The organism is Kaistia algarum (assembly GCF_026343945.1).
Taxonomy (GTDB): Bacteria; Pseudomonadota; Alphaproteobacteria; order Rhizobiales; family Kaistiaceae; genus Kaistia; species Kaistia algarum.
The window spans coordinates 895,166-951,295 of record NZ_JAPKNJ010000001.1 but is presented as its reverse complement, the minus strand read 5'-3'; the positions used below and the strand labels follow the sequence as shown (position 1 = coordinate 951,295).

52 protein-coding genes (2 of these 52 only partly in view) are annotated in these 56,130 nt (G+C 65.9%); 22 read left to right on the top strand and 30 right to left on the bottom strand.

Annotated elements, in window-relative coordinates; translation table 11 throughout:
- The 3 genes in view from OSH05_RS04640 to OSH05_RS04630 are tightly spaced (at most 38 nt apart) and all read right to left on the bottom strand, a layout consistent with a single transcriptional unit that may run on beyond the window.
- Positions 1 to 869, bottom strand: the 5' portion of a protein-coding gene (locus OSH05_RS04640; RefSeq protein WP_104217352.1) for an ABC transporter permease. 124 nt of this gene lie to the left of the window's left edge; 869 of the gene's 993 nt are visible here — the first part of the coding sequence; the start codon lies at positions 867 to 869; its stop codon lies off the left edge, out of view.
- Positions 866 to 2,422: a sugar ABC transporter ATP-binding protein gene (locus OSH05_RS04635; protein WP_104217353.1), complete on the bottom strand. Its 1,557-nt coding sequence runs from the start codon at positions 2,420 to 2,422 to the stop codon at positions 866 to 868. Before OSH05_RS04635 ends, OSH05_RS04640 begins: the two co-directional genes overlap by 4 nt.
- Positions 2,423 to 2,460: 38 nt before the next feature.
- Positions 2,461 to 3,153, bottom strand: a complete 693-nt coding sequence (locus tag OSH05_RS04630) for a GntR family transcriptional regulator (protein ID WP_104217354.1) — start codon at positions 3,151 to 3,153, stop codon at positions 2,461 to 2,463.
- Positions 3,154 to 3,249: 96 nt separating this feature from the next.
- Between OSH05_RS04630 and OSH05_RS04625 the strand changes: the two genes are divergently transcribed.
- Genes OSH05_RS04625 through OSH05_RS04610 form a run of 4 tightly spaced genes read left to right on the top strand, consistent with a single transcriptional unit; the run spans position 3,250 to position 7,847 of the window.
- Complete coding sequence (locus tag OSH05_RS04625; protein ID WP_104217355.1) at positions 3,250 to 4,284, top strand: Ldh family oxidoreductase; 1,035 nt, start codon at positions 3,250 to 3,252, stop codon at positions 4,282 to 4,284.
- On the top strand, positions 4,281 to 5,507 hold the full coding sequence (locus OSH05_RS04620) for an iron-containing alcohol dehydrogenase (RefSeq protein ID WP_104217356.1): 1,227 nt from the start codon (positions 4,281 to 4,283) through the stop codon (positions 5,505 to 5,507). Before OSH05_RS04625 ends, OSH05_RS04620 begins: the two co-directional genes overlap by 4 nt.
- Positions 5,508 to 5,526: 19 nt before the next feature.
- Complete coding sequence (locus OSH05_RS04615) at positions 5,527 to 7,014, top strand: NAD-dependent succinate-semialdehyde dehydrogenase (RefSeq protein WP_104217357.1); 1,488 nt, start codon at positions 5,527 to 5,529, stop codon at positions 7,012 to 7,014.
- A gap of 14 nt (positions 7,015 to 7,028) precedes the next feature.
- Positions 7,029 to 7,847, top strand: a complete 819-nt coding sequence (locus OSH05_RS04610; protein ID WP_104217358.1) for an alpha/beta hydrolase — start codon at positions 7,029 to 7,031, stop codon at positions 7,845 to 7,847.
- A gap of 49 nt (positions 7,848 to 7,896) precedes the next feature.
- On the opposite strand, the gene OSH05_RS04605 is transcribed toward OSH05_RS04610, so the two are convergent.
- Positions 7,897 to 9,390 carry a carboxypeptidase M32 gene (locus tag OSH05_RS04605; protein ID WP_104217359.1) on the bottom strand — a complete coding sequence of 498 codons (1,494 nt, stop codon included), beginning with the start codon at positions 9,388 to 9,390 and terminating at the stop codon, positions 7,897 to 7,899.
- 118 nt (positions 9,391 to 9,508) lie between these two features.
- A complete protein-coding gene (locus OSH05_RS04600) occupies positions 9,509 to 10,324 on the bottom strand; it encodes an alpha/beta fold hydrolase (RefSeq protein ID WP_104217360.1) in 816 nt (271 codons plus the stop codon).
- Positions 10,325 to 10,519: 195 nt separating this feature from the next.
- Here OSH05_RS04600 and OSH05_RS04595 point away from each other — a divergent pair, with 195 nt between their 5' ends.
- From OSH05_RS04595 to OSH05_RS04575, 5 genes are read left to right on the top strand one after another with little or no spacing between them, the layout of a single operon-like run.
- Entirely contained in the window at positions 10,520 to 11,770 is a 1,251-nt protein-coding gene (locus tag OSH05_RS04595) for an ABC transporter substrate-binding protein (RefSeq protein ID WP_104217361.1), read from the top strand.
- A gap of 3 nt (positions 11,771 to 11,773) precedes the next feature.
- Positions 11,774 to 12,511, top strand: a complete 738-nt coding sequence (locus tag OSH05_RS04590; protein ID WP_104217362.1) for an ABC transporter ATP-binding protein — start codon at positions 11,774 to 11,776, stop codon at positions 12,509 to 12,511.
- On the top strand, positions 12,508 to 13,221 hold the full coding sequence (locus OSH05_RS04585) for an ABC transporter ATP-binding protein (protein ID WP_104217363.1): 714 nt from the start codon (positions 12,508 to 12,510) through the stop codon (positions 13,219 to 13,221). Before OSH05_RS04590 ends, OSH05_RS04585 begins: the two co-directional genes overlap by 4 nt.
- Positions 13,222 to 13,228: 7 nt before the next feature.
- Entirely contained in the window at positions 13,229 to 14,104 is an 876-nt protein-coding gene (locus OSH05_RS04580; RefSeq protein WP_104217364.1) for a branched-chain amino acid ABC transporter permease, read from the top strand.
- Entirely contained in the window at positions 14,101 to 15,117 is a 1,017-nt protein-coding gene (locus OSH05_RS04575) for a branched-chain amino acid ABC transporter permease (protein ID WP_104217365.1), read from the top strand. The genes OSH05_RS04580 and OSH05_RS04575 overlap by 4 nt, the downstream gene beginning before the upstream one ends.
- A 6-nt stretch (positions 15,118 to 15,123) precedes the next feature.
- On the opposite strand, the gene OSH05_RS04570 is transcribed toward OSH05_RS04575, so the two are convergent.
- The 11 genes from OSH05_RS04570 to OSH05_RS04520 form a co-directional block, all read right to left on the bottom strand.
- Positions 15,124 to 16,440: a M20 family metallopeptidase gene (locus tag OSH05_RS04570; protein WP_104217366.1), complete on the bottom strand. Its 1,317-nt coding sequence runs from the start codon at positions 16,438 to 16,440 to the stop codon at positions 15,124 to 15,126.
- A 23-nt stretch (positions 16,441 to 16,463) separates the two neighbouring features.
- A complete protein-coding gene (locus OSH05_RS04565) occupies positions 16,464 to 17,240 on the bottom strand; it encodes an N-formylglutamate amidohydrolase (protein ID WP_104217367.1) in 777 nt (258 codons plus the stop codon).
- Positions 17,240 to 18,577, bottom strand: a complete 1,338-nt coding sequence (locus OSH05_RS04560) for a type I glutamate--ammonia ligase (protein WP_104217368.1) — start codon at positions 18,575 to 18,577, stop codon at positions 17,240 to 17,242. The genes OSH05_RS04565 and OSH05_RS04560 overlap by 1 nt, the downstream gene beginning before the upstream one ends.
- Entirely contained in the window at positions 18,574 to 19,233 is a 660-nt protein-coding gene (locus tag OSH05_RS04555; RefSeq protein WP_104217369.1) for a cysteine hydrolase family protein, read from the bottom strand. The genes OSH05_RS04560 and OSH05_RS04555 overlap by 4 nt, the downstream gene beginning before the upstream one ends.
- Before the next feature lie 17 nt (positions 19,234 to 19,250).
- Positions 19,251 to 20,147, bottom strand: coding sequence for a MurR/RpiR family transcriptional regulator (locus OSH05_RS04550; RefSeq protein ID WP_104217370.1), 897 nt, complete (start codon positions 20,145 to 20,147; stop codon positions 19,251 to 19,253).
- A gap of 158 nt (positions 20,148 to 20,305) precedes the next feature.
- Positions 20,306 to 21,382: an ABC transporter ATP-binding protein gene (locus tag OSH05_RS04545; protein ID WP_104217371.1), complete on the bottom strand. Its 1,077-nt coding sequence runs from the start codon at positions 21,380 to 21,382 to the stop codon at positions 20,306 to 20,308.
- Between the two features lie 10 nt (positions 21,383 to 21,392).
- On the bottom strand, positions 21,393 to 22,226 hold the full coding sequence (locus OSH05_RS04540) for a carbohydrate ABC transporter permease (RefSeq protein ID WP_104217680.1): 834 nt from the start codon (positions 22,224 to 22,226) through the stop codon (positions 21,393 to 21,395).
- Positions 22,227 to 22,233: 7 nt separating this feature from the next.
- Entirely contained in the window at positions 22,234 to 23,166 is a 933-nt protein-coding gene (locus OSH05_RS04535) for a carbohydrate ABC transporter permease (protein WP_104217372.1), read from the bottom strand.
- A gap of 113 nt (positions 23,167 to 23,279) precedes the next feature.
- On the bottom strand, positions 23,280 to 24,545 hold the full coding sequence (locus OSH05_RS04530; RefSeq protein ID WP_104217373.1) for an ABC transporter substrate-binding protein: 1,266 nt from the start codon (positions 24,543 to 24,545) through the stop codon (positions 23,280 to 23,282).
- Positions 24,546 to 24,579: 34 nt separating this feature from the next.
- Complete coding sequence (locus tag OSH05_RS04525) at positions 24,580 to 25,752, bottom strand: PLP-dependent transferase (protein WP_104217374.1); 1,173 nt, start codon at positions 25,750 to 25,752, stop codon at positions 24,580 to 24,582.
- Entirely contained in the window at positions 25,749 to 26,483 is a 735-nt protein-coding gene (locus OSH05_RS04520; protein WP_266352057.1) for a FadR/GntR family transcriptional regulator, read from the bottom strand. Before OSH05_RS04520 ends, OSH05_RS04525 begins: the two co-directional genes overlap by 4 nt.
- Before the next feature lie 515 nt (positions 26,484 to 26,998).
- Here OSH05_RS04520 and OSH05_RS04515 point away from each other — a divergent pair.
- A complete protein-coding gene (locus tag OSH05_RS04515) occupies positions 26,999 to 28,390 on the top strand; it encodes an NAD-dependent succinate-semialdehyde dehydrogenase (protein ID WP_104217375.1) in 1,392 nt (463 codons plus the stop codon).
- 60 nt (positions 28,391 to 28,450) lie between these two features.
- On the opposite strand, the gene msrB is transcribed toward OSH05_RS04515, so the two are convergent.
- From msrB to OSH05_RS04455, 12 genes are all read right to left on the bottom strand, one after another.
- Positions 28,451 to 28,852 (bottom strand): peptide-methionine (R)-S-oxide reductase MsrB, encoded by a 402-nt coding sequence (msrB, locus tag OSH05_RS04510; RefSeq protein ID WP_104217376.1) that lies wholly within the window; start codon positions 28,850 to 28,852, stop codon positions 28,451 to 28,453.
- A 61-nt stretch (positions 28,853 to 28,913) separates the two neighbouring features.
- Positions 28,914 to 30,371 (bottom strand): aldehyde dehydrogenase family protein, encoded by a 1,458-nt coding sequence (locus tag OSH05_RS04505; protein ID WP_104217377.1) that lies wholly within the window; start codon positions 30,369 to 30,371, stop codon positions 28,914 to 28,916.
- 13 nt (positions 30,372 to 30,384) lie between these two features.
- Positions 30,385 to 31,152 carry a sugar isomerase domain-containing protein gene (locus tag OSH05_RS04500; protein ID WP_104217378.1) on the bottom strand — a complete coding sequence of 256 codons (768 nt, stop codon included), beginning with the start codon at positions 31,150 to 31,152 and terminating at the stop codon, positions 30,385 to 30,387.
- Positions 31,149 to 31,928 (bottom strand): nucleoside phosphorylase, encoded by a 780-nt coding sequence (locus tag OSH05_RS04495; RefSeq protein ID WP_104217379.1) that lies wholly within the window; start codon positions 31,926 to 31,928, stop codon positions 31,149 to 31,151. Before OSH05_RS04495 ends, OSH05_RS04500 begins: the two co-directional genes overlap by 4 nt.
- A complete protein-coding gene (locus OSH05_RS04490; protein WP_104217380.1) occupies positions 31,925 to 32,803 on the bottom strand; it encodes a carbohydrate kinase family protein in 879 nt (292 codons plus the stop codon). Before OSH05_RS04490 ends, OSH05_RS04495 begins: the two co-directional genes overlap by 4 nt.
- On the bottom strand, positions 32,800 to 33,360 hold the full coding sequence (locus OSH05_RS04485; protein WP_104217381.1) for a cysteine hydrolase family protein: 561 nt from the start codon (positions 33,358 to 33,360) through the stop codon (positions 32,800 to 32,802). The genes OSH05_RS04490 and OSH05_RS04485 overlap by 4 nt, the downstream gene beginning before the upstream one ends.
- A complete protein-coding gene (locus tag OSH05_RS04480) occupies positions 33,357 to 34,253 on the bottom strand; it encodes an ABC transporter permease (RefSeq protein WP_104217382.1) in 897 nt (298 codons plus the stop codon). Before OSH05_RS04480 ends, OSH05_RS04485 begins: the two co-directional genes overlap by 4 nt.
- A complete protein-coding gene (locus OSH05_RS04475) occupies positions 34,250 to 35,281 on the bottom strand; it encodes an ABC transporter permease (protein WP_104217383.1) in 1,032 nt (343 codons plus the stop codon). The genes OSH05_RS04480 and OSH05_RS04475 overlap by 4 nt, the downstream gene beginning before the upstream one ends.
- Positions 35,278 to 36,810 carry an ABC transporter ATP-binding protein gene (locus OSH05_RS04470; RefSeq protein WP_104217384.1) on the bottom strand — a complete coding sequence of 511 codons (1,533 nt, stop codon included), beginning with the start codon at positions 36,808 to 36,810 and terminating at the stop codon, positions 35,278 to 35,280. Before OSH05_RS04470 ends, OSH05_RS04475 begins: the two co-directional genes overlap by 4 nt.
- A gap of 22 nt (positions 36,811 to 36,832) precedes the next feature.
- Positions 36,833 to 37,867: a BMP family lipoprotein gene (locus OSH05_RS04465; RefSeq protein ID WP_104217385.1), complete on the bottom strand. Its 1,035-nt coding sequence runs from the start codon at positions 37,865 to 37,867 to the stop codon at positions 36,833 to 36,835.
- Complete coding sequence (locus tag OSH05_RS04460; RefSeq protein ID WP_104217386.1) at positions 37,788 to 38,657, bottom strand: GntR family transcriptional regulator; 870 nt, start codon at positions 38,655 to 38,657, stop codon at positions 37,788 to 37,790. The genes OSH05_RS04465 and OSH05_RS04460 overlap by 80 nt, the downstream gene beginning before the upstream one ends.
- A 236-nt stretch (positions 38,658 to 38,893) precedes the next feature.
- The gene (locus OSH05_RS04455; protein ID WP_266352056.1) at positions 38,894 to 39,562 is read right to left on the bottom strand and encodes a FadR/GntR family transcriptional regulator; all 669 of its coding nucleotides are present in this window, start codon (positions 39,560 to 39,562) and stop codon (positions 38,894 to 38,896) included.
- A 218-nt stretch (positions 39,563 to 39,780) separates the two neighbouring features.
- On the opposite strand from OSH05_RS04455, the gene OSH05_RS04450 reads away from it, so the two are divergent.
- The 6 genes from OSH05_RS04450 to OSH05_RS04425 all read left to right on the top strand — a co-directional run bounded on the left by OSH05_RS04450 (position 39,781) and on the right by OSH05_RS04425 (position 46,721).
- Complete coding sequence (locus tag OSH05_RS04450) at positions 39,781 to 40,782, top strand: sugar ABC transporter substrate-binding protein (protein ID WP_104217388.1); 1,002 nt, start codon at positions 39,781 to 39,783, stop codon at positions 40,780 to 40,782.
- 184 nt (positions 40,783 to 40,966) lie between these two features.
- The gene (locus OSH05_RS04445; protein WP_266352055.1) at positions 40,967 to 41,917 is read left to right on the top strand and encodes an ABC transporter permease; all 951 of its coding nucleotides are present in this window, start codon (positions 40,967 to 40,969) and stop codon (positions 41,915 to 41,917) included.
- Complete coding sequence (locus OSH05_RS04440) at positions 41,914 to 43,461, top strand: sugar ABC transporter ATP-binding protein (RefSeq protein ID WP_104217390.1); 1,548 nt, start codon at positions 41,914 to 41,916, stop codon at positions 43,459 to 43,461. Before OSH05_RS04445 ends, OSH05_RS04440 begins: the two co-directional genes overlap by 4 nt.
- The gene (locus OSH05_RS04435; protein ID WP_165801444.1) at positions 43,461 to 44,468 is read left to right on the top strand and encodes an ABC transporter permease; all 1,008 of its coding nucleotides are present in this window, start codon (positions 43,461 to 43,463) and stop codon (positions 44,466 to 44,468) included. The genes OSH05_RS04440 and OSH05_RS04435 overlap by 1 nt, the downstream gene beginning before the upstream one ends.
- Before the next feature lie 22 nt (positions 44,469 to 44,490).
- A complete protein-coding gene (locus OSH05_RS04430) occupies positions 44,491 to 45,525 on the top strand; it encodes a Gfo/Idh/MocA family protein (RefSeq protein ID WP_104217392.1) in 1,035 nt (344 codons plus the stop codon).
- Positions 45,526 to 45,548: 23 nt separating this feature from the next.
- Entirely contained in the window at positions 45,549 to 46,721 is a 1,173-nt protein-coding gene (locus OSH05_RS04425; protein ID WP_104217393.1) for an L-rhamnonate dehydratase, read from the top strand.
- Between the two features lie 13 nt (positions 46,722 to 46,734).
- On the opposite strand, the gene OSH05_RS04420 is transcribed toward OSH05_RS04425, so the two are convergent.
- Positions 46,735 to 47,736, bottom strand: coding sequence for a substrate-binding domain-containing protein (locus OSH05_RS04420; RefSeq protein WP_104217394.1), 1,002 nt, complete (start codon positions 47,734 to 47,736; stop codon positions 46,735 to 46,737).
- A gap of 47 nt (positions 47,737 to 47,783) precedes the next feature.
- Positions 47,784 to 49,175: an ROK family protein gene (locus tag OSH05_RS04415; protein WP_104217395.1), complete on the bottom strand. Its 1,392-nt coding sequence runs from the start codon at positions 49,173 to 49,175 to the stop codon at positions 47,784 to 47,786.
- Positions 49,176 to 49,427: 252 nt separating this feature from the next.
- Between OSH05_RS04415 and OSH05_RS04410 the strand changes: the two genes are divergently transcribed.
- The 6 genes from OSH05_RS04410 to OSH05_RS04385 all read left to right on the top strand — a co-directional run.
- The gene (locus OSH05_RS04410) at positions 49,428 to 50,249 is read left to right on the top strand and encodes a sugar phosphate isomerase/epimerase family protein (protein ID WP_266352054.1); all 822 of its coding nucleotides are present in this window, start codon (positions 49,428 to 49,430) and stop codon (positions 50,247 to 50,249) included.
- Positions 50,250 to 50,346: 97 nt separating this feature from the next.
- Positions 50,347 to 51,423 carry a substrate-binding domain-containing protein gene (locus tag OSH05_RS04405; protein ID WP_266352348.1) on the top strand — a complete coding sequence of 359 codons (1,077 nt, stop codon included), beginning with the start codon at positions 50,347 to 50,349 and terminating at the stop codon, positions 51,421 to 51,423.
- Between the two features lie 98 nt (positions 51,424 to 51,521).
- The gene (locus OSH05_RS04400) at positions 51,522 to 52,688 is read left to right on the top strand and encodes a levoglucosan dehydrogenase (protein ID WP_104217397.1); all 1,167 of its coding nucleotides are present in this window, start codon (positions 51,522 to 51,524) and stop codon (positions 52,686 to 52,688) included.
- A complete protein-coding gene (locus OSH05_RS04395) occupies positions 52,685 to 54,241 on the top strand; it encodes a sugar ABC transporter ATP-binding protein (protein WP_207778683.1) in 1,557 nt (518 codons plus the stop codon). Before OSH05_RS04400 ends, OSH05_RS04395 begins: the two co-directional genes overlap by 4 nt.
- Positions 54,234 to 55,217, top strand: coding sequence for an ABC transporter permease (locus tag OSH05_RS04390; protein ID WP_104217398.1), 984 nt, complete (start codon positions 54,234 to 54,236; stop codon positions 55,215 to 55,217). The genes OSH05_RS04395 and OSH05_RS04390 overlap by 8 nt, the downstream gene beginning before the upstream one ends.
- 99 nt (positions 55,218 to 55,316) lie before the next feature.
- Positions 55,317 to 56,130, top strand: the 5' portion of a protein-coding gene (locus OSH05_RS04385; RefSeq protein WP_104217399.1) for a glycoside hydrolase family 10 protein. It continues 371 nt past the right edge of the window; the window shows 814 of its 1,185 coding nt (coding positions 1-814); the start codon lies at positions 55,317 to 55,319; its stop codon lies beyond the right edge, outside the window.

Below are 56,130 nucleotides of genomic sequence, written 5' to 3'. Positions count from 1 at the left end.
GCCCCGGCGACGGTGCCCCAGATATGGCCCTTGCCGCCGCGCAGCGCCGTGCCGCCGATGACGACGGCGGTGATGACCTGCAGTTCCCAGAGCACGCCCGTGGTTGGCGTGGCTGCGCCGAGGCGCGGCACGTAGCAGATGGCCGCGATCGCGACGCAGGCGCCCTGGATCAGATAGGCGATCGTCCGCGTCTTGATGACCGAGATGCCGGAATAGCGCGCAACATCGGCGTTCGCACCAACGGCGGCGCATTTGCGGCCATATTTGGTCTTGTAGAGAATGAAGGAGCCGATAGCGGCCACGGCCAGCGAGATCAGGATCGGGATCGGTATGCCCGCGACCGTGCCGAAATAGACCGGGCGATAGGCCTCGCGCAGCGATCGGTCGATCGGGATCGTGCCGCCATCCGACAGATAGGTGATGAGCGCGCGGAAGATGCCCATCGTCCCGAGCGTCGCGATGAAGGGCTCGATCTTGCCGACCGTGACGATGAGGCCATTGACGAGGCCGCAGGCGACGCCGACGAGCAGCGCTACCGCCATGCCGGCGGCGACCGACCCGGTGCCGAGGGTGGGCACCATCGAATTCATGAACATGATGGTGACGCCGGTGATGAAGGCGGCCATCGAACCGACGGAAAGGTCCAGCCCGCCGGACGAGATCACGAAGGTGGCGCCGACCGCGATGATCGCGATGAAGGCGCTGCGCGTGATGACATTGCTGAGGTTGGTGACCGACAGGAAATCGGGATTGATGACGAAGCCGATGACCAGCAGGACGACAAGCGCCAGAAAGGGACCGGCATCGCCCCAGTTGAAGGAGAATTCCCTCTCGCGCCGGGGCGAGGTGGATTGGGTTGCGGCACTCATGATCGTCCTCCCAGGGCCGCGCGTCCGACATCCGCCTCGGCGGTAGCCAGGAGCGCGATATTGCTTTCGGTCATCTCGTCGCCGGAGACTTCGCCGTTGATCCGGCCCTGGCGCATGACCAGGATGCGGTCGCAAAGGCCGATCAGTTCCTGCATCTCCGACGAGATGACGATGCAGGCTTTTCCTTCGCCGACGAGTTTGCGGATGAAGACGTAGATCTGCGCCTTGTTGGCGATATCGATGCCCCGCGTCGGCTCGTCGATGATCACGACCGATGGGTCGGTCAGCAGGACCTTCGCCAGCAGGAGCTTCTGCTGGTTGCCGCCGGAGAGCTGGCCCGCATTGACGTTGGGGTTCTTCAGGCGGATGTCGTAGCTCCGGACCGCATCGTCGAGCGCTGCCGCTTCCCGGCGCCGGCTCATCGCGAGACGGGGATGGAAGCGCTCCAGCGCGGACAGCGTGAGGTTCGCCGCCAGCCGCTCCTGCAGCAGCAGCCCCTTCGCCTTGCGATCCTCGGTGAGGTAGCCGATGCCGGCGTCGATCGCCTCGCGCTGGGAGCGGATGTGGATCGGCATCCCATTGAGTTCGACCTGGGCATGGGCCGGGCGGAGGCCGACGATGCCCTCGAAGAGTTCCGTTCGGCCCGCGCCCGTCATCCCGGCAAAGCCGAGCACTTCACCCTTGTGCACGGTGAAGGAAACATCCTCGGCATAGCCGGGAACCGTGGCTTTGCTGACGCGGAGCATCGGCGCCCCTGCGCCGGGTCCGGAATGCGGAGGATAGAGCGCGGACAATTCGCGCCCGACCATGAGTTCCGCCATGTCCATCTGGCTGAGGCTATGGCCCGGATAGGTGCCGATCATCTTGCCGTCGCGCAGGACAGTCACGCGGTCGGCGAGCCGCTGAACCTCGTCAAGGCGATGGCTGATATAGAGGACGGCAATCCCCTTGGCCTTGAGGCTCAGGATGATGCCCAGCAGCCGTTCGACCTCCTCGCCGGTCAGGACGGCGGTCGGCTCGTCGAAAATCACTAGCCTGTGGGCGTCGAGCAGGGCGCGCGCGATCTGGACGAGCTGGCGGTCGGCGAGCGCGACATCGCGCACCAGCGCGTTCGGCGACACGTCGCAGCCAAGTTCCGCCAGCTTGTCGGCAGCGATGCGCCGCATGGTCCGGTCGTCGACCATGCCGCTCCGGGTCAATTCCCTGCCGAGGAAGATGTTCTCGGCTACCGTCAGCCCGTCGGCCAGGAGGATTTCCTGGTGCACGAGGACGATGCCGGCATCCTGGGCCTGATGCGGGCTCGAGAACCGTACTGGCGCGCCATCCATGAAGAGAGCGCCGCGGCTTGGGTCGACATAGCCGGACATCAGGCGCATCAGCGTCGACTTGCCGGCGCCGTTCTCGCCGATGATGGCATGAATTTCTCCGGCGACGACGTCGAGCGTCACGTCGGAGAGCACCGTCACCGGGCCATATTGCTTGGAAAGGGCTTCCGTCCGCAGGACGGACGCTCCGGGCGTGGTTCGGGCGTGGAGCGGCAACGGGCGTTCCATGGCGAGGTCGTGTCCGATTGCGATTTAGAGGGTCGGTATCACTCGAATGCCGGCAGCAACCGGTCACGCGAGTGCTCGATATGCAACTGCATCGCCTGTGTGGCGGCGGCGGCATCGCCTGCGGCGAATGCGTCGAGCAGGGCCTGGTGTTCGTCCAGCGCTTCGGCCGTCACGCGCCAGTGGAACATCAGGCGGAAGATGTGGAAGTGGGTGTGCTGGAAGCTGAGCGTCTCCCGGATCAACTGATTGCCGGCAAATTCCAGGATCTTGTCGTGAAAGATTCCGTCCTGCCGGGCGAAGGTCGAGTAATGGACCCGATCATCTTTGCCGTCGCGGCCGGCCATGACGCCCGCAGCCTCCCGCAGGATCGCGAGCTTTGCCTCGTCCATTGCCGCCGCGGCCTTGGCCGCCGCGTCCGGCTCCAGCAACAGCCGCAGTTCATAGAGTTCATCGAAGCGCCGCCGGGTAATCTGCGGGGCCGCGCGATAGCCGACCAGATGGGTCTTGAGGACGAGCCCTTCGCCCTCCAGCCGGCCCAGGGCTTCGCGGATCGGCGTCTGCGAGACGTTGAATTCCTTCACCAGGCTATCGACCGTGATCCGGGTGCCCGGCGCGATCTTGAGCGACATCAACTGATTGAAGATCGCCTCATAGACGTCCCCCGCCAGACTGTTGGCGCGGTGGATCTGCGTGCTTCCCGAAGGTGTGTCCGTCGACCGCGTTGAATTCATTTTGTGCCGTCTTTGCCCTTGACAGGGGAGACACCTAGCAGGATGTTCCGGCCACTGCAATACTATATCCTATAGGATTTGATATAGAGGCGGCATGTGAAGATCACCGAAACGACGGCGATGGCCCTGGCCACCCGCCTTCTCATCCAGCGCAACGCCTTGGCAGAAAACGCTAAATGTCAGGCGGGTGTGCTGGTGGAGGCGGAATTGAAGGGCCATCCCTCGCATGGCCTGCAGCGTCTGCCGCGCATTCTCGCCCGCATCGAGCGCGGCCTGATCGATCCTGCGACGAAGGGCGAGGGGCGCTGGCGCTCGGAGGCCGTGCTGGAAATCGACGGGCAGAAGGGGCTCGGACCGGTTGTGGCGATGGCCGCGCTGGACCGCCTGAGAGAACGGGTTTCGGTCTCCGGCATCGCCATGGCGGCGATCCGCAACAATAATCATCTCGGCATGCTGGCTCACTATGTCGAGCACGTCGCCAAGGATGGGCGGATCGGGCTCGCCATGTCCTCCAGCGAGGCGCTGGTCCATCCTTTTGGCGGAACCCGGGCGATGCTCGGCACCAATCCGATCGCCATCGCGGTCCCGACCGCCGGCCGCCCGCTGGTGCTGGATCTGGCGACCAGCATCGTCTCCATGGGCAAGATCCATCATCACGCCGCCACCGGTCGGCCGATTCCGGAGAGCTGGGCTCGCGACGCCGAAGGCGGACCGACGACCGATGCGGCGAGCGCCAAGCTAGGTTCAATCGCGCCCTTCGGGGAGGCCAAGGGCTATGGTCTTGGCATCGCGATCGAACTTCTGGTTGCCGCGCTGGCCGGCTCGGCGCTGGCGCCGGACATTCGCGGCACGCTCGATGCCGAAGCGGTCTGCAACAAGGGCGACCTGCTGATCGTCATCGACGCGATGGCGGCGCCCACGATTGCGGGCCGGCTTTCCGATTATCTCGATCGCGTCCGCGCATCGCCGCCTGCCGAGGTCGATCAGCCCGTAGGCGTGCCGGGAGACGGTGCGACGCGGCGGCGCGAAGTCTCGCTGCGGGAAGGCTTCGATATCGATCCCGCCCTCTGGGCCGAACTGAACGGCCTATCGCTTTCTCCATCCCCCGTTCTTGAAGGACAATCATCGTGAGCCTGTTTGCCGCCCTGAGGCTTCCGCGCGAAATCCTGTTCGGTAAAGGGCAGCGCCATGCACTCCCCGCTGTAGCTGCGAGGCTTGGAAAGCGGGCTCTGATCTGCACCGACAGCCGCTTCGCCGAGACCGGAGCTTTCGCCGAAATCCGCGCCGCTCTGGAAGCGGCTGGGATCGAGGTGCTGGTCCACGACCGCGTCCAGCCGGATGTCCCTCGCGATACGGTGGCGGTCTGCGCCGATGAGGCGAGAGGCTTTGGCCCGGACATGGTGATCGGTGTCGGCGGCGGCAGCTGTCTCGATATGGCCAAGTGCACCGCCTTGCTGCTGTCTCATGGCGGCGCGCTGCAGGACTACTACGGAGAGTTCAAGGTTCCGGGGCCGGTCTTGCCGATCATCGCCGTCCCGACCACGGCCGGCACCGGCTCGGAGGTGACGCCCGTCGCTGTGATTTCGGATCCAGACCGGACGCTCAAGGTCGGCATTTCGAGCCCGCATCTGATCGCCACCGTCGCCATCTGCGATCCCGAGTTGACGATGACCTGCCCACGGGGACTAACCGCGATCGCCGGTGCTGATGCGCTGACCCATGCCATCGAGGCCTTTACCGCGTCCCGACGTGTTGCCGACCCCGATTTGGCGCAACAGCATGTCTTCGTCGGAAAGAGCGCGCTGACCGACCACTTCGCGCTGCTGGCCATTCAGCTTCTCGGCCGCAGTCTCGAACGAGCCTTCCATGACGGCAGCGACGAGTCGGCTCGCGCCGACGTCATGATGGGCGCGCTGGCCGCCGGTTGCGCCTTCGGTACGGCCGGAACCGCGGCGGCCCATGCCGTGCAATATCCGGCCGGCGCGCTGACACACACGCCGCATGGCCTCGGGGTCGCGACCATGCTGCCCTATGTCATGAACTACAACCGTTTCGCCGCAACGCCGGAAATGGCGGCAATCGCGAAGGCGCTCGGCCTCGACGATGCGGGGCGGAGCGAGACAGAAATGGCTGAGGCCGCCATCGCCGAAGTCAGTCGCCTGTTCGCGGCGATCGGCATCACCCCGACGCTCGCCGGTCTCGGCCTTGCTGCCGACAAGCTCGACTGGACGGCCGAACAGGCGCTCGGCATCGGCCGGCTGATCAAGAACAACCCCAGAAGTCTCGACCTCGCCGCCATGCGGCGCCTTGTCCAGGCGGCTTATGACGGCGATCTCGCCGCGTCGGCCCAGTGACCCATTCAGGAACGATCCAATGAATGCTATTCAGCAGACCAGCCATCCGCAGCCGATTTCGCCAGACCTCGCCGCCTGTTCGCGTGGCCTCTATATCGACGGCGCCTGGCGGCCGGCGGCCGGCGGCCGAACGATCAATGTGACGGATCCCTCTACCGAGGCGGTCCTCGCCGCCGTGCCCGACGCGACGCTGGAAGATGCGGCTTTGGCGGTGGAAGCGGCTGCGAAGGCGGCGATAGGCTGGCGCAGCATGGCGCCGCGCAAGCGCTCCGAGATTCTCCGCCGCTGCTTCGAGCTGATGATCGAGCGTTCGGAAATCCTGGCCACGCTCATTTCTATGGAAAACGGTAAGGCGCTGCGCGATGCCCGCGGCGAGGTTGCCTATGCCGCCGAGTTCTTCCGCTGGAATGCCGAGGAGGCGGTGCGCATCACCGGCGAGTTCGGCATTGCGCCGGCCGGCACTAACCGCATCGTCGTCGACTATCAGCCGATCGGCATCTGCGTGCTGATCACGCCGTGGAACTTCCCGGCGGCGATGGCGACCCGCAAGATCGCGCCCGCGCTGGCCGCCGGCTGCACCGTCATCCTGAAGCCGGCCAGCGAAACGCCGCTCACCGCCTATGCGCTGGCCGCGCTCTATGAGGAGGCCGGCGTTCCCGCCGGCGTCGTCAATGTGCTGACCACAACCAGCCCCGGCCCGCTTACGGCGGCGATGCTGGCCGACCCGCGGGTGCGCAAATTGTCCTTCACCGGCTCGACCGGCGTCGGCCGGGCGCTGCTGGCGGAGGCGTCCAAGCACGTCATCTCCTGCTCGATGGAACTGGGCGGCAATGCCCCCTTCCTGGTCTTCGACGACGCCGATCTCGAGGCGGCGCTTGACGGCGCCATGGTCGCCAAGATGCGCAATGCCGGCGAAGCCTGCACCGCGGCCAACCGGATTTATGTCCAGTCCGGGATCCATGACGCCTTCGCCGAAGGGCTCAGCCGTCGCATGGCCGCCATGGAGGTCGGCCAGGGAGCGGATGTGGCGACGGAATGCGGGCCGATGATCACCCGAAAGGCCGTCGCCAAGATCGACCGGCTGGTGAAAGACGCGACGGAGCGGGGCGCGCGCTTGCTCTGTGGCGGGACCTTGCCTGATCGGCAGGGCTTCTTCTATCCGCCCACCGTTCTTGTCGATGTGCCTGCCGAGGCGGAGATGGCACATGAGGAGATCTTCGGACCGGTGGCGCCGCTCTATCGCTTCGAGGAGGAGAGCGAAGCGATCACCCTCGCCAACGATACCGAATATGGGCTTGCCGCCTATATTTTCACTCGCGATCTTGCTCGCGGGATGCGTGTCGCCTCGCAAGTCGAGGCTGGCATGATTGCGCTCAATCGTGGCCTTGTCTCCGACCCGGCGGCACCGTTCGGCGGCGTCAAGCAGAGCGGGCTCGGCCGGGAGGGCGGCCAGCATCACGGCATTGCCGAATTCATGGAGGCGAAATACATCGCCGCGAACTTCTAGAGGGAGGAGAAACCGTGGCGACAGATCCGTTCCGTATTCGCGACCATGTCGCCGATTTCGACGTCATCGTCGCCGACATAAAGGCGCGCAGCACAGCCGCTCGCGCCAGCTTGCCGATGGAAGCGGACATCGCCTATGGCGCGGACCCTGCCGAGACGCTGGACCTGTTCTTTCCGTCAGGGCCGCGCGCGCTCCTTCCCGTCCATATCTTCATCCATGGCGGCTACTGGCGGATGTTCTCGAAGCGCGACTATTCCTATGTCGCCGAGACGGTCACCGAGGCCGGCGCGATCGCCGTCATCGTCGACTACGCGCTGATGCCTGCCGTGCGGATGGAGACGATAGTCGACCAGACGCGGCGCGCGAAACGCTGGGTGATCGACCACATTGCCGACCATGGCGGCGACGCTGGCCGGCTGACGGTGAGCGGCCATTCAGCCGGCGCGCACCTTGCAACCTTCCTGTTCAACGAGGCGGAGACGCCGTCCGGCGTTCGCGCCGCCCTGCTGCTCGGCGGGCTCTATGAATTGAAGCCGCTGCAATCCTCCTTCCTCCGCGAGGAAATCGGCATCACCGATGCGGAGGTCGCGGCCTTTTCGCCCGCGACGCATAGGCACGACCGGTCGACAACGGTCTCCGTTCTCGTCGGCGCTGATGAGACGGCGCCGTTTCATCGGCAGGCCGATGCATTTTCCAGCCTGCTGCGCGGACAGCGCGTGGCTGTCTCGCGGTCCGATCTCGCCGGCCGAAACCATATGAGCAGTGTCCGGGATCTCGGGGTCGCCGACACGGCGGCGGCTCATTGCCTGGCGGCGCTGATCGAGGATCACTGACCCCTGGATCCACCGGCAACGAGGCGCCCCCCTTTGTTGTCGCGACCCGTCAATCCGCGCCGAGATAACGCCTTGCCAGGTGCGCCTTGAAGATGCCGGCATCGAGCCGCCGGCCGGTAGCGCGGGTCAGCAATTCATCCGTCTCGTAGCGCGAACCCTCGCCATGGATATGGCTGCGCAGCCAGCCGACAAGCGGGGAGAAATCGCCACGGGCAATGCCGGGCAGCGTGTCCGGCTCGGATCGGCAGGCGGCGTCGAAGAGCTGGGCGGCGGTCATGGCGCCCAGCGTATAGGTTGGAAAATATCCCCAGCCGCCGCTCGGCCAGTGAATATCCTGCAGGCAGCCGAGCCGGTCATCGGGCGGCGTGATGCCGAGAAGCGCCTTCAACCCCTCATTCCAGGCGGCGGGAAGCTCGCCAAGCGGCATGGCATCGTCGATTAGCGCCTTTTCCAGCCGGTAGCGCAGGATCACATGAGCGGGATAGGTCACCTCATCGGCGTCGACACGGATGAAGCCGCGCTCGACCCGCGTATAGCGCCGCCACAGCGCCTCGGCCTCCCAGCCGGGCCCGGATCCCCCAAATGCCTCGCGCATCAGCGGCGCGGCGAAGGCGAGGAACTCCGCGCTGCGGCAGGCCTGCATCTCCATGATCAGCGACTGGCTCTCATGCACGCTCATGCTGCGCGCCTGCCCGACCGGCTGGTTCATATAGGCGGCGGGGCGGCCCTGCTCATAGAGCGCGTGGCCGGTCTCGTGGATCACGCCCATCAGCGCCTTGCTGAAATCGGCCTCGTCATAGCGCGTGGTGATACGCACATCGTTGTCGGCGCCGCCGCAGAAGGGGTGCGCCGAGATGTCGAGCCGGCCGCGATCGAAATCATAGCCAAGCGCCGTCATGATCTTCAGCCCGAGCTGGCGCTGCGCCTCGATCGGGAACGGACCTTCCAAGGCCGACAGCGTCGGCCTGCGGGCCTGGGCGGCGAGCGCTTCCTCGATGAATCCCGGCAGGAAGGCGGCCAGATCGTCGAAGAGCGCGTCGATCTTCGCCGAGGAACCGCCGGGCTCGTAGTCGTTCAGCAGCGCGTCATAGGCGGACAGGCCGAGCTTCTCGCCCTTGGCTGCGCCGGCCTCGCGCTGGAGCTTCAGGACCTCGCTGAGGCTGGGCAGTAGGGAGGCAAAATCGGCATCGGCGCGGGCCTGCCGCCAGGCCATCTCGCAGGTGGAAATCGCCTTGCTGGAGGCCTCGACCAGATCGGCGGGCAGGGCGGACTGGACGGTCCATACCCGCCGTATCTCGCGCAGATTGGCCTGTTCCCACGGACCAAGGGCAACGTCCTCCGCCGCCTCGGCCAGCCAGTCGCTCATGCGCGGATCGACGGCCATCTCGTGCTGAAGCACCCTGAGCAGCGCCAGGCTATCGGCCCGCGAACCGGCGGCGCCCGTCGGCATCATCGTGTCGCTGTCCCACTGCAAAATGCCAATAGCATTGGCCATGGCGGCGACGCGGCCGAAATGGCCGGCAAGCGAGGCATAGGCGGTCATGGGGTTTCTTCTCCGTATGCGGCGCGCGGCGATGCGTCCTCCGCCGTAGCACGGCACGTCTCGCGCGCCGAGAGGCCAAGTCGCTGCAAACGCCCCGCGTGCCGGTCGAGAAGCCGCGCTACCGGGCGGCGATATCGTCGAGAAAGCGCTTGAAGATCGGGTCGAAGCTTGCCGGCGCGTCCCAGAACGGAGCGTGGCCGGATTCCGGGATCAGGAATTTGCGCCCGCCCCAGAGATTACCGACCGGGATCGTGTCGACGAACTCGACATTGATATAGGGCTCGTTCGTCCCATTGACGATAGCAATCGGCGGCGTGTCGGCGCTGGCGACGATCTCCGCCTGGTTCTTACCCGTATTCGCCGCGAATTTGGCGATCATCATGGCGCGGGCGCGTCCATCCGTCCGGGCGACGGCGGCATGCAGCATCGGGTCGTAGGGCAGGCCGCAGGTACCGCTGGCATAGTCGAAGACGTCCTGCTCGGTGAACTGCTCCTTGCCGGTCAGGTCCATATGCGGCCCCGGCCGGAAGCCCTTGCCCATGTCTTCGCCAGCGACCGGCGGCGTGCCGGTGATCATCAGGCCGCGCATGCCGGGATAGAGCTCGATCATCTCCAGCGCGATATGCCCGCCGAGCGACCAGCCGAACACGGCGGCATCGGCGATGCCGAGCTTCTCCAGCACCTCGGTCAGGACGTCGGCATAGCCCTGCATCGAATAGCTGCGGTCCGGGTCGATCGCGTTGCCGGAATCGCCATGCCCCGGCAGGTCCGCCGCGATCAGGCGGTAATGCGCGCCGATCGGTCCCTCGAGCTGGTTGCGAAACACCTCGCCGGTCGACGAATTCCCATGGATCATCAACACCGGCATGCCGGTGCCTTCGCTTTCGCGGATCCCGATTTCGCCGTGGCTCGTCGTCAATGCGTACTTCTTCATCACGCCCCCCTTGAGCCGTCGATCGATTGGCGACGGTCTTGATCAGAATTGCAGCAGGACGGCGTTCCGTCCATCCGTTGGGCAAATCGATGCCTGCCGGAGTGAAAGTATCTTTTCAAGCTGACGTGGCTGTGCCTAAATTGTCAATCATCAAACCTGCCGCGAAGCTGCGGGGCTGGAAAAGGGAAACGCGTCGTGACGACGAGATCAACAGGTAAATTTCTCCGGTCCGCGCTTCTCGGCGCATCGGTAGCGGCACTCCTGGCGACGGGCGTCCCCGCCTTCGCGGATGTCGTGAAGATCGGCCTGCTTGCGCCGCTCACCGGCCCCGCCGCCGCGGACGGCCAGGAATTCCAGCGCGGCGTGCAGCTCGCGATCGACGAGGCGAATGCCGCGGGCGGCATCAATGGCCACACCTTTGAAATCGCCGTCGGTGACGTCAAGGATCAGTCGGCCGGCAACGTCACCAGCGCCGTCGAGCGGCTGCTTGGCGATCCAGACGTGCATTTCATGCTGACCGGCTATGCCAGCCTGACCAATTTCGAGATCGACAACATGGCCGAGGCAGAAATGCCTTACATGCTGGCCGCCACCTCGCAGCAGACCAAGGACATCATCGCGCCCGATCCGGCCAAATATTCCTGCTGCTGGTCGCTGACGCCGTCCTTCGACGCGTACAATACCGACGTGACCACCTTCGTCGAGAAACTCGCCGCCGATGGCAAGCTGCAGCTGCCGACCAAGAAGGTTGCGATCATCTCGTCGGACAATGCCTATTCGAAGACGATTTCGGAAGGCATGAAGAAGACCTTCAAGGACAAGGGCTGGACGATCTCTGTCGACGAGCTCGTCCCGTTCGGCGAAGTTACGGACTGGCGCTCCATCCTGGCCAAGGTTCGCCAGGATGTGCCGGACGTCGTGATCAATACCGACTATCTGCCTGGCAACTCGGCCTCGTTCCTCAACCAGTTCCTCGAGCAACCGACGAAGAGCCTGGTCTTCCTGCAATATGCGCCGAGCGTTCCCGAATTCGTCGAGCTGACCAAGCAGAACTCGAACGGCGTCATCTACAACCTTCTCGGTGGCGCTCTGACGACGCCGAAGAACCCGCGTGCCGATGAGGTCGCCGCGAAATACAAGGCGAAGTACAATACCGAGAGCGGCACTTACGGTGTCGCGCTTTACGAGATGGTCAATCTCTATTTCGACGCGCTGAAGAAGGTCGGCAACCCGTCCGACCACAAGGCGATCATGACGGCGATCGGCGAGAGCGACAAGCAGATCGCCGCTGGTCGGCTGAAGTTCGATCCCGCCACCCATCTGGCCATGCAGGGCGACGACTTCATCCCGATCACCTTCTTCCAGATCGAGGACGGCAAGCGCATCCTCATCTCGCCCGAGAAATATGCGACCGGAACGTACCAGACCCAGCCCTGGATGAAGTGAGGCATGGCCCTGCTGGACGTGGAGAATGTGTCGAAGGCCTTCGGTTCGCTGAAGGCTGTCGACGGCGTCTCCTTCAAGGTCGAGGCCGGCGAGATCTTCGGGATCGCCGGCCCCAATGGCAGCGGCAAGAGCACGCTGTTCAACACGATCACCGGCATTCCCTTCGGCCCCGACAGCGGCAAGGTCCGCTTCGACGGCAACGAGATCCAGGGGCTCGCCGGCCATGTGATCGCGCGGCGCGGCCTGGCGCGGACCTTCCAGCGCGAAACCTGCTTCGACCAGCTCACCGTCTTCGAGAATGCCGAGATCGGCGCGACCTATGCCAATGAGGCGCGGAGCGGCGCCAAGGCGCGCGATGCCAGCGCGGAGGCGCTCGCCTTCGTCGGGCTGACCGAGCCGGATTGGGGACGACGCGCCGGCGAACTCTCCGTCTTCCAGCGCAAGATCCTGATGCTGGCCACCGCCATCGCGTCCGACCCGCGCATGCTGCTGCTCGACGAGCCGGCATCCAGCCTGACCAAGCCCGAGATCGAGCTCTCGGTCGAGCTGATCCGCCGCATTGCTGCGCGCGGCATCACGATTCTTCTCATCGAGCATGTGCTGACCTTCCTGATGAGCCTGTCGCAGCACCTGCTCGTGCTCAACCAGGGCAGCGTCCTGGCGCTCGGCAATCCGCGCGATGTCATCGCCGAGCCGCGCGTGATAGAGGCCTATCTCGGCACGCGCAGGGCCGCCGCATGACGAGCATGCTGTCGGTCTCGGAGGTTACGGCGGGCTATGGCCGCGTCACCGTGCTGCAAGGCATCGGCATCGAGGCCGGCAAGTTCGGCAATGTCGGGTTGTTCGGCCCGAACGGCCATGGCAAGACGACGCTGCTGCGCGCCATCAGTGGCCTCTTGAAGCCGAAGAGCGGCAGCATCGTCTTCGACGGCGAGGATATTACCGGCGAAAGCGCGCGGGCGATCGTGGCGCGGGGATTGGTGCACGTGCCGCAGGGCAATACGCTGTTCCCGGACCTGACCATCGCCGACTGCATGACGCTCGGCGCCTATTCGCCTCATGCCCGTCCGCATGAAAAGGAGAACAAGGAGCGCGTCGTCGCCCTGTTCCCCAAGCTTGCGGAGCGCTGGCGCCAGCGCGTGCGGACGCTGTCGGGCGGCGAGCGGCAGATGGTGTCGATCGGCGTCGCGCTGATGAGCCATCCGAAGCTGCTCATCCTCGACGAGCCGACGCTGGGTCTCGCTCCGAAGATCAAGGACGAATTGTGCAAGGCGGTGCTCGACATCTCCAGGGCCGGCGTGCCGCTGATCGTCGTCGAGCAGGACGTGGAATTTCTCCTGGAACTCACGCACCACCTCTATTTCATCAATCACGGCCAGGTCGAGACCGAGATCAAGCCGGGCGACAGCCTCGCCCATTCCGACATCATGGCCATGTATTTCGGGCATTGAGGCACGCATGAACGCAATCGCGGACATATTGTTCGGCGGCCTGTTCCAGGGGTCGCTCTACGCCATGATGGCGGTCGGCCTCGCTCTGGTGTGGACCACGATCGGCGTGTTCAACTTCAGCCATGGCGTCCTGATGATGCTCGGCGCCTATTTCGCCTGGCAGCTGGTGGATTGGGGCCTTCCGCCCGCGCTCGCCTTTCCGCTCGCGGTCCTGCTCATGGCCGGTGCCGGCTGGCTGCTGCAGGCGACCGTCGTCCGTCCGCTGATCGGCCGGGCCAATCTCGTCCTCGTCGTCGTGATCACGACGCTCGCCGCCGGTTCGCTGGTCGAGAACGGCGTGCTCGAACTCTGGGGCCCGCGCTCGAAGCAGATCCCGCCGCTCATTGCCGGCAACGCCATGCTCGGCGGCGTCGGCGTCTCGCTGCATCAGATCGCGATCATCGTGGTGACGCCGATCATCCTTTTGGCGCTGTGGCTGTTCCTCAACCGGACACGGCTCGGCCTCGCGCTGCGCGCCGTGGCGCAGAACGAGGACGCGGCGCGCCTCGTCGGCCTCAACGTCACCATGCTCTACGGCCTCGCCTTCGCCATCGCGGCGGCGCTGGCGGCGCTCGCCGGCATCTTCCTCGGCGGCTACCGCTTCATGACGCCGGTCATGGGCGCCGATCCTCTGCTGAAGGCGCTGATCGTCGTCGTCTTTGGCGGCATCTCCTCGATCTCCGGTCCGATCTTCGCGGCCTATCTGATCGGCTTCTTCGAGGCGATCTGCAGCTATTATTTCGGTCTCTACTGGACGCCGGCGCTGCTCTTCGGCGCGCTCATCCTGACGCTGATGATCAAGCCGGAAGGCATCTTCGCCAGCCGATCGCGGGGGCTCGCATGAGCGCTGTCGAGACCTCTGCGCCGACCGCATCGGCTCCTGCGCGCGCGCCCGGCCGCACACCCTGGATGACCGAGCTTGCCGGCGCCCTGGTCGGCCTGCTCGTTCTGGCGCTGCTGCCGCTCGTTGTCGGCGACGCGTATGGCCGCCATGTGCTGATCATGGTGTTCATCTACGCCGTCGTCGCCTCGAACTGGGATCTCAGTCTCGGCTATGGCGGGGTGTTCAATTTCGGCCATCTCGCGCTCTTCGGCATCGGCGTCTACGCCTATAGCCTGTTGACCAAGCTCGCCATGATGGATCCCTGGGTCGCGCTCGTGGCGAGCGGCGTGATCGCGGTGGTGGCTGCCGTCGTGGTGACGATCCCGATCCTGCGGTTGAAGGGCATCTACATCATCCTGGTCACCTTCGGCTTCGCGCAACTGGTGATGCAAATCATCCTGAGCCAGTCGGATTACACCGGCGGCACGCAGGGCATCGTGCGCATACCGGGCCTCTATTGGTTCGACCACAACATGGTCCGCGACGCGAAGTTCGCTTACTTCTACATCGCGCTCGCCATGCTGGCGCTGAGCACGCTGTTCCTGCGCATCTTCGTGCGCTCGCGCACCGGCAAGAGCATCGTGGCGCTGCGCGACAACGAGGAATATGCGGTGAGCCGCGGCGTCTCGCTGGTCCGCCAGCGCATGATCACGCTCGCCGCATCCGCCTTCTTTACCGGCATTGCCGGGGCGTTTTATGCCGCATACCAGCGCAATGCCTCGGTCGAAGTCTTCGGCATGAGCCTCGCCACCATCGTGCTGTCCATGGTGCTGCTCGGCGGCACGGGCACGATCTATGGCGCGATCATCGCCTCCTTCGTGCTGACGGTCTTCGCCGAATCCATGGCCGATTTCGGCGCCTGGCGGCCGATGATCACGGCGGTGCTGATCATCGTCGTGATGCTCGTCTATCCGGGCGGCATCGTCGGCATGCTGAAGGCGCTCTGGGGCCTCGCCACACGCCGACGCGCCTGAGACGGGCTATTTCGTTCCGCACCAGTCGATCACGCTGGCCGCGATGACCTTGGCGCTTTCCACCAGCGAGGCTATGTCGACATATTCGTCGGTGCCGTGGAAGCCGTCGCCCGATGGTCCGAAGATGACGCCGTCGACGCCCGCGCCGGCATAATGCGCGCCATCGCAGACCGCGATGAAGCCGCGCATGGTCGGCGCCTTTCCGGTTTCAGCCTTGCGCTTCATCAGCGAAGTGACGAGCGGATGGTCCGGCGCAGTGTTCATCGGCGCGAAATGCAGGCCGCCGAGTTCCCATTCGATCGTGATCGGATGCGCGCGCAGCCAGTCGTCCATCTGGCAGAAATGATCGACAAAGGCCTCGAAATCGCGCCGATATTCCGCTGAGGTCTCGTCCGGCAGGAACTTCATGTCGAGGTCCATCACGACGACATCCGGAATGATCGCCGGATTGGTCATCACGGTCGGCAGGCCCTTGTCGCCAAGGCCGGTGCCGCCCCACATCACGCCGATATTGATCGTGTTCATGCCGGCCGGAAGCAGCGGATGCGAACGCGCGCGCGTGCGGTCGCGCTCGAACTGCTGCACGGCGGCGATGAAACGCGCGCCGATCTCGATCGCATTGACCGCCGGCTCCAGCCGGCCCGCCACATGCTGCTGCGGGTAGATCTCGTTGTAGCGGAAGGCGGAATGGCCGTTCTTGCCGCGGATGGTGACGCGGGCCCATTCGAGCCCGCCCTCGGCCGGCAGCACGTCGCCCCAGCTCGGCTCGGCCACGAGCACCGCCTTGGCGAGCTTGCCGCGCCGGACGTTCTCGATCGCGCCGCCGCCGCCGGCCTCCTCGTCGACCACGGAATGGAGCGCGAGCCGGCCTTCGAGGGCGACGCCGCTGCGCTTGATTGCGCGGATCGCCGCGACGCAGGCGGCGACGCCGCCCTTCATGTCGATCGAGCCGCGACCATAAAGCCGGCCGTCCTTGATCTCGCCGCCGAAGGGATCGACCGTCCAGTCCTTCACCGCGCCGACCGGCACGACGTCGATATGGCCGCAGAGGATCAGGCTCTTCTCCTCCGAGCCGGCCCATTCGCCGATCAGGTTCGGCCGGCCGGGCAGGGCGTCGAACTGCTCCGTCGCGAGGCCTTCGGATTGCAGGATCGGCTCCAGCAGCGCCTGCACGTCGCCTTCGCGGTTGAGCCCGTCGGCGGTCTCGAATTTCGGATTGACCGAGGGAATGCGGACCATGTCGCGCGTCAGGTTGATGACGAAGTCGCGGTCCTTCTCGATGAAATCCTGCACGGAGCGGATGACGGCTTCTTTGTCGGACATGGCAGTTCCCTTCGGTTCGGCCGTCAGGCGGCCGGCCTTCGCGTCAGGCTGAGATCGTCGAGGATGGTGGCGAGCCGCGCGGCCCATGCATCCACCCCTTCAGAGGTGCGGATCAGGTCGTTGCGGATCTCGATCAGGGCGCCCGGCAGGCCGCGGTCGGAGGCGTGCACGGGGATCGCATAGTCGCTGTCGCGCTCGATCACGTAAGGAACGTTCTCGCCGACGACGAGCGCGGGATCGGCAGCGAGGCCGGCGAGGAAATGACGGGCGAAGGCCGGCTGATGGTCATGCAGGATGCCGACATGCCAGGGTCGTGCGACGCCGAGGAAGACCGGCGTGAAGGAATGGATGGTGACGATCAGGCTCCGCTGCCCCGCGCGGCGGTCGAGCAGCGCCGCGATGGCGTCGTGGAACGGATCGAAGATCGTCCGGCGGCGAAACGCCAGCTCGGTGTCGTCCAAGGCTTCATTGCCGGGAATCCGCGTCGCTTCCGAAAGGACCGGCATGCTGGTGGGCACGCCGAACGGGCGGTTCAGGTCGACGAGAAGGCGCGAATAGGTGCCCAGAAAGGCCGGCGCGCCGAGCCGCTGGGCGAGCGCGCGCGTGACGGCCGCTGCGCCGATATCGTAGGCGATGTGGCGCTCGAGATCGTCGGGCGCCACGCCGAGCCGCCCATAGGAGGTGGGAATATGGTTCGCCGCATGCTCGCAGATCAGCACCACAGGATGGTTTGAATCCGGGTTCAGCACCTCCAGCGGGGCCGGCCAATCCGCGCCGCCTTCCGGCTCGGCGCGCGCCATCAATAGCGCTCCCCATAGGCCGCGCAGATGGCAAGCTTGGTCTTGCCTTCCATCAGCGCGATCTCCGCCCGCTTGACCGCGACGAAGCTCTCGATGAGCCGCGGCGGGAACCAACCCTTCACGACCGTATCGGCGGCCAGTTCCGCCAGAGCGAGGTCCAGCGTCTCCGGCAGGCGATGGAGCCCGTTTCGTGCGAGTTCCTCGGCCGACATGATCGAGGGATCGCCGGAGACGATTGGCGGGGCAGGGAGGGCGGCGGCGATGCCGGCCAGCCCGGCGCGGATGATGGCGGCGAGCGCCAGATACGGATTGGCCGTCGCGTCGGCCGCGCGATATTCGATGTTGAACTGCCGTGCGGGATCGCGGCCGCCCAGCGTCACCACCGGGCAGATGCGCAAAGTCGCCTCGCGGTCGCGCTCGCCGAGCCAGGTATAGGACGAGCTCCAATTGTGCGGCGCCAGCCGGTAATAGGAGGGTGGGCTCGGGGCCGTCAGAGCGACCAGCGCCGGGAGGTGCTTCAGCACCCCGGCGCAGAACGAGGCGGCGTGCAGCGAAAGCCCGCCGGGGCCGGCCGCGTCATAGGTTGCCGGCTCGCCCTTCGCGTCCACGAAGCTGAAATGGATATGCACGCCATTGCCGACGGCATCGGGATCCGGCTTCGGCGCGAAACAAGCGCGCCCGTCGAGGTTGCGGGCGATTTCGCGCGTCACCTCGCGGATGACGATCGCGCGATCCGCCGCTGCCAGCGCGTCTGTCGGAGCGCAGGTCACCTCGAACTGGTCATTGCCATATTCGGCCAGCACCATCTCCGGCTCGACGCCGGCTTCCTCCAAGGCCGCCCAGAGGCGCGGCACGAACGGCTCGGCGGCCCGGAGCGACGCCACCGAGAACGCATGGGCGGGAATCGCGTCGTCGGCCCGATGATTGGGCTTCAGCAGGAATTCCTGCTCGAAGGTCGCGCGGATCGAGAGCCCGGTCTCGCTCTTCAGCGCAGCAATGGCCGCCTTCAGTTGCGTGCGCGCGCAGCCGTCCCCTGGCGTTCCGTCAAGCTCGACGATATCGCCCATGACGAGGTCGAGCGCCGTGGCCGATCCGGTCGATGCGGTCGTGTAGCGCGCGCCGAGATCGGCAAGGATGCGAAGATCCCCCGACGAGCCCCAGGGATTGGGGTCGGAAATCGTGTTGAACGGGGTCAGGCAGAGATTGGCCGGGACCCAGCCGACGCCGGTCTGCGCGGCGCTTGCAAGACGGGCTTCGGTCGCGGGCCGGCCGCGCGTGATCGCGGCGAGATCCGTGGTGACGATATTGACCAGCGGGAGGAGGGGCGTTTCGGTCATGACAGCGTCTCCCGGCCAAGCGCCACGAAGCGGTCGACGATCGTGGCCGTGTCGGCCAGCCAGCAATAGCCGCCGAAGGCCTTGAGGGCGCCGGCATGACGCTCGGGCGTCGGCGCCGCGCAGGCGTCGGTCACGCAGGTAACGAGATAGCCGCGGTCGGCGCCGTCGCGCACCGTCATGTCCACGCACTGGTCGGTCAGCACTCCGGCGACCACGAGCTGGCGGACGCCGAGATTCTTGAGCAGATAGTCGAGATTGGTTGAGTTGAAGACGCCGGACGAGGTCTTGGGCAGCAGGATCTCGTCGCCGACCGGAGCGAGTTCTGGCGGCGGCAGGCCTTCGGCGAGGCTCGGCGGAATATGGATCGGCGTCAGCTTGTGGTCGAGCGAGCGGTCGCGGCCGTCCTCGGTCAGGCTCTGGATGATCGTGTGCAGCACCTCGATGCCGGATGCCCGGGCCGCTGCCAGCAGCTTGCGCTGATTGGGGATCGTGACGTCACGCGTCTGGGCATAGAAATAATGGTCGGCCGGCCAGTCGGCGTGGTCTGGATCGAGGCCCGGTTCCAGCCAGATGCGCTGCATGTCGACAAGGAGGAGGGCCGTCGCTCCCTTTTGGAAAGGCTGGTCGCGGCGTGGCAGGGTCGTTTGGCTGGCCATCGGTTCTCTTGCGGCAATCAGGGCTTCAGGCGGGCGAACTTGGTGGGTGGCGAGGGGCCGTCATTGTCGAGCGTCACGGCGTTGGCGGTACGAATCGACTCGATGCCCTCGATGCGCTGGCGCATGGACGAACCGTGCTGCGCGATCATATGGGCCAGGACCGTCTCGATCTGCGCCACCGGTGTCGCCATCGTGTCATAGGGCGAATCCGCGTCGATCGCGGCGATCATGGTGTGGTCGGCGAATTCGGCGATCGGCGAGAGCCAGGGGTCGGTGAAGAGCAGCACGGCAACGCCGCGCGCCTTCGCCTGCCGCGCGAAGTCCACCACATCCGCCTGGTAGCGGCGATAGTCGAAGACGACGAGCAGGTCGCGCTTGCCGAGATCGACCAGCAGGTCGAAATCGGACGGCGCGAGCTTCGCCAGATCGCGGATCTGTGAGCGCAGCTGGACGACATAGCCGGCGAACATCGACGCGATATGCCGGCTGAACCGCCCGCCGAGGAACAGCACCTGCCCCTTGGTATCGAGCAGGAGTTCCGTCGCCTGTGTATAGGCCTGCGACGGCATCTGGGTCCGTGTCCGCTCCAGACTGTCGGCGACGGAATGATAATAGCCGAGCGCCGTGCCTTCGCTGGTGTCGGCCGGGCGCTTCGCCTCCATCATCAAGAGCGGCGAATGCAGCCGCGCCTCGACTTCGGCGAGCAGTTTGCCCTGGAATTCCGCGAAGCCGGAATAGCCGAGCTTGATCATCAGCCGCATCACGGTCGGGTCACTGACGCCGGCAAGTTTCGCCAGCCGCGTCGCGGTTCCCAGGCCCGACATCGGGTAGTCGGCCAGCAGCACCTGAACGATCTTGGCTTCTGACGAAGTCAGGACGACAGGCGTGTGCGCCAACTCCTCCCTGATCGACAACCGGGCACCCCTCCCAAACTCCGCGTCTGATAGGAAAATTACAAAATCGGATCGTTCTGTCAATTTTTGGAAGTCATCGAACAGGAAGCGAACCCGCGACCGGTCCCCTGACGCGCTGCCCGATTTCAGGAAGGTCTGCTCGCGCCGCGACCCGGCCGTCAGCCGATGCGGCTTCCCGTTTCGCCGTCGAAGAGATGGATGCGATCGACCGGAAAGGCGACGCTGACGGTGTCGCCGCGGGTCGCGAGGCCGCGCTGCAGCGAGAACGCCTTCACGTCGGCGCCGAAGGAGTTCGCATGCAGGATCGTGCCGAAGCCGGTCGGTTCGACGAGGTCGATGAAAGCCTGGATGCCGACGCCGCCGCCTGGCGTCACGACGACATGTTCAGGCCGGATGCCGAGTGTGACCTTCGCGCCGTCCGCGGCCGCGATCCCCTCGGCCACCGGCACCGAGATGCCCTCGGCGAGATCGACGCGCGGCGCGCCGCCAGTGCTGCGATAGGTGCCGGCGAACATGTTCATGGCAGGCGAGCCCATGAAGCCGGCGACGAAGAGGTTGGCCGGCCTGTCATAGAGATCGAGCGGGCTGCCGACCTGCTGCACGATGCCGGCATTCATGGCGACGATGCGATCGGCCAGCGTCATTGCCTCGATCTGGTCATGCGTCACATAGATCGAAGTGGCACCGAGGTCCTGATGCAGCTTCTTGATCTCGCTGCGCATCTGCTCGCGCAGGCGCGCGTCGAGATTGGACAGCGGCTCGTCGAAGAGAAATGCCTTCGGTGCGCGCACGATGGCGCGGCCCATGGCGACGCGCTGGCGCTGGCCGCCGGATAGGGCCTTGGGGCGCCGTTCCATCAGCGCGTCGAGCCCGAGCTTCGCCCCGGCGGCGGCGATCGCTGTCGCGATCTTGTCCTTGGCGGTCTTCCGCAGGCGCAGGCTGTAGCTCATGTTCCCGGCGACCGTCATATGTGGATAGAGCGCATAGGACTGGAACACCATGGCGATGTCGCGATCCTTCGGGTCGAGATCGTTGACGCGCCTGTCGCCGATGCGGATTTCGCCGGAGGAAATGTCCTCGAGGCCCGCGATCATCCGGAGCAGGGTGGATTTCCCGCAGCCCGAGGGGCCGACGAGGACGACGAATTCGCCGTCGCGGATGGTGAGGTCGACGCCGTGTAGGACATGGGTGCTGCCATAGGCCTTGCGGACTCCGGCGATATCGATGGATGCCATGAGGGTCTCCTCAGCCTTTGACCGCGCCGGCCGTCAGGCCCTGCACGAGATAGCGCTGGATGAAAAAGAAGAAGAGGCAGGCCGGGATCAGGGCCAGCACGCCGGCCGCCATCATCTGCCCGAAATCGACCGAGAATTTCGACACGAAGGACAGCAGCCCGACCGGGAAGGTGCTCGCATCGACACCCGAGATCAGCATCAGCGCGAACAGCAGTTCGCTCCACGCCGCCGTGAAGACGAAGCCCAGCGTCGCGGCTATGCCGGGCAGCGTCAGCGGCAGGATGATCTGGCGGAGCGCCTTGAAGCGCGTCGCCCCGTCGATCATCGCTGCCTCTTCCAAATCCTTTGGGATGCCGTCGAAGAAGGACTGCATGAGAAAGGTCGCGAAGGGGACGTTGAAGGCGACATAGACGATGACGAGGCCGGTCAAGCTGTTGGTGAGGCCGAGCGGCGACAGGATCTTGAAGATCGGCGCGATCAGCATGACGAGCGGGAACATCTGGGTGATCAGCATCAGCCCAACGATCCAGATCTTGCCGCGGAAGACGAAGCGCGACAGCGAATAGCCGGCGATCGAGGCCAGCGCCGTGACGATGAAGGCTGTCGACAGCGACACGATCAGGCTGTTGCGGAAAAAGAGCGGAAAGTCGCTGTGTTCCAGCACGAAGATGTAATGGTCGAGCGTCGAGCGCGACGGCCACATCCGAACGCCCTCGGTATAGAGGAGGTCGTTCGGAGTCACCGAGACCTTGAGCAGCCAGAAAAGCGGGAAGAGGGCGAAGACGATATAGGCCAGGATCGCCAGGCGATGGAGAACCGTGAAGCCGAGATGCTTGGGCCGCATCATGATGTCAGGCCTCCTTCAGCAGGGTCTGGCGCAGCAGGATGATCAGCAGCGAATAGATCATCAGCAGGCCGAGCAGGACGAGCGCGATTGCCGAGGCATAGCCGAAATCGAGCCGGCGGAAGGCCTGGGTGAAGATGTAGCTGGCGACGATCTGCGTCCGGTCCGCCGGTCCGCCATTGGTCATCACCACGATCAAATCGGCGAAATTGGCAATCCAGACCGTGCGGAGCATGACGGTGATGGCGATCGTCGGCGCCAGGAAAGGCAGCGTGATGGAGCGGAAACGCTGGAACGGCGTCGCGCCGTCAATGGCCGCTGCCTCATAGAGGTCGCGCGGGATCGCCTGCAGCGCGGCCAGCAGCGTGATGGCGAAGAAGGGAATGCCCCACCAGACATTGGCGACGATCGGACCCCACATCGCGGTGTTCGGATCGGCCAGGATATTGTCGGGCGCGGCAAGGATCCCGAGCGCATAGAGCCAGTGCGGCAGCGGGCCGACGATCGGATTGAACATCCAGGCCCAGTTGAGGCCGGATAGGAAGCTCGGCACGGCCCAGGGAAGGAAGCACAGCGCCTGCGCCAGGCCGCGGCCCTTGAAAGGCTGGTCGAGAAGGAGTGCCAGGATGAGGCCCAGCACGAATTGCAGCAGTACCGACCAGCCGGTCCAGGTGACGGTATTGCGCAGGGCGAGCCAGAAGGCCTTGTCCTTCGCCATCTCGCGGAAATGGTCGAGGCCGATGAAGCCGCCCGAGAACGGATCGAGCAGGATCACGTTGCGGAAGGCATAGGAGATGCCGATCACGAGCGGCACCAGCATGACGGCAGCGATCAGGATCAGTGCCGGGGCCGAATAGAGATAGGGCTCCGCCGCGATCGCGAAGCGCCGCATGAAAGGTCGTCGGTCGCGCCCGAACGGGGCGTGCACGGCCTGGCTCATCGAAAGATCCCCTTTGCTCCGGCCGCTTCCCGCGGGGTCCGGAAACCGTCATTCGACGGTCCTGCTGTTGGGCCTCCCCCGCGTGCGGAGGAGGCCGTCGCGGTCGCTCGCCCTTACTTCTTGGAGGCGAGGTACTTCTGCTGCGCCTTGGTCAGGTAGTCGCCCCACTGCGTGGCGAGTTCCTCCGGCGTGATCTCGCCCAGCAACGCCTGCTGGCTCGTCTTGATCACGAGGGAATCCTTGAAGAAGGCGAATTCCGGCAGGTAGGTCGGCATCACGGTCGGCACGACGTCCTTATCGGAGAGTTCCGTGAACCAGCCCTTGAACTGCGGGCTCGAATAGAACGGATCGCTCTCGGCCGACTTCAGCGCCGGCAGCGCGCCGGTCTTCTTGTTCCAGGCGACGTTGCCTTCCTTGCCTTCGAGCGCGGCGATGAGCTTCCAGGACGCATCCTTGTCCGCGGAACTGGCGAACATCGACCAGCCGGCATAGCCGATCGTCGGGAAGGTCTTGCCGTCCGGACCCTTCGGCATGGTGGTGATCCCGTAGTCTTCCGGCTTCATCCGCTCGGCGATGGCGATCAGCGCGTCCGGATCCTGGTCGAGCATCGCGCAGGTGCCGGAATAGAAGCCGGCGACGATCTCGTTGAAGCCCCAGTTGACGCTGTCCTTCGGCGCATAGCCCTTCTTGTAGATGTCGGTCAGGAAGGTCAGGCCCTTGACCCAGCCCGGATCGGTGAAGGTCGAGGTGCCGTCTTCCTTGAAGAAGGCGTTCGAGCCATTGGCCGTCGCGCCGAACATCACCCAGCCATTGAGTCCGCCGGGACCGCCGCGCAGGCAGTAGCCATACTTGCCGGGGAGCGCCGAAACCTTCTTCGAGGCCTCCATGAACTCGTCCAGCGTCTTCGGCGGCTCGGCGACGCCGGCCTCGGCGAACAGCTTCTTGTTGTAGAACATCGCCCGCAGATAGAAGCCGTAAGGCAGCATATAGGCCGTCTTGTCGACGGCACGGCCAAATTCGAGCGCGCGGTCGTTCAGGTCCGAGGCCTGGTCCCATTTGGCGAGATAGGGCTCGAGATTTTCGAGCAGGCCGTGGCCGGCATAGAGCGCGAGCCAGGTGTCGGGCATCTCGACGACGTCCGGCGTCTCGCCGGCTGCGACCATGGTCGCGAATTTCTCGAACGCCTCGCCCCAGGGCAACGAGATGATCTCGACGCTGGTGCCGGGATTGGCGGTCTCGAAACCCTTGACGATGCTCTTGAGCGTCTCGGTCCGCTCGGGGCTTGTGATCACCTCGACGAGCTTCAGCTTGGTGTCGGCCAGCGCCGTCCCCGCCAGCAGCGCCGTCATGGCCGCCGCCGCTATCAGTCTTTTGAACATAGTTCTCCCCTTTTTGTTCAGGTTCCCATCAGGATCATGGCCGCCGGGCGACTTCGATCGCCTCGGCGAGGTCGTTCCAGAGCGCGCCGGCCCCTTCGAGGCCGACATGGAGGCGGACCATGTTCGGATCGACGCCGAAATCGATCGCGGAATTGGGTCCCGCCGCCTGTACCCGCACGACCTGAGCGGGCACGACGAGGCTTTCATGGCCGCCCCAGCTCACGCCGAGCTTGAACAGCCGCAAACGGTCGGCGAAGGCGGGAATGTCGATGCCCTCGCGGAAGGTGAAGGAGAACAGGCCTGAAGTGCCGAAAAGACCTTCCGGCAGCTTGTTGCCGAGGCCCGGATGGCTGACCGAGACGACATCGGGATGGAGGGCGAGACGCCGCGCCACCGAAAGCGCAGCTGCCTCATGCGCCTTCATGCGGATCGGCAGGGTCCGGAGGCCGCGCAGCAGCAGCCAGGCTTCAAACGGCGCCAGCTTGCCGCCGAGATAGGGCAGGGTGGACGAGCGGATCCGGCCGACCAGTTCGCTCGAACCCGCGACGACACCGGCGACGACATCGCTGTGGCCGCCGATATATTTCGACGCCGAATGCACGACGAGGTCGACGCCGAGCGTGATTGGCCGTTGGAAGACCGGGCTGGCCCAGCTGTTGTCCATGACGGTGAGAACGCCGTTCTCCCGTGCCAGCGCCGCCAGCGCGCGGACGTCATGCGTTTCCATGGTCCAACTCGTCGGGCTCTCCATGTAGAAGAGTTTCGCGCCGGGCAGTGCCGCCGCCACCGCGTCAATATCGAGCCCGTCGACATAGCTCGTCTCGACGCCGTAGCGGGCGAGCAGCGTCTCGAACAGGCGATAGGCATCCGGATAACAATGGCGGACGCAGACGATCCGGTCGCCCGGGCTGACGAAGGTCATGACGGTCGAGGAGATCGATGCCATGCCGCTGGCAAAGCCGAGCGCGTCCTCGGCGCCCTCCAGCCCCGCGATCTTTTCCTCAAAGGCGCGGACCGTCGGGTTCAAGCCGCGGCTATAGGTCGGGCGAACCTTCAGCCCCTTATAGGTCTCCTCCATCTCGGCATAGGACGAGAAGGTGAAGAGCGAGGTCTGCACGATCGGCGGCACGACGGCGTCATAGGCGTTGACGCCATCATGGGCGAGCAGCAGGGAAGCATGGTCGAACGGGTCGACGCTATCGGTCATTTCATTGCCTTGTCGGTGTCTTCGGACATTTCGCGGATGTCCTCTTCGACGATTTGAAGGATTGCCAATGTCTCGGCCCGCGCGCGTGCCTCGTCGCGGGCGGCGATCGCCTCGAACAGCGTGCGGTGGAGCGGAAAGGAGCGGCGGGCGAAATCGGGTCGGTTGAACGGCTTCGCCCAGAAGCTCTCGAACGCTTCGCGCATCTGCTCCAGTAATTGCGGAAAGAGCGGGTTGTGCGTGGCGTCATAGATCGAGAGGTGGAAGGCAAGGTCCTCTCGGCCGGCCGTTCCCTTCTCGTGATGGACGCTCTCCATCGTGACGAGCCGTTCCTCGATGCGCTTCAGATCGGCATCGGTCCGCCGCCGCGCGGCGAGCGCGCTCGCCTCGGCCTCAAGCCCGCGCCGCACGTCCAGCGTCGTCAGCAGCGCGTCGCGCAGATGCGTCGTGTCGAAGGAAAGCGGCATGTGGACCGTGTCGGCCGATATCCCGCGCAGGAGATAAGTGCCGCTGCCTTTGCGAGATTCCATGACGCCGAGCGCCTGGAACTGGCGGATGACCTCGCGCACGGTGGAGCGACCGACGGCAAGGGCCGCCATCAATTCGCGCTCGGTCGGCAGCCGTTCGCCCGGCTTGACCCCTGAGGTGGATATGAAGTCGGCCAGCGCCTTCATGACGCTGCGCGCACGGTCGGAGGAAGGGAGCGGGGCGAGGCCAGGGAAGGACGAGTTCATCGGGCGACTAACGCCATCGGCGCGCGGGAGAGAAGCCGACAGCCAGGCTCGAAAGCACCCCCTCCCAAAGCGCGTCTCCCATCAATGACCGCTCCCTTGGCTTGAGCCAAAATTGGTCTGACATCTGATCAATTGCTCAAGCTGTGAGCTTCGTCAAGCGGTGGCGTGTGATCGAGACCCTACTTCTCAGGCTTGCTCCCAGGGCTGCTTGCGCGAGGGCAGGGATCACGCGGCCGCCGTCTCGTCAGGCGCTTCGCCAGGATCGTCGGCCGGCGCGAAACGTCCGACGCGCGGGTGACCGAAAACAGGAAACCGTGATCTTGGTCAAAGTGGACGATAAGGCATCCGATATAAAATGGATGCTGAAGTCGAAGCGCGGGCAGCCAGGGACGGGCGATCGATCGCTTGCTGGACGCAGCCGCGCTTACCCGGACGTTCCGTCGGCCGGTGATATCGGAAGCAGGTCCGAGATCCTCGCCAGACGAGGCGGACTGTCATCGAACAAGGAGCCAGACATGGCCTATGCGACGACGAATCCCTATACTGGCGAGGTGCTGAAGACCTTCCCGGACGCGGCCGATGCGGACGTGAAGCAGGCGATCGGCGATGCCCACGCGGCGTTCCTGTCCTGGCGCGAGAGTAGCTTCGCCGAGCGGGCCAAGGTGATGCAGAAGGCTGCGGATCTGCTGCGCCAGGACGCCGACACCTATGCGAGAATACTGACGACCGAAATGGGAAAGCTGCTCGCCGAGGCGAGGGCCGAGGTCGAGCTTTCCGCCGAGATCTTCGATTATTACGCCACCAACGCCGAGCGCTTGCTCGCGCCGGAAACCTTGCCGGTGGCCCATGCCTCCGAGGGCAGGGTGACCCTCGTTCACGAGCCGCTTGGCGTGCTGCTCTGCATCGAGCCCTGGAACTTCCCCTATTACCAGATCGCCCGGATCATCGCGCCGCAGCTCTCGGCCGGCAACACGATGCTGCTGAAGCATGCCTCCAACGTCCCGCAAAGCGCGGCCGCCTTCGACGCGCTGATGAAGGAGGCGGGCCTGCCGGACGGTGCCTTCCGGAACCTCTATGCTACGCGTACCCAGATCGAGTTCATCCTGAACGATCCGCGTGTCCATGGCGTGGCGCTGACCGGCTCGGAGGCGGCTGGCTCCACCATCGCGGCCCTGGCCGGCAAGGCGCTGAAGAAGTCGACGATGGAACTCGGCGGTGCCGACGCCTTCGTCGTGCTGGCGGATGCCGACATGAAGAAGACGGTCGATTGGGCCGTGTTCGGTCGGCATTGGAACGGCGGCCAGGTCTGCGTTTCCTCCAAGCGCATGATCGTCGTCGACGAAGTCTATGACGAATTCCTGGAACGCTACCGCAAGGGCGTGGCGGCGCTGATTGCCGGCGACCCCTTCGATCCGAAAACTACGCTGGCGCCGCTCTCCTCGCAGGGAGCTGCCGACGAGATCAAGGACAAGGTTCGGCAGGCCATTTCGCTGGGCGCCAAGGCGGAAGAGGTCGGCCCGAGCGTCCCCAACCAGGGCGCCTTCGTGCAGCCGACGATCCTGACCGATGTCGGCGAGGACAATCCGGCGCGCTATTGGGAGTTCTTCGGCCCCGTCTCAATGCTGTTCCGGGCGAAGGACGAGGCCGATGCCGTGCGGATCGCCAATGACTCGCCTTTCGGGCTCGGCGGCTCGGTCTTCACCTCGAATCCTGCCCATGGCGCGGAAGTCGCAAAGAAGATCTCGACCGGGATGGTGTTCGTGAATCACCCGACCATGGTCAAGGCGGATCTGCCCTTTGGCGGCGTCCGCCGTTCCGGCTATGGCCGCGAATTGCTCGGCCTCGGCATCAAGGAATTTGTCAACCACAAGCTCATCGACGTCGTCGATATCGACGCTCCGTTCTGAGCTTGGGCAAGGCTTTCCGGCCCCTTTGCGGGGGCCGGAAAGCCTTCGATCCGTGCCGGCTCAGGCCGGCTCGAAATTCATCGCGACGCCATTGATGCAATACCGCAGGAAAGTCGGCGGCGGGCCGTCGTCGAAGACATGGCCGAGATGGCTGTCGCAGCGGCTGCATGACACCTCGGTGCGGACCATGCCGTGGCTGCGATCTACCGTCGTCGTAACCGAGCCTTCGATCGGGGCGCCGAAGCTTGGCCAGCCCGTGCCGCTCTCGAACTTGCCGCCCGAGGCGAAAAGCCGCTGGCCGCAGCCGGCGCATGTGAAGGTACCCTGCCGCTTCTCATGCAGCAGCGCGCAGCTTCCCGGCCGCTCCGTGCCGTGCTGGCGCATGATGTAATATTGCTCGGGCGTCAGGAGCTTCCGCCACTCCTCATCCGTCCGAACCACCGTCGCCGCGGCTGCCGACATCGCGCTGTCTCCTGTGGGGGTGAGCCCCATAGATAGGATGCGGCCGGCCGTCCCGCCAGTCTCAGCCGAGCCGGCTGCGAATCCGCATCTTGATGTGCTTCGATTCGCGGAAGGCCATGATGCCCTCGGGCCCGAGTTCGCGGCCGACGCCGGAGAGCTTCCAGCCGCCGAAGGGGGCCTGCAATTCGGTCGTGTCGTTGATGTTGACGCCGACCGCGCCGGTCTCCAGCCGCTCGGCAAAGGTCCAGGCACGTTCGATGTCGCCGGAAAAGACATAGGCCGCGAGGCCGTAGGGCAGGGCGTTGGCGACGGCGAGCGCTTCGCGATCGTCCTTCACCCGGCGGATCGCGGCGAGCGGGCCATAGGTTTCCTCGGTCATGGCCAGCGCCGTATCCGGCACGTCGTCGACGAGGGTCGGCTCGAAGAAGAAACCGCGATCGAATGGCTCGCCCTTTGGCTTTTCGCCACCGACCAGCAGCCGGCCGCCGCGCTGCACCGCATCGGCGATATGGCGCGCGACGCGGGTACGGCCGCTTTCCAGCAGCATCGGTCCATAGCCGACGCCCTTGTCGATGCCATGACCGAGCCGGATCTTGCGCGTCTCGGCGACGAGGGCTTCGACGAATTCGTCATGGATCCGGTCGGCGACGAGGATGCGGTTCACCGCGATGCAGATCTGGCCCATGTTCGAGAACGACCGCCGCGCCGCGGCCGCTGCCGCCTCAGTGATGTCGGCGTCGTCCAGCACGATGAACGGGCATTGGCCGCCCAGTTCCAACGCCAGCCGCTTCATCGTGTCGGCCGCCGCGCGCATCATCGACTGGCCGGCGGTGGTGGAGGCGGTGGCGGTCATCATGTCGATGCCGGGATGGGCCGCCAGCGCCGCGCCGGCTTCCGGGCCGGTGCCGGGCAGATCGTTGAGCACGCCGGAGGGCAGCCCGGCTTCGGCGAAGCATTCGACGATCTTGCCGATCGCCAGCGGCGTCTCATGCGGCGGCTTCACGACCAGCGTGCAGCCGGCGGCGAGCGCCGGGCCGAGCTTCCACGCATAGATATCGACGGGATAGTTCCACGGCGTGATCGCGCCGACGACGCCGACCGGCGATGTGACGACGAGGCTGCGGATATCGGCGCGGGAGGATGGGCGGAGCGACCCGCCGATGCGGCGGCCTTCCTCGGCATAGTAGCGGATCACCTCGATGCCGAAGCGGATCTCCTTCTCGGCGTCGGGAACCGGCTTGCCCTGCTCGCGCGTCAAGAGCTCCGCGATCTGCGGAACGCGATCCTCGATCAGGTCTGCGGCGCGCTTCAGGATGCGCGCGCGTTCGTCGGCATGGGTCGCGGCCCAGCCGGGAAACGCCTTGCGAGCGGCCTGGACGGCCGCGTCGATATCGGCGGCATCGGCCAGTGCGCTGGAGCCGACGCGCTCGCCGCTCGCCGGATCGGCGATCTCCAGTCGCCGCCCGGAGAGCGACGGGCGCCAGGCGCCATCGATGAAAAGCTCGCGCTCGCTGGTCATGTCGCTCTCCCCGTCAGCGCGCCTTCAGGCGGCGCCAGAGTTCGTCATAGTTCTTGTCGTTCTGGACGTTGGCGGCTTCCTTGCCGGCCGTGTTGGGGTTCACCATCACGAAGGGCTGGATGCCGCGCTGCACCAGCTTCTCCGCCGTCGCCGAGACGATCGCATGGGCGATGGCGATGGTGATCGAGGTCGAATTGGCGCCGACCGGAAAATCGAGCCCGTCGATGCGGATCGCGGCGTCGGCGAGCGGCACGCCCGTATCGACGACGATATCGGCGACTTCGAACAGTCGCTTGCCGGAGGAATGGCGCGACTTCGTCACCGAGGAATGCGGCAGCGAGGTCACGGCGACCAGCGTCATGCCGCGCTCCTTCGCTTCCAGTGCGATATCGAGGATCACCGCATTCACGCCGGAATGGGAGAACAGCACCATCGTGTCCTCGGGATCGAGCTGGTGCGAGCGCAGGATCGCCTTGCCATAGCCTTCGACGGCATGGATGAAGCGGTATTGCCGCGAGCCCATGTCGCCCCAGACGCGGTGGAACGAGATCATCGTGCTCTCGACGATCGGCCGGAAGCCGACGATCGTGCCGGTTCGGGGGAAGGTCTCGATCGCCGGCAATGCGCCATGGCCGGTGCCGAAGGTGAAGGCGAGCTTGTCCTTGCCGATCGAATCCGCGCAGGCGCTGGCGGCGCGGTCGATCGCGTCGGCCTGCGTGTCGCGCACCGTGGTGAGGCGCTCAATGAGATTGTCGAAATAGCGGTTGGTGATCGCGGTCACGGGACGAGATCCTGTTGCGAGGAGAGGCTGGCGGCGACCGCGTCGAGCGCGATCTCGAACATCTGGCGTTCCTTTGCCGCCATGGCGGCAGGGTCGATCTTCTCCTGGCTGAGCCCGTCGACCGTGCCGAGGCAGAGGCTGGCGGTGCGGGCGCCGAGGATGCGGCCGGCGGTGAGCAGCGTCGCCGTCTCCATGTCCGTGCCGATCAGGCCCATCTTGCGGATGTCGGACCGGAGGCCGTCGATCATCTGCTTCTCGCCATCGGAGAGCGCGAACATCTCGGTATAGAAGCCGTCATAGGTGCCGAAGATGCCGGAGCGCCACGGCACGTCATGCAGCTTCAGCGAGGCACGCAGCGCGAGGCCGAGGTCGAAATCGGCGACGGCCGGATAAGCGAGCGGCGCATAGGTGCGCGACGTTCCTTCCGAGCGCACGCCGCCATCGGCGAGCACGAAATCGCCGAGCACGGCCGGCGGAAAAACCATGGCCGTGCCGATGCGCAGGAATGTGCGGATGCCGAGGTCGAACAGCTCATGCAGAACGATGGTCGCGATCGGCGCGCCCATGCCGAAGGCCGAGACGGTGATGCGCTTGCCGGCGCGCGTACCCGTCACCGTGCGCAGGCCGCGGTTCTCCTCGACGAAATGCGGGTCTTCGAGGTGCTCGGCGATCCGGTCGATGCGGGCGCGGTCGCCGACGAGGATCGCGGCCTCGCCGACCTCGTCCTGGCGGCAGCCAATATACCAGGCCGTCCGGGTCGTGGCTGTCTGCGTCATGGCGTCTCGTTTCCTTGGCGGTTGTTCTGGAGCCGGGCCCTCAGCAGGGCCTCGACCGCGGCGATCCCATGCCGGATGGCCGCGTGGGCATCGCCCGGCTCTTCGATGAAGGCGGCGAGGAAGCCGCCGAGAAAGGTGTCGCCGGCGCCGGTCGTGTCGCTGGTGTCGATCGCCCGGACGGGGAAGCGCGCCTCGCCTTCGCTGGAACGAAGGACGACCCCGCTGCCACCGCGTGTCTCGATCAGCAGGCGGCTCGGACGGTTCGATGCGCTGGCCGCAAAGGCCTTGGCGGCAAATTCCGCTTCGCCCCGGCTCCAGGCGGCGATGTCGGCTCGCGCGGCAACGCGGGCAGCGAGATCACCGGGCATGACGCGCTCGTCGACTTTGACCGACCAGATCAGCTTCGTTTCCGGCCGGATGAGCGCCAGTATCTGTTCGGTAACGTCGGGCGGCCCGACGGTGAGGCAGACCCAATCGGCCTCGGCCACAAGCGTGCTCTGGCGGTCATCAAGGCGTTGCGGCACCTCGATGGCCGGATCGAACAGGCAATGGCAGCCGCCGTCCGGATCATAGGCGAGCACGCTGGTCGGCATGCGGCCGGGAAGAGGTGCAATACCTCCGATTTCAACGCCTGCCTCGGAGAGTGCCGAAAGGAACGCCTGGCTCTCGCGGTCCTGCCCGATCCAGCTGACCGGAATGGCATCGCTGAAGCCGGCGCGCACCATGGCGCTGGCGATGAAGGCCGGCGGACCGCCGACGCGCGGCCACTCGCCGGAGCGCCAGTCGATCGTCGTGGTCTTGTCGGCGACCATCGGCCCGCGCAGCCGGAATGCATAGTCGAAGCTGGAAAAGCCGGTGATGGCGACGCGGCTCATGCCAGCATCTCCAGCGCTTGCTGGAGCGGCACGACGCGGCCGATATAGCGGTCGATATCTTCGAGCGAGGCCTCGGCGAGATGCGGCCGGTTCGAATTGGTCGCCTCGCGCGGTACGACGACGTCGAAGCCATTGGCGAAGGCGTCCTGCGCCGAGGCGCGGATGCAGACATTGGTCTTCACGCCCGCGAGGATGACCCGCTCTGTCCGCTGCTCATGCAGGAAGAGGGCGAGGTCGGTGGCGAAGAAGGCGCTGAAGCGCCGCTTGCGCGTGACGATCTCGCGCGGTCCCTCAGGACGGAATTCGCCGAAGAAGGCGGCGTCGATCGCGCCCTCCATGTGATGGCGCGGCAGCTTCCTGAACTCGTAGTCGTCGAATTCGGGATAGTGCTGCTCCACGGCATGGACGACGACATGGCCGCCCGCCCGCGCCGCGGCGAGCAGGTCATGCAGCGGGCCGAGCACGTCGAGTGCCGCCGGATAGAAATTCGGCTGGCCTTCGAGGAAGAAGGAATTGATCACGTCAACCAGGATCAGGGCTGTTTTCGGCGCTGTCATGAGGAGGAGCCGCTCCGGCGGCGATTGGCGAGACCGAGGCCGGTCAGGACGAGGATGACGATGAGATAGGGCAGCATCTGCACGAGCTCCGCCGGAACGCCGCGCCCCTGCAGGCGGATCTGCAGCGCCTCGAAGAAGCCGAACAGCAGCGCGCCGAGCGCCGTCCGCCACGGCCGGTTGCGGCCGAAATAGAAGGCGGCGAGCGCGATGAAGCCACGGCCGCCGGTGATGCCCTCGTTGAACAGGCCGACGACGCCGATGGAGAGATGGGCGCCGGCAAGGCCGGACATCGCTCCGGCGAAGACCGTCGAGGCATCGCGGATCGCCAGCGGATCGAGACCCAAAGCCCGCGCCGTCGTCTCGGCGGATCCGGCAGCGCGCAGCCGCAGCCCGAGCCGCGTGCGCGCCAGCACGAAGGTGGTGACCGGCACCATGGCCCAGGCGAACCAGGTCAGCGGATCCTGGCCCGACAGGATCGTGCCGAGGATCGGGATATCGGCGACGAACGGGATATCGATCCGCGGCAGCATGACGACGCCGGGCGGATTGAAGGTGCCGGAGACGCCATAGACGCTCTTCAACAGGAAGCGCACCAGCCCGGCCACGGTGACGGAAAAGCCGAGGCCGACGATGATCTCGTTGGCCGCGAGCCGCGTCACGACGAGCGACATCAGAAGGCCGACGATCCCGCCTGCAACGAGCGCCGCCAGCAGCGCCAGCATCACGCTGCCCGTATCGGCGGAGACGATGACGGCGACCAGCGCGCCGGTCAGCATCATCGATTCGAGGCCGATATTGACGATGCCGCCGACGCGGTTGACGAGGCCGCCGATCGCCGCGAGCAGGATCGGCGTCGTCATCAGCAGCGCGGCATGGATCAGCGGATCGATCATGCGAGCCTTCTCCGATCGCGCAGCAGCAGGCCGAGCTTCGCGACGGCGAAGATCATGACCGTGCCCTGCAGCACCTCGACGATCTCGATCGGCACGTCGGAGAAGAGCTGGATCGTTGCGCCGGAGGAGGCAAGCGCCCCGAAGACCAGCGCCGCGAGGATCATGCCCAGCGCCGAATTGCGGCCGAGCAGCGCCACGGCGATGCCGGTGAAGCCATAGCCGGGAGAAAAGCCGGCGACGAAGCGATGGACGAGGCCGAGCGCGTGGATGGCGCCCGCGAGGCCGCCGATCAGTCCGGAAAGGATCATCATGCGGAACACCAGCGACGGCACATCGATGCCGACGGCGCGGCAGAAGCGGGCATTCAGACCGATGAGGCGGGAGCGGAAGCCGGCGACGGTGAAGCGATCCCAGAAGCCGTAGAGGATGACCAGCGCGAGGCTGATGATGAAGCCGAGATGCAGCGTCGAGGGTGGCAGCAGGCGCGGCAGTTCGGCCGCCTTCTCGATCGCCGGTGTCGCCGAATTGGCCGAGCCGCGTGCGAGCAGCGGGCCGTTGACGAGCCAGCTGGTCAGGTTGATGGCGATGAAGTTCAGCATCAGCGTCGTGACGACCTCGTCGACGCCGAGGCGGACCTTCAGCGCCGCCGGCGCCACCATCCAGGCGCCGCCGATCAGCGCGCCGGCAAGCAGCGCGACGGGGATGATGGCGATCGCCGGCCAGCCCACCAGCCAGAAGCCGAGCGTCGCCGCGGCGAGGCCGCCGAGATAGAAGCAGCCCTCGACGCCGACATTGAACACGCCCGAGCGGAAGGCGACCGCCGTAGCGAGGCCGGTCAGCAGCAGCGGTGTCGTCGCGGTCAGCGTCGCGGCAATGCGGCGCGTGCCGCCAAAGGCCTCCGAGGCCATCAGCGCGTAGACCGAAAGCGGGTCATGGCCGGTGGCGGCGAGCACGATCGCGCCGATCGCCAGCGCCAGAACGAAGGGCAGGGCGGCGGCGCCGAGTTGGGTGAGGCCGGCGCGGATCATGCCGCCTTCTCGCCCAGCATCAGCCGGCCAACCCGCTCGACGGTCGCATCGCTGCGGTCGAGCTCGCCGGTGATGCGCCCGCCATAGAGGCCGACGATGCGGTCGGAGAGCGACAGGATCTCGTCCAGTTCCTCCGAGATCAGCAGCACCGCGCCGCCGGCATCGCGGAAGGCGACGATCTGGCGATGGATGAAGGCGATGCCGGCAATGTCGACGCCGCGCGTCGGCTGCGCGGCGATGAGGATACGAGGCTTGCGCTCGAATTCCCGCGCGATGGCGACGCGCTGCTGGTTGCCGCCGGAAAGGCTCTTCACCGGATCGCCCATCGCGCCATAGCGGACGGAGAGCGTTTCGAGCGCCCGTCGCGCGCTCTCGCGGATCGCGCCAAGGCGCAGCAGGCCGGCGCTCGAATAGGCCGGCGCATGTTCGCTGCCGGCAATGAAATTGTCGCGGATCGAGGCGGAAAGGCAGAGCCCGTCGCCGGCGCGGTCGGCGCTCAGATAGGCGATGCCGAGATCGCGGAAGCACCCCGTCCGCGCCCGCGTGATGTCTTGTCCATCCATCCGGATCGAGCCGGCATCGATCCGCCCGAGCCCGGCGGCTGCGGCGGCGAGTTCGTCCTGCCCGTTGCCGGCAACGCCCGCGATTCCGACGATTTCGCCCGGATAGAGATTGAGATCGATCGGGCCGAGGCGCGGCAGTCCGCGGCCGTCGCGCGCGACCAGCTTGTTGACCGCCAGGACAGGCACGCCGTCATGCGGCACCGCGCGGTGGACGACCGGCAATTCGACCGGCTCGCCGACCATCATCTCGGAAAGCTTCGCCTTGCTGGTCTCGCCGGGCGCAACCGTGGCGATGGCGCGGCCGCGGCGGATCACCGTGATCGCGTCGGCGGCGTTCATCACTTCGTCCAGCTTGTGGCTGATGAAGAGGATGGTGCGCCCCTCCGCTCTTAGCCGGCGCATCAATCCGATCAGCTCGCGCACCTGCGCCGGGGCGAGGACGGCGGTCGGCTCGTCGAGGATCAGCACATCCGCGCCGCGATAGAGCAGGCGGAGGATCTCCAGGATCTGCCGGATATGCACCGGCGCATCGGCAACGCTCATCTGCCAATCCAACCGAACGCCGGCCATTGCGGCCACCTGTTCGGCCTCGGCCAGCGCCTTGCGGCGGTCGATGATCCCGCGCGCGCGCACCGGCTCGCGGGCGAGGATGAGATTTTCGAGCAGTGTCAGCTCGTCCACCAGCATGAATTCCTGGTGCACCATGCCGATGCCGCGCGCAAATGCATCGGCCGGGGAGGCGAGGCGGACCTCACGGTCATCGAGGATGACGCTTCCCTCATCCGGACGGTCGACCCCCTGCAGGATCCGCATCAGGGTCGATTTTCCTGCACCGTTGCCGCCGACGATCGCGTGGATCGTGCCGGGCGCGGCGGCAAAATCGATGCCGTCATTGGCGATGACGGGTCCGAAGCGGCGCACGATCGCGCGCGCGCCGATCCGGGTCCTGGATGCGTAAGCCGACATGGGCGCTCGATGCTATGCCGGCTTACTTGAAGAAGTTCGGATAGCCCTGGTCGACGGCGTTCCAGACCTTGATGTCGCCGGAGAGGATCTTGGCCTTCAACTCGTCGACCTTGGCGAGCGTCGCCGCCGGGATCTTGTCCTTGGTGTATTTCATGTCCGAGAGCGCGACGCCGTTCTCCTTGAGGCCGAGCGTCACGGTCTGGCCGCCGGGGAACTTGTCGCCGGCATAATCGCCAACCACGGTCTCGACGGCGATATCGGTGCGCTTCAGCATGGAGGTAAGGACGGCGCCGGGCGCGAGGCCGTCCTGGTCGGTATCGACGCCGATCGCGTAATGGCCGGTCTCCTTTGCCGCCTGGATCACGCCGATGCCGGTGCCGCCGGCGACCTGATAGACGATGTCCGCGCCCTCATCATACATGGCCTTCGCCATCTGCAGGCCGATCGCCGGATCGCCGAAATTGTTGGAATAGGCGACCTTCACCTCGACATTCGGGTTCACGTCATGCGCGCCCTGGATATAGCCGACGATGAACTTGTCGATGCCGACCGACTTGGTGCCGCCGATCACGCCGATGATCGGCTTGTCGTTGATGCCGGGGATCGAGGTATCGGTTGTGACGAGCGCGGCGAGCGCGCCGGCCAGATACGAGCCTTCCTGCTCCTGGAACAGCACCGAAGCGACGTTCGCGCCCGGCTGCACCTGGTTCAGGATGACGAATTTCGTGTCCGGATAATCCTTGGCGACGGTGGCGAGCGCCTCGCCATGCGAATATTCGAGGTCGACCAGAAGGCCGAAGCCGGCGTCGGAGGCGCGGCGCAGAATATCGGCTGCCTGCGCGACGACGTCCTTCGATTCGACCGGCTTGCCCTCGATCTTGGCGGCAGCGACGGCCTTCTTGAAGCCCTCATAGGCGAGGTCGTTATAGGATTGATCGCCGAGGCCGCCCTGCGCGATGATGAGGGCCGCCGGCGCGTCAGCCGCCTTCGCTGCGCTCGTCGCTCCAAGGGCCAAGGCGAGGGCCGAAGCGCTGTTCACTATCCACTTGTAAGACATGGTCTTTTTCCCTGGAAGGCTGTGGTTTGGTTGTCTGTTCGGCCGGTCCCGTCTTGCGCAGGATCTCGGCTTCATAGGCGTAGCGGCGCGCGTCATAGACCGCGTCGACGACATCGAGGATCGTTCCGTCGGCCGCGAAGGACTGGCGGCGCACCGCCATGACGACGCGGTCGTCGAGCAGGCGCAGCAGGCGCGCTTCCTCGTCGCTCGCCGGGCGGGCGCGCAGCATCTCGACGCCGCGCTCGACGAACAGACCGGCCTCCTCGAAACGGCGATAGAGCGAGAAAGCGGGGTTCGCGACGATGTCGGCGGTCAGCCCGACGCGATCGGCAATGACACGGGACAGCACCGAGCGATGGATGGCTGTCGCCATGCCGTCGACGAGGCGGAGCCGGTCGAGCGCAACCAGCGCCTCGCCTTCGGCAAAGGGCAGGTCGGGACGCCATTGCGCCGGGCCGAAGGCGAGGACGCGATGCGCCGGTGCGCGACCGGCGGCGGCGACCGCTTCCGTGAAGCTCATCAGATAGGACGGCGCCCGCGTCAGCGCCGGGGCGGCGACGAAAGTCCCGAGGCCCTGGCGGCGATAGAGCAACCCCTCGTCGACCAGCGCCTCGACCGCGCGGGTCACTGTGAAGCGGCTGACGCCGAAGCGGCGGGAAAGCTGGGGTTCACTGTCGATCCGGTCGCCCGGCTGCCGCGCCGCGATATCGCGCCGGAGGCTGTCGATCAACTGACGATAGAGCGGACGCTCCATCGTCGGATCGGCAAGAGGGACGGGCGCACGGGCCATCGACACATCCAGTCATCAGGTTGACCAGTCAACCTAGCATCGGGCGAAATTCGCAGCATTGCAAGGCGGCTTTGTGTTTCGGGATCCGATTTTCTGACGGAGCGTCCCACCGGTAGCTCCGGGGCCGCTCGCTGGAAGCGTGGCAAGAGGGATCGTATCCGGCCTCTTCCAGGGATCCGAATTCATCAGACAAATCTGGACGAAGCCAGTGGTTCCAAAGAAGCTGAAGCTGAAGACTAGGACTTGTCAGACATCCGCTCCTTGGCGCCCTGAAGATGCATCGACATAGCAATGGCCGCGGATTCGGGGTCGCGCTGCTCGATGGCATTCAGAATGCGCGCATGCTCGTCGATGGTGATCTGCTTGATTTCCGGCCGGCCGCTGCCCGATCGCGCGGCTCGAATGGTATTCTGTAGCGCGCCGCCGAGAAACGCCATGAAATCAGCATAATAAGCATTGCCAGTCGCCATGGAGATCTCGTGATGAAAGGCGAGATCGGCGATCACGCCTTCTTCGCTCCAGTCGCTAGTGGCCTCCATGGCGGCGTGGGCCTTACGAATTCTATCCAGATCGTCTTCCGTTCGGCGCGCGGCTGCAAGCCGTGCAGAGGCAAGTTCCAGCGGCTGGCGCAGCTCGAACAGGGCCAGGACGTCGGCGGCGTCGACCAGTTGCTCCCCCAGCTTGAACGAGCGCCGCGTCGCCGAATGCGCAACATAGACGCCGCTTCCCTGCCTGGATGTCACCAGACCATCTGACTTTATGCGGGATATGGCCTCGCGGACGACGGTGCGGCTGACGCCGAACTGGTCGGACAGGCTGTGCTCGGTCGGCAGCTTGGTGCCATAGGCGAAGAAGCCGCTGCGGATTTTCGTGCTGAGATATTGCGCGATTTCGTCCGCCAGCATGCCTCGAACCGGTGGGGCGGACTTGGATTGAGACATCAGAGAACCCCTGCTGTACCGGACTCAGGCTCGCACCCGGCGTGTATCCTGTCTAACAAATTTAGCACCAATGGAGTTGTCTAACAACTTTGAAGGCGTTATGAGTCCCTCCTGTCGGGCGCGGCCTAGCCGGAGGCCCGCATTGCGGACCGGACATTCCGGTTCATCGAAGGGAGGGAACCATGAACGTCACGCGTCGCGCCTTCAATCTGGGGGCTATCCTCGCCGCAGGCACCGTCATTCTGCCCGGTGCCGTTCGCGCCGAGGACGAGAAGACCATCGCCATCATGTTCGACAGCCTGCAGTCGCCCTTCTGGGTGACCGGCTTCGACGTGCTGAAGGAGAAGGCGAAGGCTGCCGGCTACACGCCGCTGGAATCGATTTCGAACCTCGACGACAACAAGCAGTTCGAGCAGGTTCAGTCGATGATCCAGAAGAAGGTCTCCGGCATCATCATCGTGCAGACCGACTCGAAGGCCGTCATCCCCGCGATCCGCGAGGCCAACAAGGCCGGCATCCCGATGGTGCATTTCAACCGCCCGCCGGCCGAGAGCGACGCCAAGTCCTCCGCCGTGCAGGCCGATAACCGCGCCATCATGAAATCGACCGTGCAGGCGCTGGTCGACAAGGCGCGCAAGGCCGGCGGCAAGTACAAGGCGGCGATCCTGATCGGCGATCTTGGCGACCAGAACGCCATCCAGCGCCGTGACGGCTTCTTCGACGTCGTCGACCAGAACAAGGACATCATCGAGGTCGTGGCCCGCATTTCCACCGAGTGGAACCCCGACAAGGCGTTCGCGGACCTGACCAATGCGCTGCAGGCCAATCCCGACATCAATTTCCTCGTGACCTCGTCCGACTTCCTGCTGCCGCAGATCCAGCAGGCGCTCAAGATCGCCGGCAAGTGGAAGAAGACCGGCGAGGAAGGGCATGTGCTGTTCGCGGGCTTCGACGGCGACGAGGGCCAGTACGCGGCGCTCAAGGACGGCTACATGGATGTCGGCGGCGTCCAGAACCTTTTCTATGAGGCTGACCTCGCCATCGGCGCGATCGAGAAGATGAACAAGGGCGAGGACGTGCCGAAGCTCCTGCTCGACCCCGGCTTCGTCATCACGCAGGAAACGCTCGATCAGGACCGTGACAAGATGTGGGGCTATGCGGTCTGGAAGAAGGCCAACGGCTGATCAGCCGATCCCAGGCCGGATGAAAGGGAATGCGGCTCGCTGAGCCGCGTTCCCGGCGGCTCTTGTCTTGCGTCCGCGGCGGGCCGCACACTGCCGCGCCTCTTCTTCCCACGCGTTCTTTCCAACGAGGCCAGTGCACGTCATGTGGCGCTTCCTTCGCCGCCTCCTCACGTCGGAGTATCTGGTGCTGCTGCTCACGGCGCTCTACGTGCTGTGCCTGTGGCCGTTCGCGCCCGAGATCGTCAGCGTCCAGACGGCGCTCGAAGTGGTCATGGCGATGCTGCCGCTGCTGCTGCTCGCGATCGGCCAGACCTTCGTGCTGATCGTCGCCGGCATCGACCTCTCGATCACCTCGACCATGGCGTTCAGCAGCGTCGTCGCCGCGTCGCTGATGACCGGCGATGGCGGCTATCTGGCCGGCAATGCCTTGGCCGTGCCGGTCGCGCTCGTCGCCTTCCTGCTGATCGGGCTCGCGGTCGGCTATGCCAACGGGCTCTGCGTGGTGCGGTTCGGCATGCCGTCCTTCATGGTCACGCTGGTGGCGCAGACCTTTCTCAGCGGCGCCGCGATCTGGTTCACCTCGCTGCACTCGACATCCGTGAGTATCGGCGATCTGCCAGCCGCGTTCTCGGTCATCGGCCGGGGCGGCGTCGCCGGCATTCCCTATGCGCTGATGCTCTGCCTCGTCGTCGCCTTTGCCGCGCACTGGCTGCTCAGCCGCACGACGCTCGGCCGCTGGCTCTATGCCGTCGGCAACAATCCGCGCGCCGCGACCGTTTCAGGCGTGCCGACCGGCCGCGTCATCATCATCGCCTTCGTGCTCGCCGGCTTCTGCGCCGCCCTCGCCTCGATCGTCTATACCAGCCGCCTCGAGACCGGCACGCCGGTGCTCGGCCAGCGCGTGCTGCTCGACGTGATCGGCGCGGCGGTGATCGGCGGCGTCAGCCTCTTCGGCGGGCGCGGCAAGATCTCCTGGGTGATCCTCGGCGTGCTCTTCCTCTCGGTCGTCGACAAGGGCCTGCAACTGCTCGGCCTCTCGCAATCGATCGTCTTCGCGGTCAAGGGCGGCGTCATCCTGCTGGCAGCCATCATCGATGCCCTGCGCAGCCGCATTCTGGTCAGGGTGGCAGCATGAGCTCGGCAAATGACCGCGCGGGCGGCGCCCCGCTTCTCAAGGTCGAAGGCCTGCGCAAGAGCTTCTTCAGCGTCGAGGTGCTGAAGGGCGTCTCCTTCACCCTGGAAGCCGGCAAGGCGCTCGGCGTCATCGGCGAGAACGGCTCCGGCAAGTCGACGACGATGAACATCATCAACGGGCTGCTGCCGCCATCGGCCGGCACGATGGCGATCGACGGCAGGCCTTACGCACCCGCGAACTCGAAAGAGGCCGCGCGCGCCGGCATCGCCTTCATCCACCAGGAACTCAATCTGTTCGAGAATCTCAGCATCGCCGAGAATCTGGCGTTGCGAGCCTTCCCGAGAAAGGTCCGCTGGCTGCCGCAGATCGACAAGGCGCAGATGCGGACGCGGGCGGCCGAATTGCTGCGCCGGGTCGATCTCGACCTGTCGCCGGACATGCTGGTCAACCGCCTCGCGCCCGGCGAGCGGCAGCTCGTCGAGATCGCCAAGGCGCTGTCGGGCGAGGCGCGGATCATCGTCTTCGACGAGCCGACGACGTCGCTGACCTCGCGCGAAGCGGAACGGCTCTTCGCGCTGGTCGGCCAGCTCAAGGCCCGCGGCCTCGGCGTCATCTATATCAGCCACATCCTGGAAGACGTGCTGCGGCTCTGCGACGATGTCGTGACGCTGCGCGACGGCACCATGGTCGACAACCGCCCGGCCGCCGGCGCGACCACCGGCCATCTGATCGAGAGCATGCTCGGGCGGCCGATCGCCGAACTTTTTCCGCCGCGCTCCGCCGCCGCCCCGCGCAAGGAGGTGGCGCTCGACGTGCGCGGCCTGACGCAGCCGGGCATCGTGCATAACCTCGATTTCCGCGTGATGCGCGGCGAGATCGTCGGCATCGCCGGATTGATGGGCTCCGGCCGCTCCGAGACGGCGCGCATCCTGTTCGGGCTCGACCCCGCCCTTTCCGGCACGGTGGCGGTCAACGGCACGGTCATCGGCGCGCGATCGCCGCGCACCTGCATGGCCGCCGGCATGGCCTTCCTGACCGAGGACCGGCGTGGCGACGGGCTGCTGCTGCCCGAGGGCGTGCTGACCAATATCGAGCTCGCCCGGCTGGCGGACCTTCGCTCCAACGCCGCCGCGCCGATCCCGCGGGCCGCGCTCGACCGCGATGCGAGCGAGGCCGCGCGATCGGTCCGCATCAAGGCGCATGACTTGGTGCGCCAGCCAGTGCTCAGCCTCTCAGGCGGCAACCAGCAAAAGGTCGTGCTGGCCAAATGGCTGCTGCGCGAGCCGGCTGTCTTCATTCTCGACGAACCGACCCGCGGCATCGATGTCGGCGCCAAGGCCGAAATTTACGGCCTCGTCCGCCAGTTGGCCGAGCGCGGCACCGGCGTCCTCATCATCTCGTCCGAGGTCGAGGAACTGCTCGGCGTCTGCGACCGGGTGCTGACCATGGCCCATGGCGAGATCGTCGCCGAATTCACCTGGCCGGCTCTCGATCGCGCCGCGATCCTGCGCGCCGCCATGCAAAGGCAAGAGGGAGCCGCGTGATGCAGACGACTTCGACCCGCGCCAGCCTCGCCATCCTGCGTTCGGCCCCTGCCCTGCTGTTCGTGGCGGTCGTGGTGCTTTTCGCGATCCTCGCCCCGCGCTTTCTCGAGGTGCAGAACTTCGCCAACATCCTGACGCAGTCCGCCAATGTGGCGATCGTCGCGGTGGGGATGACCTTCGTGCTGCTCCTGGCCGGCGTCGATCTCTCCGTCGGCGCGGCCATGTATGTCTGCGCCGCCGTGGCCGGGCTCTATTTCAAGGATCTGCCGGCGCCGGCTGCGATGGCGCTGATGACGGCGATCGGAGCCCTGTTCGGCGCCATCAATGCCCTCTTCATCGTCGGTCTCGGCATCGCCGCCTTCGTGGTGACGCTGGCGACGCTCTTCGTCGGCCGCGGCCTGGCGCTGCATCTGTCGCAGACCAAGATGGTCTTTGCCGGCGACCCCGTGCTCACCTTCGGACAGGGCGGCTTCCTCGGCATTTCCTATGCGGTCTGGACCATGGCGGCCGTGCTGCTCGTCGCGCTCTGGGTGCAGCAATGGACGCCCTATGGCCGCTATCTCTATGCGATCGGCGCCGATCGCGACGGCGCCCGCAAGGCCGGCATTCCCGTCCGCCGCGTGGTGTTCGCGACCTATGTGCTGTGCGGCGCGCTCGCCGGCCTCGGCGGCTTCGTCTCGTTCAGCCAGGTCGCCGCCGCCTCGTCCGGCTTCGGCCTGCAGAAGGAGTTCCCGGTCATCGCCGCGGCGGTGCTCGGCGGCACGAGCCTGTTCGGCGGGCGCGGCGGCGTGCTCGGCTCGGTGTTCGGCGCCATCCTGATCCAGACGGTGCAGAACGGCCTCGTCCTGCTCAACGCCAATCCATATCTCTATCCGCTGGTGATCAGCGCCATCATCTTCATCGCCGTGCTGCTCGACAGCCAGCGCACCCGCATCCTCGCCCGCCTGACGCGCCGCCAGATCCGGATCGAGCCCGGCATCGAGGCCCGACGATCCACCGCGACCTGACCGACACCCGGAGACCGCCACCATGACCCATCGTCGCGCCGCCGTGATCGGCTGCGGGTTCTTCTCGCAAAATCACCTGAACGCCTGGAACGACCTTCGCGAACGCGTCAGCATCGTCGCGGTGTGCGATATCGATCGCGCCAAGGCGGAGGCGGCGGCGAAGCGCTTCGGCGTGCCGAAGGCCTACACGAATGTCGACGAGATGCTCGCCAGCGAGTCCCTCGATTTCGTCGATATCGCCACCACCGCCCCGTCGCATCTCGCCCTCGCCGGGGCCTGCGCCGCCCGGGGCGTGCCCGTCATCGTGCAGAAGCCGCTGGCTCCCGACTGGACGGACGCGCGCGCACTCGTCGCGGCGCTCGACCGCGCCGGCCTGCCGATGATGGTGCATGAGAATTTCCGGTTCCAGGCGCCGCTGCTGCGCGCCGCCGAACTGGTGAATTCGGGCGCGATCGGCAAGGTCGTCTGGGGCCGCTTCTCGTTCCGGACAGGTTACGACATCTATGCCGGCCAGCCCTATCTCGCCGAAGTCGAGCGCTTTTCGCTGCTCGATGTCGGCATCCATGTTCTCGACGTCGCGCGCGTCTTCATGGGCGAGGCTGAGACGGTTGCTTGCCGCGCGCAGTCGGTGAGGCCCGGCATCAAGGGCGAGGACCGCGCCACCGTATTGCTGGGGCACGCCGGCGGCGCCACCAGCGTCTGCGAAATCTCTTATGCGAGCCGCCCCGATCCGGATCCGTTTCCCCAGATGGTGATGGAATTGGACGGCGATGCCGGATCGCTGCGTATCGATCCCGGCTACCAGATCGTCTGGACGGATGCCGCCGGTACCCACCGCGAGACGGTCACGCCCGAACCCGTCTCCTGGGGCGCCGAGCCGTGGACGGTCACGCAGGACAGCGTTCGCGCCATTCAGCGCCACTGGCTCGATTGTCTCGATAGCGGCGCGGTTCCGGCGACGTCGGGCCACGACAATCTGAAAACCTTCGCGCTGGTCGAGGCGGCTTACGCGTCGGCCGCGAGCGGACAGACGATCCGGACAACCTTCGTCGACTAAGCGTTGCCGCCCGAGGAAATAGCATGAAGATCAAGAGTATCCGCTCGCGCGTCTTTCGCTGGACCGGCCCCACAGCCGCGCCGCGCAGCAATCTGAGCGCCAGCGCCATGGATGCGCTGAGCGGGCTCGGCGATTCCATGAGTTCCTTCCGCTTTCACGAATGGCTGGTCTGCGAGGTCGAGACCGATGACGGCATCGTCGGCATCGGCAATTGTGCCCTCGCCCCGCGTATCGCCAAGCCGATCATCGACGCCTATCTGGCGCCGCTGGTCATCGGCTGCGATCCGTTCGACGTCGAGGCGATCTGGCAGAAGATGTACCGCTCGACCATCGCCTGGGGCCGCAAGGGAATCGGCATGGCCGCGATTTCGGCGATCGACATCGCCCTCTGGGACATCATGGGCAAGGCCGTCGGCAAGCCCGTATTCAAACTTCTCGGCGGCCGAACCAAGGAGGCGATCCCGGTCTACGCCTCCAAGCTCTACAGCCAGCCGCTCGACAGCCTCGCCGCCGAGGCGAAGCGCTATCTGGATGAAGGCTTCACCATGATGAAGCTGCGCTTCGGCTGGGGACCGCGCGACGGCGCGGCCGGCATGCGCAAGAACATCGACCTGATCCGCACCGTCCGCGAAGTCGTCGGCGACGACGTCGATATCATGATCGAATGCTATATGGGCTGGACCACCGACTATGCCGAGCGGATGCTGCCGCGGCTTGAGGAATTCCGCCCGCGCTGGCTGGAAGAGCCGGTGCTGCCGGACGACATCGCCGGCTATTCTTTCCTGCGCCGCAAGAGCCCGATCCCGATCTCCGGCGGCGAGCATGAGTTCACGCTGTTCGGCTTCAAGCAGCTTCTCGATGCCGAGGCGGTGAGCGTCATCCAGTACGACACCAACCGGGTCGGCGGCATTACGGCGGCGCAGAAGATCAACATGCTGGCCGAGGCCTATCAGGTCCCGGTCATTCCCCATGCTGGCCAGATGCACAATTATCACCTGACCATGGCCAATCTTAACTGCCCGATCTCGGAGTTCTTCCCGGTCAACGAGGTCGAGGTCGGCAACGAGCTGTTCTATTATCTGTTCGAGGGCGATCCGTTGCCTGAGCGCGGCTTCATCAACCTTCGCGACGACGTCCCCGGCCTCGGCATCACACTCTCCGACAAATATCTCTCCTCCTTCGAGGTGATCGAATAGCAACGGCTCCACCTCAGGGATCGCGGCGGGCTCGCAGCAGCCCGGCCGGCGCAGGCGCGTGCCAGACCACCTGATAGGCCTCGACGACATTCGCCTTGGTCACGGGGAAGCCGGGCAGCACGATCCAGGAGGGCAGCTGGCGGCCGATGAGCGCGAGGAGCGCGGCATTGCCGGCGGCCATCCCCTGCTCATAGGGCCGTTGCGCCGCGACGCCCTTGACCGGGCCGCCGGCAGCCAGATGCTGGGCGACTTCCTGGCCGAGATCGACGGTCGTGATCGGCAGTGAGCGACGACGGCCGCGGATGGCGCCGACCGTCTTAACAGCGGGAACGTCCCAGGCGACGAAGATGCCGTCGAGATCGTCGTTTTCGGCCAGAAGCCGGTCGAAGGCCGGGCCGGTTTCCTCGATCGTCTGGAATTTCGCCCGCACCAGCGTCACGTCGGGCCGGTTCTGGTCGATCCATTTGCGGAAGGCGATCTCGCGCTCCTTAGTGGCGAAGAAATCGACGCCATAGGTCAGGATGCCGGCGACGCCTTCCTCCGGGAGATAGGGCGACAGCAATTCGGCCGCGATCGCCCCGAGCCCGAAATTGTCGCAGGAGACGACGCCGGCATAATCCGCGCCCGGGATGAGTCCGGTCGGCGCATTGTCGAGCAGGATCAGTTTCTTGCCGGCATGGGCGACGGCGCGATGGGCCTGGGCCACGACGGCGTTGCCGATCGGAATGCTGATCACCGCATCGACGTTCGTGGCGGCCAGGCGGCGCAATTCGCGGTTCTGCTGGTCGCTGTCGAAGCCGCAATCGGCCACCTCGACCACCGCGGCGCCATGTGAGCCGAGCGCGGTGACGATGCCGGCGAGCTCCTGCCGCGACCAGTCGCTTGTCGTCGTGTGCAGGACGACGGCGAGGTTGAAGCGCCCGGCACGTGCGGCGGCGGCGTCTTCCTCGGTCAGCGCGATGCGATCGGCTGGCGTGGCACGCTCGCCATGCGGTCCGAGGCCTGCGAAACTCATGTCTCCTCCCATCTCATTGGCGTTCGGGCTCTGGCGTCCCGTTGGCTTCACATGCCGGCAGGTGGTGCCGGCGGCGGCGCGGTGAGCCGCTCCGCAATCTTCAGGCGGTGGCGCGCGCGCGCGGCGGCGGCGCGCTCCGTGATCTCCGGCAGCCGTCTGGGCGAGCCATAGGGAATCCAGCGCTGCAACGTCTCGGGGCGGAACAATTCGTCGGCCGCGACTTGCGCCGCGCCGAGGAGACCTGCCGAGCCGCCGATGCGCGAGCGCATGATCCTCAAATCCCGCGTCACCATCGGATGAGCGTCGCGATAGACTGCCTCGCGCACGGCGGCGAGCAAGATGTCGCCTGCCTGCACCATGCCGCCGCCAATGACGATGAGCGAGGGGTTCAAAAGGTTTGCGAAGGGGGCGAGGCTTTCGCCGACCAGTCGGCCGCAGCGAGCGGCGAGATCAGCGCAGAAGGCGTCGCCGAGATGGGCGCCGTTCGCGACATCGGCGGCTGTCACGTCGCCGCTGCGAGCCAGCGCCTCGGCGAGATAGCGGCTCTCGCCGCGCTCGGCCCCGGCGCGGCCGTCTCGGGCGACGGCGTCCGAGCCGACGATCGATTCCAAACAACCGCGCTTCCCGCATCGGCAGATGGCGGCGCTGGTCTCCGACGTCTGGACATGGCCGATCAGTCCGGCCGCTCCCTGGACGCCGCGGTGCAGATGGCCGCCGATGACGATGCCGGCGCCGATGCTGCGGCCAAGCTTGACGTAGAGCATGTCGCTTGCGCCATCGCCGGCCTTGAGTTCGCCGACGGTCATCATCTCCGTGCCGCTGCGGATGAAGGCGAGCGCGCCGGTGCGGTAGGCGAGTTCGGAAGCGAGGTCGAGCGAGGTCCACTCGTCGCCGAGATCCGCCGACGCGGTGGCGGCGCCGGGTTCCACGGGGCCGGGGAGGGCGAGGCCGACGCCCCAGATCCGCTCCTTACCGCCCTGTTCCTCCATCAGCCATAGGAACAGCGTCGTCAGTCGGTCGAGGATGGCGAGAGGGCCGGCGCTGAAATCGGCCGCTTCATGATGCTCGGCCAGAACCTGCCCACGAAGGTCGGCGACGCCGACCGCAATCGAGGAGCGATCGATCGTGGCGACGAGCAGGGCGCCCGCATCGGCACGGAAGGAAAGCCGCTTGGGCGCCCGGCCACCAGTCGAGCGGCCGGTGCCGGCTTCCTCGATCAGTCCCAGCGTGGTGAGGGCGGCCAGTCGGTCGACCACGACGGCGCGGCTGAGGCCCGATGCGGCCTCCAGATCGGGTCGTGTGTTGGCGGTGTCGTCGCGGATCAGCGCCAGCACCTGCGCAAGGCTTGCCGGAGCCGCGTCCAGCGTACGCGGCCGGCCGACGCTGCGCCGGGACGTGGGCTCCACAGCCCCGTCGTCAAGAATCACATCGGTCTTCATCCGCCCGCCGCCTCCTCCGAAGCCGGACCACAGTGCCGCCTAAGCGACTGCCTGACAAGATACTTTTGGAATATTCCGGCAAAAGTAGCTGGCCTTCTGCATGCAAATCGTTTGACCTTGGCGGTGATGAGCGGCAGAAACGCAGCCGGCGGAAGGAGTGCCGCCGGAGGAAAGACTTTCAAAACCAGAGGCTTGGCCGCGACGGGGGACCGTTTCTCGGATCGCTGGCGCCATGCCCGGAGGAAGCGAATTATGGCCGTTCAACTCGCCTATCATGCCAATTGCTGGGGTCCGCTAGGCGGCAATGCGGTGGGCGTCACCTCGATCACACAGCTGACCTACCGCACCTTCGCCGACATGGCCGTCGCGATCCGCGACATCGGCGCGGCTGGCTATGCCGGTACCGAACTCTTCGACGGCAATCTGCTGGACTATGCGGATCGCAAGGCCGATCTGAACGCCGTCCTCGACGGGGCCGGCGTCAAGCTGATCGCCGCTTATTCCGGCGCCAACTTCATCTTCGACGACATTCTGCCGGAAGAACTGGCGCGAATCGAGACCGTCGCGGGCCTTGCCGCCGAACTGGGCGCCATCCATCTCGTGGTCGGCGGCGGCGCCAAGCGCGCCAAGGGCATTCGCCCGGGCGACATCGAGAAGCTCGGCGCCGGCCTCGAACAGGTCGTCGACATCGCCAAGCGGGCCGGCCTTGCTGCTCACTATCATCCGCATCTGTCGACGATCGTCGAAGGGCCGGAAGCGGTGACGGAAATATTCCGCCATACGTCGATCGGCTTCTGCCCCGACACCGCCCATCTCGCGGCGGCCGGTGGCGATCCGGCGGCGCAGGTCCGCGAGTTCAAGGACCGCGTCACCTATGTCCATCTGAAGGGTCTCCAGCGCGAGCCTTTCGCCTTCACCCCGCTCGACGAGAGCGACCTCGACAATGGCGCCGTGATCGCGGCGCTGAAGGAACAGAACTATTCCGGCTGGATCACCGCCGAACTCGACAGCTGGCCGGATCCGAAGGACGGCGCCGAGCGCAGCCGTCGCTTCATCGAGCGTCAACTCGCCTGACTAAACTGCCGGCCGCGTAAGAGGGCGACCGGATCATCCTGGAGGAGCTAAAGCCATGAAAAACCTGAAGAAGGTGGCGATTCTCGCCGCCCTGACGATGTCGGCTGCCTTCGCGGCGCCATCCTTCGCCCAGTCGCCCGACGAGGCGCTGGCCAAGCTCGCGCAGCAGACGCTGAGCAAGGGCCCCAATGGCGAGGAGCCCGTCTCGGCCTCGACCGTCCAGCTCTCCGACGCCGAACTCGGCAAGATCAAGGACATGAAGGCCAAGGCCGCGATCGTCATGCATTATGGCGGCAATGACTGGTCGCAGGCCCAGATCAACGGCCTGAAGACCCAGTTCGCCGCCATGGGCATCGACGTGATCGCCGTGACCGATGCTGGCTTCAACGCCGCCAAGCAGGTCTCCGACATCGAGACCATCATGGCGCAGAAGCCGAACATCATCGTCTCGATCCCGACCGATCCGGCAGCGACCGCCGGCGCCTACAAGGCAGCGGCCGATGCGGGCGTCAAGCTCGTGTTCATGGACAACGTCCCGGCCGGCTTCAAGCCGGGCAAGGACTACGTCTCGGTCGTTTCCGCTGACAATTATGGTAACGGCGTCGCCTCGGCCCACCTGATGGCGAAGTCGCTGGGCGGCAAGGGCGATATCGGCATCGTCTTCCACGCCGCCGATTTCTTCGTTACCAAGCAGCGCTACGAAGCCTTCAAGAAGACGATCCAGGAATCCTATCCGGACATCAAGATCGTCGCTGAGCAGGGCATTGGCGGACCGGACTTCGCCGGTGATGCCGAGAAGGCCGCCTCCGCGATGATGGTCGCCAACCCGACCCTCAAGGGGATCTGGGCCGTGTGGGACGTTCCCGCCGAAGGCGTCATCGCCGCCGCGCGCTCCAACGGCCGCGACGATCTCGTCATCACCACCATCGATCTCGGCGCCAATGTCGCGATCAGCATGGCAAGCGGCGGCTTCGTGAAGGGCCTGGGCGCGCAGCGTCCGTTCGATCAGGGCGTGACCGAGGCGAAGCTCGCCGGCTACGGCCTGCTCGGCAAGGAAGCCCCGGCCTATGTGGCGCTGCCGGCCCTGCCCGTCGAGAAGGCCAATCTGCTCGACGCCTGGCAGCAGGTCTATCACGCCGACGCGCCGGACAGCGTCAAGAGCTCGATGCAGTAAGCCTCGAGCCCAGAAACGGAAGGTCCGTCCCGCCGCATGGCCGGGGCGGACCGATCTTCTCTTTCCAGCGAACCAGCGCTTTTTCAGCGGGTGATGTCATGAAAAAACTCAACGTGGCGATGATCGGCGGCGGCTTCATGGGCAAGGCGCATGCCATGGCCTATGCGGCGATGCCGATGTTCTTCTGGCCGGCGCCCGCCGTTCCCGTCCGCAAGGTCGTGGTCGAAGTTTCGGCCGAGGGCGCGGCGCAGGCCCGCGACCGCTATGGCTTCGAGGAGGCGTCGACCGACTGGCGCGCCGTCGTCGCCCGCCGCGACATCGACGTCGTCGATATCTGCACGCCCAATGACAGCCATGCCGAGATCGCCATCGCGGCCGCGGCGGCCGGCAAGCACATCATCTCCGAGAAGCCGCTGGCCCGCACCGGCGCCGAAGCCAAGACGATGCTCGAAGCCGTCACGGCGGCCAAGGTCGTCCACATGGTCGCCTTCAATTATCGCCGTACGCCGGCCGTGGCGCTCGCCCGCAAATATATCGACGAAGGCCGCATCGGCACGATCCTGAATTTCCGCGGCACCTATCTGCAGGATTGGTCGGCCGATCCGAATTCGCCGCTGTCCTGGCGCTTTCAGAAGGCGGTCGCCGGTTCGGGCGCCGTCGGCGACATCGGCACCCATGTGATCGACCTCGCCCGCTATCTCGTCGGCGAGGTCGCCTCGGTCAACGCGCTCACGCGCACATGGGTCGCGAGCCGTCCCAAGCAGAGTGGCGGTGTCGACAAGCTCGGCGTCGGCGGCGGCGACAAGAATGCCGAACGCGGCGCCGTCGATGTCGACGACGAGATGATGACGATGATCAAGTTCGAGGGCGGTGCCATCGGCTCGATCGAGGCGACGCGCAACGCCTTTGGCCGCAATAACTTCATCACTCTCGAAATCCACGGCACCAAAGGCTCGATCTTCTTCAACTATGAGCGCCGCGACGAGCTGCAGGTGATGTTCGCCGACGATCCGGGCGACGCGCGCGGCTTCCGCACGGTCTATTCCGGTCCGGCCCATCCCTATGGCCCGGCGCTCTGGCCGATCCCGGCTCTCGGCATCGGCTATGGCGAGACCAAGATCATCGAGTGCCATGACTTCTTCCAGGCGATCGTCGACGGCACCCAGCCCTCGCCGAATTTCGAGGATGGCTACAAGATCGCGCTGATCGCCGACGCCATCCTGAAGTCGGGCGAGACCGGCCTCTGGACGGATATCGGGCGATGAGCCCGACCCTCGCGCCGGGCGGCGGCATTGCCGTCGCCATGGACGGCATCGTCAAGACCTATGGCGGCGTGAAGGCTCTGCGCGAGGTGAGCTTCGCGGCCCGCCGCGGCGAGATCCATGCGCTGCTCGGCGAGAACGGCGCGGGAAAATCCACGATCCTCAAGATCCTGCGCGGCGTCGAGACACCCGATGCCGGCACCATCACGGTCGGTGGCGAGAGCCATCCGAGCCTCGATCCGAAGCTCGCCCGCCGTCTGGGCATCGGCATGATCTTCCAGGAGATGAGCCTCGTCCCGACGCTGACCGTGGCGCAGAACATCTTCCTCGCCCATGAGCCGACGACGGCAACCGGCCTCATTGATGATCGGGCCATGCTGGAGCGTTCGGCTGCGATCTTCCAGTCGATGGGCGTCGATGTCGATCCCGCGACGCTGGTCGAGGAGCTTTCGACCGGCCAGCAGCAATTGACGGAAATCGCTAAAGCGCTGTCGCAAGACGCCTCGATCCTGATCCTCGACGAGCCGACCTCGGCACTCACGGCCGGCGAAGTCGATATCCTGTTCGGCCTGCTTCGCCGGCTGAAGGCGGAAGGGCGGGCGATCATCTATGTCTCGCACCGCATGGACGAGATCTTCCGCATCGCCGATGCGGCGACCGTGCTGCGCGACGGGCGGTGGATCGACAGCCGGCCGATCGGCGACTACACGCTCGCCACCCTCATCACCGACATCATGGGCAAGGCCACGCGAGACCTCTCGGAATTCGCGACCGCCTCGACCGCTTCCGGCGAAGTCATGCTCGACGTGCGCGACCTGACGGCGCGCGGCCGGACGAGCGGGGCGAGCTTCCAACTGCATCGCGGCGAGGTCCTCGGCATTGCCGGCCTGCTCGGCTCCGGCCGCAGCCGCCTGGCGCGCATGCTGTTCGGGCTCGAGGCGCCGGCCTCGGGCTCGGTCGCGATGCGCGGCGAGACCGTGGAGATCGGGACGCCGCAGGCCGCCAAGGCGCTGAAGATGGCGCTCGTACCGGAGGATCGCCGCCGCGAGGGGCTCATCCTGCAGCATTCGATCGAAGCCAATATCGAGCTGCCGATCCTGAAGCGGCTCGGCCGCTCGATCTTCGTCGACCGCCTCGCCAGCCGCACGACGACAGAGCAGATCATCCAGCGTCTCGCGATCAAGACCTCCGGTCCCGAGGCACCGGCCAACAGCCTTTCCGGCGGCAATCAGCAGAAAATCGTGATTGGCAAATGGCTCGCCACCGAACCGGACGTGCTGATCCTCGACGAGCCGACCGCCGGCATCGACATCGGCTCGAAAGGCGAGGTGCTGCGTCTCGTGCGCGAGCTGGCGGCGGAGGGGAAGTCCATCCTCTTCATCTCCTCCGAGCTCGCCGAACTCATCGCGGTCTCCGACCGGATCGCCGTGCTTTCTGCCGGACATGTCGTGGACATCGTCGACAAGGCAGCCCTGATCGCCAAGCCGGGCGAGGGTGAACTCGGCGCCGAACAGCGGCTGCAAATGATCCTGCAAAAGGGAGGGCACAATGCCTGACGCCAACGCCTCCACCCTCCCGAGCGGTGGGATTTCGACCTGGTTCCGCCGCACCTGGCGCCAGAACATCATCTATTTCGGCTTCGTCGCGATCTTCATCTTTTTCGCCGCGACTCTGCATGACCGCGGGTTTCTCGATCCGAACAACCTCCTGAACATCCTGCGGCAGACAGCGATCATCGCGGTCATGGCGGTGGCGATGACGCTGGTACTTGCGGCAGGCGAGATCGACCTTTCGGTCGGCGCGGTGGCGGGCCTCGCCTCGGTGACGACGGCGCTCGGCATTGCGGCGGCCGGCCCCGTCGCCGGCGTTGCCGCCGGTCTTGCGACGGGTATCGGCGTCGGCTTGCTGAATGGCTGGCTGTCGACGCGGCTGATGATCCCGACCTTCCTGACGACGCTCGCCATGATGGGCATCGCCAAGGGCGTCGCCATGTGGATCTCCGGCACGGCGGCGATCCCGATCCTCGCCAAGACCTATTCGGCGATCTTTGGCGGCGGCAATCTCGGTCCGGTGCCGAGCCTCGTGATCTGGATGCTGGCGATGGGCATCGTCGGCCACATCCTGCTCAAGCGGACCAAGTTCGGCCGTCAGGTACTGGCCGTCGGCGGCAATGGCACGGCGGCGCGCTATAGCGGCATCGCCACCACTCGCATCAAGATGGGCGTCATCGTCCTCTCCTCCTCGACCGCGGCGATCGCCGGTATGCTCTATGCGGGCCGCCTGCAATCGGGCCGCTTTCAGGTCGGCGAGGGCGACGAGCTATCGGTGATCGCCGCGGCCGTGCTGGGCGGCACCAGCCTGTTCGGCGGACGCGGCACCGTGATCGGCTCGATCTTCGGCGCGCTGATGATCGGCGTCATCAACAATGGCCTCATCCTCTGGGGGCTGGAATACAGCCAGCAGCTGATCGCCCGAGGCGGCATCATTATTCTCGCCGTCGCGATCAGTCAGGCCGGTGCCTCCCGCCGCTGACGATCGCCCGGCGCCCCGGAGCGGGTGGGAAATCCCCGTTCCGGGGCGTTGACAAGATGTCTCCTTGTTCGGACAACTAATCCGAAATCAGGAGGCATCATGCATCTTTCCATGTGGAGCTATCCCTGGGATCTCGACGATCTGGGGATGGACAGGGTGGTCTCGGAACTGAGGGACGGCGCCGGACTCAATACGATCAGCCTGGCGACGTCGTATCATGCCGGCCGCTTCCTCCAGGCGCGCAGTCCCAAGCGAAAAGCCTATTTCCCCGAGGACGGCACGATCTATTTCAAGCCCGATCCGTCCGCCTGGGAGGGCGTGCGGGTCGTGCCGCAGGTCGCCTCGATCGTCGAGGAGCACGACGTGTTGCGCGAACTCGTGCAGCGGCGGGATGCCGGCGGCATGTCGGTTTCCTGCTGGACCGTCTGCCTGCACAATACCCGCATCGGCATGGCCTATCCGGACATCGTCACGCGCAACGCCTTTGGCGACCCGAACTATTACAATCTCTGCCCGTCTCATCCCGACGCCCGCGCCTATGTCCGGGCGGTCGTCGGCGACGTGACGAGGAACTACCGCCCCGACGTGATCGAGCTCGAAAGCCCCTGTTTCATGGGCTTCGCGCATGAATATCATCACGAGAAGGACGGCGTCGGCATGACAGCCGAGGATGATTTCTTGCTCTCGCTTTGCTTCTGCGACGCCTGCATCGACCGCGCGGCGAAGGCCGGCGTCGACGGGCGCAAGGCGCAGGCCACAGTGAAGCGCTGGATCGTCGAGGCCTGCGAGCGCGAGGTGCCAGCGCCGCGCTTCCCCGACTTCCCGGCGGCCGGGCTCGATGTATTCCGCCCGTTCCCCGAACTTCATGACTACCTGACGTGGCGCTTCGAGCCGGTCACGAGCCTCATTGCCG

What these genes read in the sequence shown, in the direction of transcription:
- OSH05_RS04560 (WP_104217368.1), bottom strand. Translation starts at nt 18,577, where the DNA reads ATGACCGAAACGCCCCTCCTCCCGCTGGTCAATATCGTCACCACGGAT.
- OSH05_RS04555 (WP_104217369.1), bottom strand. Translation starts at nt 19,233, where the DNA reads ATGGCCAGCCAAACGACCCTGCCACGCCGCGACCAGCCTTTCCAAAAG.
- OSH05_RS04615 (WP_104217357.1), top strand. Translation starts at nt 5,527, where the DNA reads ATGAATGCTATTCAGCAGACCAGCCATCCGCAGCCGATTTCGCCAGAC.
- OSH05_RS04565 (WP_104217367.1), bottom strand. Translation starts at nt 17,240, where the DNA reads ATGGCGCGCGCCGAGCCGGAAGGCGGCGCGGATTGGCCGGCCCCGCTG.
- OSH05_RS04405 (WP_266352348.1), top strand. Translation starts at nt 50,347, where the DNA reads ATGTCGGCTGCCTTCGCGGCGCCATCCTTCGCCCAGTCGCCCGACGAG.
- OSH05_RS04475 (WP_104217383.1), bottom strand. Translation starts at nt 35,281, where the DNA reads ATGATCCGCGCCGGCCTCACCCAACTCGGCGCCGCCGCCCTGCCCTTC.
- OSH05_RS04635 (WP_104217353.1), bottom strand. Translation starts at nt 2,422, where the DNA reads ATGGAACGCCCGTTGCCGCTCCACGCCCGAACCACGCCCGGAGCGTCC.
- OSH05_RS04435 (WP_165801444.1), top strand. Translation starts at nt 43,461, where the DNA reads ATGCAGACGACTTCGACCCGCGCCAGCCTCGCCATCCTGCGTTCGGCC.
- OSH05_RS04490 (WP_104217380.1), bottom strand. Translation starts at nt 32,803, where the DNA reads ATGAGCCGCGTCGCCATCACCGGCTTTTCCAGCTTCGACTATGCATTC.
- OSH05_RS04420 (WP_104217394.1), bottom strand. Translation starts at nt 47,736, where the DNA reads ATGAGTTTCGCAGGCCTCGGACCGCATGGCGAGCGTGCCACGCCAGCC.
- OSH05_RS04415 (WP_104217395.1), bottom strand. Translation starts at nt 49,175, where the DNA reads ATGAAGACCGATGTGATTCTTGACGACGGGGCTGTGGAGCCCACGTCC.
- OSH05_RS04505 (WP_104217377.1), bottom strand. Translation starts at nt 30,371, where the DNA reads ATGACCAGCGAGCGCGAGCTTTTCATCGATGGCGCCTGGCGCCCGTCG.
- OSH05_RS04390 (WP_104217398.1), top strand. Translation starts at nt 54,234, where the DNA reads ATGCCTGACGCCAACGCCTCCACCCTCCCGAGCGGTGGGATTTCGACC.
- OSH05_RS04455 (WP_266352056.1), bottom strand. Translation starts at nt 39,562, where the DNA reads ATGCTGGCGGACGAAATCGCGCAATATCTCAGCACGAAAATCCGCAGC.
- OSH05_RS04535 (WP_104217372.1), bottom strand. Translation starts at nt 23,166, where the DNA reads ATGAGCCAGGCCGTGCACGCCCCGTTCGGGCGCGACCGACGACCTTTC.
- OSH05_RS04630 (WP_104217354.1), bottom strand. Translation starts at nt 3,153, where the DNA reads ATGAATTCAACGCGGTCGACGGACACACCTTCGGGAAGCACGCAGATC.
- OSH05_RS04430 (WP_104217392.1), top strand. Translation starts at nt 44,491, where the DNA reads ATGACCCATCGTCGCGCCGCCGTGATCGGCTGCGGGTTCTTCTCGCAA.
- OSH05_RS04520 (WP_266352057.1), bottom strand. Translation starts at nt 26,483, where the DNA reads ATGAACTCGTCCTTCCCTGGCCTCGCCCCGCTCCCTTCCTCCGACCGT.
- OSH05_RS04395 (WP_207778683.1), top strand. Translation starts at nt 52,685, where the DNA reads ATGAGCCCGACCCTCGCGCCGGGCGGCGGCATTGCCGTCGCCATGGAC.
- OSH05_RS04585 (WP_104217363.1), top strand. Translation starts at nt 12,508, where the DNA reads ATGACGAGCATGCTGTCGGTCTCGGAGGTTACGGCGGGCTATGGCCGC.
- OSH05_RS04465 (WP_104217385.1), bottom strand. Translation starts at nt 37,867, where the DNA reads ATGTCTTACAAGTGGATAGTGAACAGCGCTTCGGCCCTCGCCTTGGCC.
- OSH05_RS04575 (WP_104217365.1), top strand. Translation starts at nt 14,101, where the DNA reads ATGAGCGCTGTCGAGACCTCTGCGCCGACCGCATCGGCTCCTGCGCGC.
- OSH05_RS04400 (WP_104217397.1), top strand. Translation starts at nt 51,522, where the DNA reads ATGAAAAAACTCAACGTGGCGATGATCGGCGGCGGCTTCATGGGCAAG.
- OSH05_RS04540 (WP_104217680.1), bottom strand. Translation starts at nt 22,226, where the DNA reads ATGCGGCCCAAGCATCTCGGCTTCACGGTTCTCCATCGCCTGGCGATC.
- OSH05_RS04525 (WP_104217374.1), bottom strand. Translation starts at nt 25,752, where the DNA reads ATGACCGATAGCGTCGACCCGTTCGACCATGCTTCCCTGCTGCTCGCC.
- OSH05_RS04515 (WP_104217375.1), top strand. Translation starts at nt 26,999, where the DNA reads ATGGCCTATGCGACGACGAATCCCTATACTGGCGAGGTGCTGAAGACC.
- OSH05_RS04440 (WP_104217390.1), top strand. Translation starts at nt 41,914, where the DNA reads ATGAGCTCGGCAAATGACCGCGCGGGCGGCGCCCCGCTTCTCAAGGTC.
- OSH05_RS04480 (WP_104217382.1), bottom strand. Translation starts at nt 34,253, where the DNA reads ATGATCGATCCGCTGATCCATGCCGCGCTGCTGATGACGACGCCGATC.
- OSH05_RS04600 (WP_104217360.1), bottom strand. Translation starts at nt 10,324, where the DNA reads ATGAAGAAGTACGCATTGACGACGAGCCACGGCGAAATCGGGATCCGC.
- OSH05_RS04590 (WP_104217362.1), top strand. Translation starts at nt 11,774, where the DNA reads ATGGCCCTGCTGGACGTGGAGAATGTGTCGAAGGCCTTCGGTTCGCTG.
- OSH05_RS04410 (WP_266352054.1), top strand. Translation starts at nt 49,428, where the DNA reads ATGGCCGTTCAACTCGCCTATCATGCCAATTGCTGGGGTCCGCTAGGC.
- msrB (WP_104217376.1), bottom strand. Translation starts at nt 28,852, where the DNA reads ATGTCGGCAGCCGCGGCGACGGTGGTTCGGACGGATGAGGAGTGGCGG.
- OSH05_RS04605 (WP_104217359.1), bottom strand. Translation starts at nt 9,390, where the DNA reads ATGACCGCCTATGCCTCGCTTGCCGGCCATTTCGGCCGCGTCGCCGCC.
- OSH05_RS04495 (WP_104217379.1), bottom strand. Translation starts at nt 31,928, where the DNA reads ATGACGCAGACAGCCACGACCCGGACGGCCTGGTATATTGGCTGCCGC.
- OSH05_RS04470 (WP_104217384.1), bottom strand. Translation starts at nt 36,810, where the DNA reads ATGTCGGCTTACGCATCCAGGACCCGGATCGGCGCGCGCGCGATCGTG.
- OSH05_RS04545 (WP_104217371.1), bottom strand. Translation starts at nt 21,382, where the DNA reads ATGGCATCCATCGATATCGCCGGAGTCCGCAAGGCCTATGGCAGCACC.
- OSH05_RS04485 (WP_104217381.1), bottom strand. Translation starts at nt 33,360, where the DNA reads ATGACAGCGCCGAAAACAGCCCTGATCCTGGTTGACGTGATCAATTCC.
- OSH05_RS04580 (WP_104217364.1), top strand. Translation starts at nt 13,229, where the DNA reads ATGAACGCAATCGCGGACATATTGTTCGGCGGCCTGTTCCAGGGGTCG.
- OSH05_RS04570 (WP_104217366.1), bottom strand. Translation starts at nt 16,440, where the DNA reads ATGTCCGACAAAGAAGCCGTCATCCGCTCCGTGCAGGATTTCATCGAG.
- OSH05_RS04425 (WP_104217393.1), top strand. Translation starts at nt 45,549, where the DNA reads ATGAAGATCAAGAGTATCCGCTCGCGCGTCTTTCGCTGGACCGGCCCC.
- OSH05_RS04530 (WP_104217373.1), bottom strand. Translation starts at nt 24,545, where the DNA reads ATGTTCAAAAGACTGATAGCGGCGGCGGCCATGACGGCGCTGCTGGCG.
- OSH05_RS04460 (WP_104217386.1), bottom strand. Translation starts at nt 38,657, where the DNA reads ATGGCCCGTGCGCCCGTCCCTCTTGCCGATCCGACGATGGAGCGTCCG.
- OSH05_RS04450 (WP_104217388.1), top strand. Translation starts at nt 39,781, where the DNA reads ATGAACGTCACGCGTCGCGCCTTCAATCTGGGGGCTATCCTCGCCGCA.